General features: G+C 38.5%; 48 protein-coding genes and 1 pseudogene (1 of these 49 running past the window's edge). 28 read left to right on the top strand and 21 right to left on the bottom strand.

All coding sequences use genetic code 11. The annotated features are described in order from the left end of the window. The 6 genes from argH to ACFILH_RS07240 form a co-directional block, all read left to right on the top strand. Nucleotides 1–203: the end of an argininosuccinate lyase gene (gene argH, locus ACFILH_RS07265; RefSeq protein WP_273790089.1), read on the top strand. 1,198 nt of this gene lie to the left of the window's left edge; only the last 203 of its 1,401 coding nucleotides appear in the window; its start codon lies off the left edge, out of view; it ends in the stop codon at nucleotides 201–203. A 51-nt stretch (nucleotides 204–254) separates the two neighbouring features. Further along, the gene (locus ACFILH_RS07260; protein WP_273790088.1) at nucleotides 255–434 is read left to right on the top strand and encodes an LPS translocon maturation chaperone LptM; all 180 of its coding nucleotides are present in this window, start codon (nucleotides 255–257) and stop codon (nucleotides 432–434) included. 8 nt (nucleotides 435–442) lie between these two features. Further along, nucleotides 443–1,723: a diaminopimelate decarboxylase gene (gene lysA, locus ACFILH_RS07255; protein WP_375667588.1), complete on the top strand. Its 1,281-nt coding sequence runs from the start codon at nucleotides 443–445 to the stop codon at nucleotides 1,721–1,723. 126 nt (nucleotides 1,724–1,849) lie between these two features. Continuing rightward, nucleotides 1,850–4,279 (top strand): TIGR02302 family protein, encoded by a 2,430-nt coding sequence (locus tag ACFILH_RS07250; protein WP_375667586.1) that lies wholly within the window; start codon nucleotides 1,850–1,852, stop codon nucleotides 4,277–4,279. A 222-nt stretch (nucleotides 4,280–4,501) separates the two neighbouring features. Then, nucleotides 4,502–5,272 (top strand): class I SAM-dependent methyltransferase, encoded by a 771-nt coding sequence (locus ACFILH_RS07245; protein WP_273790085.1) that lies wholly within the window; start codon nucleotides 4,502–4,504, stop codon nucleotides 5,270–5,272. A gap of 280 nt (nucleotides 5,273–5,552) precedes the next feature. Beyond that, nucleotides 5,553–5,684 (top strand): DUF4102 domain-containing protein, encoded by a 132-nt coding sequence (locus ACFILH_RS07240; RefSeq protein ID WP_375630682.1) that lies wholly within the window; start codon nucleotides 5,553–5,555, stop codon nucleotides 5,682–5,684. A 500-nt stretch (nucleotides 5,685–6,184) separates the two neighbouring features. On the opposite strand, the gene ACFILH_RS07235 is transcribed toward ACFILH_RS07240, so the two are convergent. The 3 genes from ACFILH_RS07235 to tsaD all read right to left on the bottom strand — a co-directional run bounded on the left by ACFILH_RS07235 (nucleotide 6,185) and on the right by tsaD (nucleotide 9,876). Next, nucleotides 6,185–6,865 (bottom strand): response regulator transcription factor, encoded by a 681-nt coding sequence (locus tag ACFILH_RS07235; RefSeq protein ID WP_375630684.1) that lies wholly within the window; start codon nucleotides 6,863–6,865, stop codon nucleotides 6,185–6,187. Nucleotides 6,866–7,759: 894 nt separating this feature from the next. Then, entirely contained in the window at nucleotides 7,760–8,194 is a 435-nt protein-coding gene (locus ACFILH_RS07230; protein ID WP_273790082.1) for an EVE domain-containing protein, read from the bottom strand. A gap of 587 nt (nucleotides 8,195–8,781) precedes the next feature. After that, nucleotides 8,782–9,876: a tRNA (adenosine(37)-N6)-threonylcarbamoyltransferase complex transferase subunit TsaD gene (gene tsaD, locus ACFILH_RS07225; protein ID WP_375664881.1), complete on the bottom strand. Its 1,095-nt coding sequence runs from the start codon at nucleotides 9,874–9,876 to the stop codon at nucleotides 8,782–8,784. Nucleotides 9,877–10,162: 286 nt separating this feature from the next. Between tsaD and ACFILH_RS07220 the strand changes: the two genes are divergently transcribed. The 4 genes from ACFILH_RS07220 (at nucleotide 10,163) to ACFILH_RS07205 (ending at nucleotide 15,590) form a co-directional block, all read left to right on the top strand. Next, nucleotides 10,163–11,347, top strand: coding sequence for a COG4223 family protein (locus ACFILH_RS07220; protein WP_375654304.1), 1,185 nt, complete (start codon nucleotides 10,163–10,165; stop codon nucleotides 11,345–11,347). 11 nt (nucleotides 11,348–11,358) lie between these two features. Next, nucleotides 11,359–12,918, top strand: coding sequence for a heme biosynthesis protein HemY (locus ACFILH_RS07215; RefSeq protein WP_375662789.1), 1,560 nt, complete (start codon nucleotides 11,359–11,361; stop codon nucleotides 12,916–12,918). A gap of 144 nt (nucleotides 12,919–13,062) precedes the next feature. After that, nucleotides 13,063–13,809: a glutamine amidotransferase gene (locus ACFILH_RS07210; protein WP_273790078.1), complete on the top strand. Its 747-nt coding sequence runs from the start codon at nucleotides 13,063–13,065 to the stop codon at nucleotides 13,807–13,809. A gap of 794 nt (nucleotides 13,810–14,603) precedes the next feature. Further along, complete coding sequence (locus ACFILH_RS07205) at nucleotides 14,604–15,590, top strand: DUF2125 domain-containing protein (RefSeq protein ID WP_375658002.1); 987 nt, start codon at nucleotides 14,604–14,606, stop codon at nucleotides 15,588–15,590. 1,308 nt (nucleotides 15,591–16,898) lie between these two features. On the opposite strand, the gene ACFILH_RS07200 is transcribed toward ACFILH_RS07205, so the two are convergent. Beyond that, entirely contained in the window at nucleotides 16,899–21,608 is a 4,710-nt protein-coding gene (locus ACFILH_RS07200) for an NAD-glutamate dehydrogenase (RefSeq protein WP_375666821.1), read from the bottom strand. 267 nt (nucleotides 21,609–21,875) lie between these two features. On the opposite strand from ACFILH_RS07200, the gene ACFILH_RS07195 reads away from it, so the two are divergent. The 4 genes from ACFILH_RS07195 to rpsP all read left to right on the top strand — a co-directional run bounded on the left by ACFILH_RS07195 (nucleotide 21,876) and on the right by rpsP (nucleotide 25,076). Further along, nucleotides 21,876–22,532 carry a carbonic anhydrase gene (locus ACFILH_RS07195; protein WP_273790076.1) on the top strand — a complete coding sequence of 219 codons (657 nt, stop codon included), beginning with the start codon at nucleotides 21,876–21,878 and terminating at the stop codon, nucleotides 22,530–22,532. A 230-nt stretch (nucleotides 22,533–22,762) separates the two neighbouring features. After that, nucleotides 22,763–24,331, top strand: a complete 1,569-nt coding sequence (ffh, locus tag ACFILH_RS07190; RefSeq protein WP_273790300.1) for a signal recognition particle protein — start codon at nucleotides 22,763–22,765, stop codon at nucleotides 24,329–24,331. A gap of 24 nt (nucleotides 24,332–24,355) precedes the next feature. Continuing rightward, a complete protein-coding gene (locus ACFILH_RS07185; protein WP_273790075.1) occupies nucleotides 24,356–24,685 on the top strand; it encodes a chorismate mutase in 330 nt (109 codons plus the stop codon). Between the two features lie 16 nt (nucleotides 24,686–24,701). Beyond that, on the top strand, nucleotides 24,702–25,076 hold the full coding sequence (gene rpsP, locus ACFILH_RS07180; protein ID WP_273787601.1) for a 30S ribosomal protein S16: 375 nt from the start codon (nucleotides 24,702–24,704) through the stop codon (nucleotides 25,074–25,076). Nucleotides 25,077–25,212: 136 nt separating this feature from the next. On the opposite strand, the gene ACFILH_RS07175 is transcribed toward rpsP, so the two are convergent. Continuing rightward, a complete protein-coding gene (locus ACFILH_RS07175) occupies nucleotides 25,213–25,428 on the bottom strand; it encodes a DUF1674 domain-containing protein (protein ID WP_375664879.1) in 216 nt (71 codons plus the stop codon). An 83-nt stretch (nucleotides 25,429–25,511) separates the two neighbouring features. On the opposite strand from ACFILH_RS07175, the gene htpX reads away from it, so the two are divergent. The 3 genes from htpX to ACFILH_RS07160 all read left to right on the top strand — a co-directional run bounded on the left by htpX (nucleotide 25,512) and on the right by ACFILH_RS07160 (nucleotide 29,780). After that, nucleotides 25,512–26,558, top strand: coding sequence for a zinc metalloprotease HtpX (gene htpX / locus ACFILH_RS07170; RefSeq protein ID WP_375664878.1), 1,047 nt, complete (start codon nucleotides 25,512–25,514; stop codon nucleotides 26,556–26,558). A gap of 47 nt (nucleotides 26,559–26,605) precedes the next feature. Continuing rightward, nucleotides 26,606–27,970 carry an RsmB/NOP family class I SAM-dependent RNA methyltransferase gene (locus ACFILH_RS07165; protein WP_375667584.1) on the top strand — a complete coding sequence of 455 codons (1,365 nt, stop codon included), beginning with the start codon at nucleotides 26,606–26,608 and terminating at the stop codon, nucleotides 27,968–27,970. Nucleotides 27,971–28,034: 64 nt separating this feature from the next. Continuing rightward, complete coding sequence (locus ACFILH_RS07160; RefSeq protein ID WP_375643052.1) at nucleotides 28,035–29,780, top strand: heparinase II/III family protein; 1,746 nt, start codon at nucleotides 28,035–28,037, stop codon at nucleotides 29,778–29,780. Nucleotides 29,781–30,710: 930 nt separating this feature from the next. Here the strand turns inward: ACFILH_RS07160 and ACFILH_RS07155 are convergent. From ACFILH_RS07155 to ACFILH_RS07145, 3 genes are all read right to left on the bottom strand, one after another. Beyond that, nucleotides 30,711–30,863 carry a DUF1127 domain-containing protein gene (locus ACFILH_RS07155; RefSeq protein WP_273790070.1) on the bottom strand — a complete coding sequence of 51 codons (153 nt, stop codon included), beginning with the start codon at nucleotides 30,861–30,863 and terminating at the stop codon, nucleotides 30,711–30,713. 349 nt (nucleotides 30,864–31,212) lie between these two features. After that, the gene (purH, locus tag ACFILH_RS07150; protein ID WP_375659682.1) at nucleotides 31,213–32,832 is read right to left on the bottom strand and encodes a bifunctional phosphoribosylaminoimidazolecarboxamide formyltransferase/IMP cyclohydrolase; all 1,620 of its coding nucleotides are present in this window, start codon (nucleotides 32,830–32,832) and stop codon (nucleotides 31,213–31,215) included. Nucleotides 32,833–33,551: 719 nt separating this feature from the next. Then, nucleotides 33,552–34,334: an SURF1 family protein gene (locus tag ACFILH_RS07145; protein ID WP_375664877.1), complete on the bottom strand. Its 783-nt coding sequence runs from the start codon at nucleotides 34,332–34,334 to the stop codon at nucleotides 33,552–33,554. A gap of 297 nt (nucleotides 34,335–34,631) precedes the next feature. Between ACFILH_RS07145 and rpmB the strand changes: the two genes are divergently transcribed. The 3 genes from rpmB (at nucleotide 34,632) to ACFILH_RS07130 (ending at nucleotide 37,093) form a co-directional block, all read left to right on the top strand. Further along, on the top strand, nucleotides 34,632–34,949 hold the full coding sequence (rpmB, locus tag ACFILH_RS07140) for a 50S ribosomal protein L28 (RefSeq protein WP_273787609.1): 318 nt from the start codon (nucleotides 34,632–34,634) through the stop codon (nucleotides 34,947–34,949). A gap of 121 nt (nucleotides 34,950–35,070) precedes the next feature. Continuing rightward, nucleotides 35,071–35,754: a VUT family protein gene (locus ACFILH_RS07135; protein ID WP_375662793.1), complete on the top strand. Its 684-nt coding sequence runs from the start codon at nucleotides 35,071–35,073 to the stop codon at nucleotides 35,752–35,754. A gap of 1,144 nt (nucleotides 35,755–36,898) precedes the next feature. Next, nucleotides 36,899–37,093, top strand: a complete 195-nt coding sequence (locus ACFILH_RS07130; protein ID WP_375658048.1) for a HaeIII family restriction endonuclease — start codon at nucleotides 36,899–36,901, stop codon at nucleotides 37,091–37,093. Nucleotides 37,094–37,141: 48 nt separating this feature from the next. On the opposite strand, the gene cobT is transcribed toward ACFILH_RS07130, so the two are convergent. The 3 genes from cobT to ACFILH_RS07115 all read right to left on the bottom strand — a co-directional run bounded on the left by cobT (nucleotide 37,142) and on the right by ACFILH_RS07115 (nucleotide 40,854). Next, nucleotides 37,142–39,037, bottom strand: a complete 1,896-nt coding sequence (cobT, locus tag ACFILH_RS07125) for a cobaltochelatase subunit CobT (RefSeq protein WP_375637339.1) — start codon at nucleotides 39,035–39,037, stop codon at nucleotides 37,142–37,144. A gap of 14 nt (nucleotides 39,038–39,051) precedes the next feature. After that, the gene (gene cobS, locus ACFILH_RS07120) at nucleotides 39,052–40,032 is read right to left on the bottom strand and encodes a cobaltochelatase subunit CobS (protein WP_273790065.1); all 981 of its coding nucleotides are present in this window, start codon (nucleotides 40,030–40,032) and stop codon (nucleotides 39,052–39,054) included. Nucleotides 40,033–40,233: 201 nt separating this feature from the next. Further along, complete coding sequence (locus ACFILH_RS07115; protein ID WP_273790064.1) at nucleotides 40,234–40,854, bottom strand: J domain-containing protein; 621 nt, start codon at nucleotides 40,852–40,854, stop codon at nucleotides 40,234–40,236. Nucleotides 40,855–40,978: 124 nt separating this feature from the next. On the opposite strand from ACFILH_RS07115, the gene ACFILH_RS07110 reads away from it, so the two are divergent. Further along, entirely contained in the window at nucleotides 40,979–41,251 is a 273-nt protein-coding gene (locus ACFILH_RS07110) for a BolA family protein (protein WP_375622119.1), read from the top strand. Nucleotides 41,252–41,269: 18 nt separating this feature from the next. Here the strand turns inward: ACFILH_RS07110 and ACFILH_RS07105 are convergent, their stop codons facing one another. Next, nucleotides 41,270–42,238: a tyrosine recombinase XerC gene (locus tag ACFILH_RS07105; RefSeq protein ID WP_375630711.1), complete on the bottom strand. Its 969-nt coding sequence runs from the start codon at nucleotides 42,236–42,238 to the stop codon at nucleotides 41,270–41,272. A gap of 3 nt (nucleotides 42,239–42,241) precedes the next feature. Further along, nucleotides 42,242–43,063, bottom strand: a complete 822-nt coding sequence (locus ACFILH_RS07100; RefSeq protein WP_375630713.1) for a SapC family protein — start codon at nucleotides 43,061–43,063, stop codon at nucleotides 42,242–42,244. A 131-nt stretch (nucleotides 43,064–43,194) separates the two neighbouring features. Here ACFILH_RS07100 and rimM point away from each other — a divergent pair, with 131 nt between their 5' ends. The 7 genes from rimM (at nucleotide 43,195) to ACFILH_RS07065 (ending at nucleotide 49,311) form a co-directional block, all read left to right on the top strand. Next, nucleotides 43,195–43,752 (top strand): ribosome maturation factor RimM, encoded by a 558-nt coding sequence (gene rimM / locus ACFILH_RS07095; protein WP_375667582.1) that lies wholly within the window; start codon nucleotides 43,195–43,197, stop codon nucleotides 43,750–43,752. Between the two features lie 283 nt (nucleotides 43,753–44,035). Next, nucleotides 44,036–44,734: a tRNA (guanosine(37)-N1)-methyltransferase TrmD gene (gene trmD, locus ACFILH_RS07090; protein WP_273790059.1), complete on the top strand. Its 699-nt coding sequence runs from the start codon at nucleotides 44,036–44,038 to the stop codon at nucleotides 44,732–44,734. 209 nt (nucleotides 44,735–44,943) lie between these two features. Continuing rightward, nucleotides 44,944–45,384 (top strand): 50S ribosomal protein L19, encoded by a 441-nt coding sequence (gene rplS / locus ACFILH_RS07085; protein ID WP_273790058.1) that lies wholly within the window; start codon nucleotides 44,944–44,946, stop codon nucleotides 45,382–45,384. A 475-nt stretch (nucleotides 45,385–45,859) separates the two neighbouring features. Then, nucleotides 45,860–46,261, top strand: coding sequence for a succinate dehydrogenase, cytochrome b556 subunit (sdhC, locus tag ACFILH_RS07080; RefSeq protein WP_254492571.1), 402 nt, complete (start codon nucleotides 45,860–45,862; stop codon nucleotides 46,259–46,261). An 18-nt stretch (nucleotides 46,262–46,279) separates the two neighbouring features. After that, a complete protein-coding gene (sdhD, locus tag ACFILH_RS07075; RefSeq protein WP_273790057.1) occupies nucleotides 46,280–46,666 on the top strand; it encodes a succinate dehydrogenase, hydrophobic membrane anchor protein in 387 nt (128 codons plus the stop codon). Between the two features lie 6 nt (nucleotides 46,667–46,672). After that, entirely contained in the window at nucleotides 46,673–48,517 is a 1,845-nt protein-coding gene (gene sdhA, locus ACFILH_RS07070; RefSeq protein ID WP_273790056.1) for a succinate dehydrogenase flavoprotein subunit, read from the top strand. Between the two features lie 14 nt (nucleotides 48,518–48,531). Beyond that, a complete protein-coding gene (locus tag ACFILH_RS07065; RefSeq protein WP_273790055.1) occupies nucleotides 48,532–49,311 on the top strand; it encodes a succinate dehydrogenase iron-sulfur subunit in 780 nt (259 codons plus the stop codon). A gap of 1,383 nt (nucleotides 49,312–50,694) precedes the next feature. Here the strand turns inward: ACFILH_RS07065 and ACFILH_RS09460 are convergent. The 8 genes and pseudogenes from ACFILH_RS09460 to ACFILH_RS07030 all read right to left on the bottom strand — a co-directional run. Beyond that, a pseudogene (locus ACFILH_RS09460) lies at nucleotides 50,695–51,500 on the bottom strand (integrase); the annotation flags it as partial. 1,120 nt (nucleotides 51,501–52,620) lie between these two features. Beyond that, nucleotides 52,621–53,682, bottom strand: coding sequence for a P-type DNA transfer ATPase VirB11 (virB11, locus tag ACFILH_RS07060; protein ID WP_273790054.1), 1,062 nt, complete (start codon nucleotides 53,680–53,682; stop codon nucleotides 52,621–52,623). Continuing rightward, the gene (gene virB10 / locus ACFILH_RS07055) at nucleotides 53,657–54,814 is read right to left on the bottom strand and encodes a type IV secretion system protein VirB10 (RefSeq protein ID WP_375659826.1); all 1,158 of its coding nucleotides are present in this window, start codon (nucleotides 54,812–54,814) and stop codon (nucleotides 53,657–53,659) included. Before virB10 ends, virB11 begins: the two co-directional genes overlap by 26 nt. Then, nucleotides 54,814–55,623 (bottom strand): P-type conjugative transfer protein VirB9, encoded by an 810-nt coding sequence (gene virB9 / locus ACFILH_RS07050; RefSeq protein WP_273790052.1) that lies wholly within the window; start codon nucleotides 55,621–55,623, stop codon nucleotides 54,814–54,816. Before virB9 ends, virB10 begins: the two co-directional genes overlap by 1 nt. A gap of 13 nt (nucleotides 55,624–55,636) precedes the next feature. Then, nucleotides 55,637–56,338 (bottom strand): virB8 family protein, encoded by a 702-nt coding sequence (locus tag ACFILH_RS07045; RefSeq protein ID WP_273790051.1) that lies wholly within the window; start codon nucleotides 56,336–56,338, stop codon nucleotides 55,637–55,639. Further along, nucleotides 56,335–56,478 carry a TrwH protein gene (locus ACFILH_RS07040; protein ID WP_273791747.1) on the bottom strand — a complete coding sequence of 48 codons (144 nt, stop codon included), beginning with the start codon at nucleotides 56,476–56,478 and terminating at the stop codon, nucleotides 56,335–56,337. Before ACFILH_RS07040 ends, ACFILH_RS07045 begins: the two co-directional genes overlap by 4 nt. Nucleotides 56,479–56,972: 494 nt before the next feature. Then, nucleotides 56,973–57,116, bottom strand: coding sequence for a TrwH protein (locus tag ACFILH_RS07035; protein ID WP_273790050.1), 144 nt, complete (start codon nucleotides 57,114–57,116; stop codon nucleotides 56,973–56,975). Nucleotides 57,117–57,401: 285 nt separating this feature from the next. Continuing rightward, on the bottom strand, nucleotides 57,402–57,671 hold a 270-nt coding region (locus tag ACFILH_RS07030), incomplete at its 5' end, for a type IV secretion system protein (RefSeq protein ID WP_375667580.1).

Genomic DNA, 57,671 nt, shown 5'->3' with positions numbered 1-57,671 from the left:
CATTGGCAGAAAAAAAACAGTGTCGCCTCCATGATTTATCATTAGATGAACTTCAAGCAATTTGTCCTGATATCAATGCGACACTTTTTGATGTTTTGACCGTTGAAAAATCTGTTGAAAGTCGCAAAAGCTTTGGGGGAACAGCGCCTTCAGAGGTTTTTCGGCAAATTGCGTATTGGAAAAAGCGTCTCGTGAGCGCTTGAGTGATTGTATTTTAAAGGTAAAAAAGAAATCGAGATGAGGAAAGAGGACAGATGAAAATTATATTAAAGGGGGTGATGATTGTCCTTTTGGGGGGCTTGGGTATTGTTGGGTGTGGGCGTAAAGGGTCATTAGAGTTACCTCCTTCAACAGGAGTGAATTCTTCACAAGGAACTTTTGTTCCTCAAGGCAAAACAGATAAACCTTTTATTCTTGATAGGTTGATACAATAGGGATTTTTATGCGTTTTTTTTCTTATCATCAGGGTGTGCTCCACGCTGAAGGTCTTTCGCTTTTGGAACTTGCGCGGAAAGTTGAAACACCTTTTTATTGTTATTCAGCTAGCGCAATCGTTGCACATTTTAAAGATTATCAGAATGCATTTCATGATATGCCGAGTTTAATTGCTTATGCGGTTAAAGCGAATTCCAATCAAGCGGTTTTACAACTTTTAGCTAACAATGGAGCGGGAGCTGATGTGGTCTCAGAAGGGGAATTACGGCGTGCACTTGCTGTTGGTATTCCTGCGCAGAATATTGTTTATTCTGGTGTTGGTAAAACAGTGAAAGAAATAGATTTTGCTCTTGCACAAGATATTTATTGTTTTAACGTTGAATCAGAGCCAGAACTTGAACAATTATCGGCGCGGGCTGCTGCGCTTTCAAAAACGGCTCGTATTTCTTTACGTATTAATCCTGATGTGGATGCTAAGACTCACAAGAAAATTACAACAGGTAAGTCTGAGAATAAATTTGGTATTCCACTGTCTTTGGCGGGTGATGCATATAAAAAAGCAGCCCAATTGCCCGGTCTTCATGTGTGTGGTGTTGATCTCCATATTGGCAGTCAAATTTGTGATTTAAAACCGTTTGAAGATGCATTTGTTATTGTTGCAGATTTTGTGCGTCAATTATGGAATAATGGTTATGCGATAACCCATATCGATATTGGGGGCGGGCTTGGTATTCCTTATGGTTATGAGCAGCATCCAGTACCTTCTCCTTTTGAGTATGCAGCACTGGTAAAGAAACATATTGCGCCTTTAGGGATCAATATTATCTTAGAACCTGGGCGTAGTATTGTTGGTGAAGCCGGTGTGTTGGTGACATCGGTTGTGTATTTAAAAAAGGGGAAAGGACGAAATTTTGTTATTGTTGATGCGGCGATGAATGATTTCATGCGTCCAACGCTTTATGATGCGTGGCAAAATGTAATGCCAGTGAAAAAAACACCAGTAGATGCCCCTCTGATTAATGCTGATATTGTTGGTCCCATTTGTGAAACTGGTGATTATTTAGGCTTGGAACGTTCTTTACCAGTGTTGAAAGCGGGTGATGTTTTGATGTTAACAGGAGCAGGGGCTTATGGCGCAGTGATGGCAAGCACTTATAATAGTCGACTTTTGGTGCCGGAAGTTTTGGTTCAGGATACACGTTATGCAGTCATTCGTCCACGCCTTGATTATGCACAATTGATAGGCTGTGATCATATTCCAGATTGGATTGAGCCCAAATTAGATTGAGCATTATTAAATATTTTGGGTCTTATTTTTACTAAACTTTGATGAAACAATTTATTTTCTAGAAATTGTTTTGTATGGGGTTTATGATCTTAATGCACCACGATAAAAGGGGATAAATGCTTGTTTATGAAAAATAAAAACATCAAAGGTTTTGCAATGAAGCTTTTGTGTGTGCGCATTTTGATGTGGGGGATCCTTTCATTTGAACGGATGTGGGTACGGTTGTTGCCATTTTTCCTCGTTCTTAGTCTCTTTTGTTCGTTTAGCTGGTTGGGACTTTTTGGCATTTTGGGCTATTGGTCACATTTGCTCTTACTTGGGGTTATACTTGTTTGTGCTGGGGCAAGTTTGTTTTTTCTTATTCGTTTTCGGTTTCCCACAATGCGGGAAGTAAATTGCCGCCTTGAACGCGTCAATGATCTTAGACACCAGCCTTTGAATATTCAGACAGATCGTTTATGTTCTGAAAATGATGAAGATTTTAGTGCTGTTATTTGGCGTGAACATCAACGCCGAATGGCAAAGCAATTATACCATTTAAAAACTGGATTTATCTCTCTTAATAGTGCGGATTATGATCCTTTGGCTTTGAGGGCTTTGTGTGCTCTTCTTTTTGTGTGCGCTTTTAGTTTTTCTTTTGGTTCACAAGGGGGGCGTTTGGCTGATGCCTTTGATTTTCGTCCTGTCGTTGATGAAAAACTCATGCGGATTGATGCTTGGGTAACACCCCCAGCTTATACCGGTGTGGCACCGATTTATTTGACAAAAGATGAGAAAACACAACTAGAAATCCCTGAAGGGAGTAATGTTGTTGTGCGTGTTGTCAATGGAGCTGGTATTACAGTAAAAGCAAAGTCTGTAGAAGATGGGAGGGAAGTTTCGTTTTTAGAGAAAACGGAACAAACAGCTTTGAATGATCCAATCGTTCATTTTGAAACACATTTAAAGCATTCAATAAATTTATTTGTATCATCACGTCGTAAAAAACAGCAGTGGCATTTGCAGATAATTAAGGACAAGCTTCCGACAATTCATTGGCTGGAAAAACCAGGGAGGATTTTAACGGGATCGTTGGAGTTACGATATGTGGTGGATGATGATTATGGTGTGACAAAGGCTTTTGTTGAAATAGAGCCTTTTCTTCCTCAGAATAAAAGTGCTTCTTCTCTTTATAATGCTCCGGAAATAGAGCTTCTTCTTCCGCGTGGTGGAAAGGGGAAAATGCGAATGGTGCAGGATATATCAGCGCATCCATGGGCAGGTTCGCAAGTCAAAATTACTTTGGTGGCAGAAGATGGTGCGGGGCAGAAAGGGCGTAGCAAAACTTTTGTTATGATATTACCACAGCGTGTTTTTTCGAATCCTGTTGCACGCGCAGTGGTTGAATTGCGTCGTCTATTAGCGCTTGATGCTTCTGTGAAAGAGCGTGTATTGGATATGCTTTCTGCTTTGCTTGTGCGTCCAGAAAAGGGGTTGCAAAATGCATCGCATTTTATTGTTCTACAAAGTGCGTGGACAAGACTTTCTTTAGCACAAACAGACGAGGATTTGCGCGATGTGGTGGATTATTTATGGCAAATTGCTTTGGGTATTGAAGATAATCAGCTTGAATCCGTGCAAAAAAAGTTAAAACAAGCACAAGCTGCTTTACGTGATGCACTGCGTTATGGTGCTTCAGCGGCAGAAATTGAACGGCTTATGGCAGATTTACGTCAAGCTATGGATGAGTATATTCGTGCTTTGGCTGAAAAAGCACCGGATAGTCAAGTTTCTAAAAATTCTAAAAGCTCAAAAAGTCCTAATCTTTCTGAATCTACATTACAAGAAAAGCTAAATTTAATTGAGGAAATGGCTAAAACGGGCTCTTCTTTAGCAGCTGAACAACTCTTGGCGGAAGTTGAACAGACGCTTGATCATTTGCATGTGCAAAAAGGCAATCAAAATGAGGGAGAAAAAAGCCAATCTGCACAAATGAAAGAAAAGATGGACCAGCTTGGAGATTTAATGCGTCGTCAGCAAGAAATTCTCAATGAAACACATCAGTTAGAGATGGAACAAAAACGCGGAGAAGATGTGCCAGAAACACAAAAAAAATCTTTAAAAAAACGTCAAGCTGAATTGCAGTCTGAATTATCAACATTAGAAAAAGAATTATCAGAACAAGGATTTGAAACAGGGGGCGCGTTGAAAAGGGCAGAAGAAAAAATGAATTCTGCGGAAAATGCTCTTGATAATGGAAATCATCAGGTATCTATACAAAATCAGTCTGATGCTTTGGAATCTTTGAGGCAAGGTGCACAAAATGTTTTGAAAAAAATGCGCGAAACACTCAAAGAAACGGGAGATGATCAAAATGCTGATTCTGGTCCTAAAGATCCGTTAGGACGTCCACTTTCTTCAAAAACAGATGAAGAACAAGAAGGCGAGGCACTACCACAAGAAAGTGATCAAATGCGTACGCGGCAGATTTTGGATGAAATTCGCAAACGTCTTGGTAAAGAGCATCTTTCAGAAGAAGAAAAAAACTATCTTGAAAGATTGCTTCATTTTAATTAACCAATGTTGGCTTTTTTCTTAATTGATGTCAAAAACAGTGTATGAAGAACCTCTATGGAGTTCATCTCCCAAAAAATGATTAAAGTGCTTGTAAGGCAATAATTATCCTGCTGTACTGATTTTTTGATCATTTAAGTTTAAAATATGAAATATTAAAATGTTCGCTATTGCGGAAAAAGAGCAGAAGTCCATATAAGTTTGGTATATGAAAATCTGTAATGTTTGAAATTTGTTTCTACATGGTATGTTGAGTTGGATATCGTTACGCTGAAAGATTTTTATGCTTCTGCACTTGGGCTGCGTGTGCAAAAGACGCTGTGTGACCAATTGAATTTATGGTGGCCTGATCTTACGGATAAACGGATTATGGGGTTGGGTTATGCGCTTCCTTATCTTTCTACATTGCGTGAACGTGCCCAACAATGTTTTGCTTTTATGCCAGCTTCTCAGGGTGCTTCGCCTTGGCCTTGTGCTGAGCAAGTTGCTACAGCGCTTGTTTTTGAAGAAGATTTGCCACTTCCTGATGCGTCAGTTGACTGTATTTTATTGGTACATGCATTAGAATATACAGAAAATTCGTTTGAAACGTTGAATGAAATATGGCGTGTTTTAGCACCCAATGGCCACTTGATCGTTATTGTACCTAATCGCTCTGGCTTTTGGGCGCGCAATATTACTACGCCCTTTGGTTATGGCGAACCCTATAGTCGGCAACAAATTACTCGTTTGTTTGAAAAAACAAATTTTGTTTCTGGGCCAATACAAGAAATTGTACATTATATGCCCTCTACGGGTTATGTTTCGCGGTTGTTCTCATTTTTTTATGAGCCATTTGCACGCTATCTTTTGCCTTATTTTGGTGGACTCTTAATGTGTCAGGCACAAAAACGTGTTTATCAGGGTTTGCTCGTACAGCGTCGTCAGTCGCGACGTATTTTTATTCCTGCGTTATCACCACAAGTGCGAAATATTTTAATTTATAAAGATAATTAATCATTTTGCCTTTGGCATAAGAACCGCAAATATAGAAGGATTCTCTTATTTCAATTTTTTGCATTTACAATTAAAAGATATTCTTTTGTACATTATATGTGGAATTGGCATGTGAATAAAAAATCTCAAGTATCTATATACTGAACCATATTTCATGAATAGTGGAAACATTTTAAAAGAAAAAATGCTGGTATCTTCGTAAGCATAAAAATAGCAGAGTCCAAGGGATCTTGCATAATATGGTTCATGGTGGTTAAAAACTGTACAAGGAAGGATTAAAATGCTTCTTATGAACCATCTCTCAAGTGTCAAGGGCTCCTCTGCAACATTGAAATCTAACAAAGTGTGTGATGGTGCCGGCTTGTTCTTTTATAAGGGTAAAGATGGTGGTGCTCAGTGGCTTTATCGTTAGGATAAACATTTAGCGTTATATCATTAATTATACAACCTCTTAAGAGGAGATAAAATCATAAAGAATGGAGGAAAACTATAAAGATAAAAAACATCTCTCAATTTAGGCTAGTGAATATGAGATAAAGCATTGCGTGGAGCGGTTTTTCTGAAAAAAATAATCATAAATAGCACTCATCTAAAGATGATAGTTATGATCAAGAATGTTGCTAAAAGATATCACGATTATTTATATGCGGAACATATTAAAAATTTTAGAAAGAACAAAAGCATGTGAAACAGAAGTTACAAAGTATATCGTGAGGTTTGAAAGCATTTTTGTTTCTGGTTCTCATGTTGAATATTTCGTTTTTTATTCATAATGTTATATATTTTGTTATAAGAGTACAGATAAGAGTAAGTTTTATGTAATAGCATTTGAATTATACGCGAAGTTTTTTTCATCTCGTTTCTGTTTTCATTTAGGATATTAAAATTATTTTTGAAACAGTAAATCTCGAATTAAAGATTTAAACGGTAACCATTTTGATCTGTCATGAGAATTTGTGCATTGGAGGGATCGTTTTCGATTTTTTGTCGCAAACGATAGATATGGGTTTCTAAAGTATGGGTGACAATATTTTCATTATATCCCCAAACTTGTTCTAACAATGTTTCACGGCTGACAATTTTATCATTGGCATAATAGAGACATTTAAGGATCGCTGCTTCTTTTTCTGTGAGACAGATTTTATTGTTGCATTGATCAAGAAGAAGTTTTTGTCTTAATTTAAAAGTATAGGGACCAATATGAAAGGTTGCGTCTTCATTTTGTTCATATTGGCGCAACTGTGCTCGAATTCTCGCTAATAACACCGCAAAGCGAAAGGGTTTTGTCACATAATCATTGGCGCCTGTTTCAAGATCTAAAATATTATCGCAGTCTGTATCATAATTCGTTATCATGATAATGGGGGCACGAAATCCTTGGGAGCGTAATTGTTTAACTGCTTTGCAACCATCAAGATCAGGAAGTTGAAGTCCCAAAATAGTGAGATCAATATTTTCTTCTTGGATTATTTTCATTCCCGCTTCTGCTGTTTTTGCTTGGAAAATTTTAAACTCTTGATGCATTTGCAATTGTTCTACTAAAATGGGGCGTAGATCATCATCTTCAACGATTAAAAGAGTATAGTGGTTCATGTTGTTCCTTATAGGCATGTTGATGCACTGATTGGTATAGTTTCATGAAAAATGAGATTTCATGCAAGAAAAATTAAAAGAGAAAAATTAAAAAAGAGCGTTTCTAAAAAATAAACTTTTATAATTTCTAATGGTTGCTTGCTGAAAAGAAGGTATTCCGTCTGCAGAGTATTTTACGTATTGGTTGGAAGCGTTTTTTATGTTCTAGAACGTGTTTTAGCTATTGAGTGTCATCATCTTTACGCTTTATGGAGAAACAAGCTAGCACTATCATTCACTTTGCCAGCTCGTGGGTGTTGCGGATAGTCCTTGGCACTTGAGACGATTCATAGGAGGAATTTTTAGTTCTTTCTTTCACGGTTTTTATCCATATGGGACTTTCTCCGCTTGTAATGTGCAAGCAAATAGCTTTTGATTGATTCAATATAAACAGGTTGGGAATGAGAGAATCCTGCGGCATGAGGCGCACTCGTCCAACATGCAAAACAATGAACACGCAATATGATGCGTTTTTTAAGCGTGAAGAGAATTGTGCAACACCTAGCACATATGCACTGTTTAGGAGAACTTCACGATCGTTTTTATTGTTTTTATCCACGTTCAGTTTTGTTTTTTTGTTGCATTTGTGTGTGAAGGGGATTGTGTGTTATGTTCGTGGTGGTGCTTATTATAATCGTTGAGCAAGCTTTGCCTTTAGCAATGCCGAAAAGATGCATCATAAAGAGGCTTTTTGTGTAATTTGGAAGGAGACTGTATTGAGAAAGAGTGCAGGATAAAAAATATCATATTTATGCATTTAGCATAAGAATACCTCAACAGAAGGATGTGTTGAGCTTATTCTTCTGCGCTATGAAGTATCTTTTTATATGAGTTAATGAATAAAAAATTATTGTTTTAAGATAAAAGCATTTCCTCCTTAAGGTTGCCCATCAAACAGACTTCTTTCCATTCATCTTCTGTTACGGGTTGCACTGATAAGCGGCTGGCTTTGACCAGCACCATATTTGCTAGTTTGGGATTGGCTTTAATTTGTTTTAATGAAACAGGTGTTGGCATGTCACAAAGTGCACGGATGTCCACACATTCCCAGCGTGGATCAGAGCTTGTAGAATCAGGGTGCGCTTCAGCACATATTTCTACAATTCCTACAATTTCTAAACCTTTATTTGAATGATAAAAAAAACCTTTATCGCCATATTTCATAGCGCGCATATTATTACGGGCTTGATAATTGCGTACACCATCCCATTGTTCGCCATTAACTCCTTTTTTCTTTTGCATCTCCCATGACCATTTATGGGGTTCAGATTTAAAAAGCCAATAAGCCATGAGTTCTCCTTTTTCATAGACTGTTATGTATTTTTATAAGTATCTTTGTAATACCATCAACGATGATTTTTAAAATGGGGTAAAGAACGGCTATTATCTGTTTTTTCTTGTTTCAAAATAGAGAGACGCGCTCCATTGATATTTCATGTTGTATAAAGGTATTTTGCTCTTTTCTTATCTTTTCAGCTATGGTTTGAAATGCGGTCACTATAAGAGTTTTTGGGAAAAAATGAAGAAAATTGGTTCTAAAAAGCTTTAAGATTACAATGATAATGAAACGAATGAATGGTCAAAGATGAAGAGGTCAACGAATGGCATTCATATCTATGCTTCGTGGGAGAGAGTAGATCTTATTATGCTGTAAAATACCGTCATTTGAAATGTAATGATATAAGGCAGTTTTTTTGAAACATGAAGGTTTTCAGAATATGTGGTGAATATTTAGGTTTACGTGTCGAGCTTTGGGTTAAGTGAATTGTGTGAGTGGGAAGCAGGTGGAAGCTGCTCGATAGAGAATTCGGGCTATCTATAGACCGGATTGAGTAGAAATCTTCGTTCTTTAAGGTGTGTGTGGGACGTCAATTTTATTATGCTTTTGTTCCACGGCGTCCCATCCCGATCAAGGGCGCGGCGTTTTCATCTAATGGCCAGCGTGAGCGGGGTGCAATGTCAAGAGAGCTTGTTTCTCCTCGTGCGAGTTTTTGTGCACCGGCAAAAGCAATCATTGCAGCATTATCGGTACACAAGGAAAGAGGAGGGGCTATAAATTCAAAACCATGTTGATGGGCAAGGTCTTGCAACGTAGAGCGAATGGCTTGGTTTGCGGCAACACCGCCTGCGACAACCAAAGCAGGAGAACGCTTTTCTTGATCATGAGAGAGAGGATATTGGTGGGCAAAGTGTTGTAGGGCTAGGTGAATACGATCATGTACTGTATCGGTCACGGCGGCTTGAAAACTTGCGGCAATGTCAGCAATATCATTTTCTGTAAGGGGAGCTATGGCTGTTGCGGCTTGTCGAACAGCAGTTTTGAGTCCTGAAAAAGAAAAGTCTAACCGTTTTTCACCTTTTAAAGGTCGTGGAAGAGGGATGCGATTTTTATCACCAAATAAAGCTGCTTTTTCAAGTGCTGGTCCACCAGGATAAGGAAGACCTAAAAGTTTTGCTGTTTTATCAAATGCTTCTCCTAATGCATCATCAATAGTGGTTCCTAAACGTTGGTAGTTACCTACTCCATGAACAATGATTGTTTGTGTATGACCCCCTGAAACTAAAAGTAATAAATAAGGAAAGCTGACGTTGTGCGTTAACACAGCTGTTAAAGCATGTCCCTCTAAGTGATTTACCGCAATAAATGGCTTGCCAGTGGCAAGAGAGAGTGCTTTTGCGCTCATAACGCCTACTAACAATCCTCCTATCAAACCAGGACCACTGGTGGCTGCAATGCCATCAATATCTTTTAATTTTGTGTTTGCTTCTGTTAGTGCTTGCAGAATTAAATGATCAAGAACTTCAACATGGGCTCGAGCAGCAATTTCAGGAACAACACCGCCGTAAGGTGCATGGTGATCAATTTGACTCCAAACAACATTGGAAAGAATTCGGCTGTTTGATTCATTGTTATATTCAATGACAGCCGCTGCCGTTTCATCACAACTTGTTTCTATTCCCAGCAGACGCATTTTAAACAAAACCTTATATTGAAGCTTCTTTCTTGCGTGCGTACCATGAACAGAAAAAGATGGAAAGTATTTCTCTTAGAATTGTTTTTTCTATTTCTTTGAATTTTATGATATCGTTGATTAAAAAATAAAGCTGTATTTTCGAGTATAAAATGCAAATGTTTTTTTAAAAACTTGTCTATTAAAGGCGATACTTGTAAATATTATTGAGAAAAGCTGCGTTTTTAAAACTTTTTTCATTTTATTATTTTATCATTAAAAAAAGTGTGCACGAAAAGTGACAGAGATGGTCGATTCTTCAAAACCAAAAGTTAAACCACATTATGCTGGTACGCGCCGTAAGAAACCAGTTATTGAACATGAAGCTGTTCCCCATGATTCAGAGGAAAAAATCCACAATTCTGTAGAATCTCATGCGCGAGAAAAACAGAATATGCAAGGTCAGGATAAAAGTCCCTCTAGTACAACTTGGCTTTTCTTATCCCTTTCTGGGATTTTGGGAGGATTCATTGCTTTGGGAATTTTTATGGGGCTTCAATGGGCTGGTTTTTTTCCTTCTCCTTTTGTGGAAAATTCTGCTGGAGGAGAAAAAGCTTTGCAGATTGCTGAAGCCGCAAAAAGTCAAGGTGAAGACACAAAGGAACAATTGAGGCGGGTCTTTCAAGAAATCGATGCGTTAAAAACAGAGTTGTCTTCTTTTTCATCACAACAGTTTAAAACAACGAAAAATGATGAACTATCGAAAGAAGAAAGCAAAAAAGCTTTTGCGATTTTAGAGGAAAAAGTAAAAGCTCTTGAAGAAATTGTACAAACTTTTGTTAGAAAGTCGAAAGATATAGAGACGGCTTTGTCTGTTGGGCAGAGCAATGCAAATGATCTTGCTGCGTTAAAACAACAGTTAGAAGCACTACAGGAAGAAACTGCTGTTAAAAATAGTAAGAAAAAAGAAATAGATACCGCGCTCTTTACTGCAATTAGTTCATTAAAAAATGCTGTAGAGCGTGGTGGATCTTATAATAATGAACTAAAGCTGTTACAGCAATTATCGCCTTCGATTAATGGACTTGATGTGTTGCAAAAAACAGCTACTGTGGGTCTTCCAAGTTCAGCACAACTTTCAGTTGATTTTGCTCATGTTGCCGATGCAATTGTTGGTACGCAAAATCTTGTTGCGTCAGATGCTGGTTTTTTTGACCGAATTTTAGCGTGGATAAAAGGGCTCATTGTTTCGCGACCGATTGGAAATGTTGAAGGGACAACGCTGGAGGCTATTGCGGCACGCATGGAAGTTGCCATTCAAGCTGGTGATTACGAAAAGGCTTTGAGCGAATGGCAATCATTGCCTCAAAGTGCAAAAGATGTTTCAATGGATTTTGTTAAGCAGCTTGAAAGACATATTGCTATTCAACAGTTGTTGCAGCAATTGTTATTGTCTGTGCAACAAGGATCTTTTAAAGCAACAAAGATGTAAATAGGCCCAAGATGATACGTGTTTTTATTTATATTTTTGTTGTTTGTATCCTCGGTTTAGCTTTCACGTGGGTTGCTAATCACAATGGTATTTTTGTTCTCACATTTTTGCATTTCAGATTTTCTGCTTCATTTCTTACAGTGTTAAGTGTGCTTATTTTGTTTTTTATAACGCTGGTGCTTTTATGGTGGTTATTATCTTTCTTTTTTTCCATACCGAGTGCTCTTTCCAATTATTTTTATAAACGCCACCAAAAGCGTGGTTACGAAGCTCTTTCAAAGGGGATTCTTGCAACTTTTGCTGGTGATAGTATGGTTGCGCAAAAAATGGAAGCACGGGTTGCTAAATATCTTGCAGGAAAACAAGAGCCATTGGTAAAACTCTTACAGGCGCAAACCTTGTCTTTACAAAATGACTCTGTTCGCGCCATCGGTCTTTATGAGGAGATGAGAAAGGAAGATCCGACAAAACTGGTTGGACTTTATGGTTTGTTTCGTGAAGCAATGAAGAGTAAAGCTTATGAGGCAGCGCAACAATATGCCGAAGAGGCACTGACCTTATCGCCAGCACTTTTATGGGCGCATAAGGCGGTGCTTGATCGGTTAAGTGCTGAAGGTAAATGGGATAAGGCACTTACTGTTTTTGAAAGAACGCAAAAAGCTCTCCCGCGTTCTGCTCGCGCGACTCCAGAGCGGCAGCATATACAGGTTTTACTACTAAGTGGGCAGGCACTTTCTTTGTTTGATACACATCCTGTACAAGCACGTGAAGCTATTTTGAAAGCCCATAAATTGGCGCCTGATTTTGTTCCAATAATAGTTATTGCTGCTGATATTCTTTATAAGTTAAATGAAACGCGTAAAGCGGATAAAATGATTATAGCGGCTTGGCAAAAGAATCCTCATCCTGATTTGGGGACGCTTTATCTTGAAAGAGAAGAAGGAGCCATTGGGCGATTGAAAAGGGCTAAGACACTTGCTTCTTATAATAAAGATGCATTTGAGTCGGCTTTTCTTATTGCTAAAGCAGCTTTGGATGCTGGTGAAACAGCATTAGCAAGAGAGAAGGCACAAAAAGCATTACAATGTCATCCACGGGAAAGTGTTTATTTATTGTTGGCAGATATTGAAGAGGCACAGGGAAACAATCAAGGTGCTGTGCGTCAATGGCTTTCTTTAGCACTTCGTGCTGAACGTGATCCAGTATGGATGTGTGATGGGTCCATTTTTTCTTCTTGGTCAGCGGTTTCTCCAATCAGTGGACGTTTGGGCTGTTTTGAATGGAAGGCGCCTCCCTGTATGCCTTCTCTCACATTAGAGGCGGACAATATTGTGCCGAAAAAGCAAGACAAAGAGTATGTTATGGGAAAAAGTGATGATGTTGAAGATAAGAAGCTGGAAAAATTAACACCTATAGATAATTCTCTTTTGCATAATGTGCAGGTGGAGAAACAAGATATAAAAGAACAAGATGTAAAAATGTTCAGTCAAATTCATTTAAATGTTGATGATCCAGGGGTTAAAACAGAAGAAGAAACATCTTTATCGAGGAAAAAGTTTCGTTTATTTTAAATTGCACCAATGGATAATATGAGTGTTTTCTCAGAAGAACAATTGACCTAGAAGAAAAAATATCGTTAGTCTTGTCCAATAAAATTATTCTCTTATGCTTTAAAAATAAAGTTTTGCTTGGTAGCAGAGGTGATTGGTTAAAAAATGTTTTTAAATCAGAGATGTCTTGATAAAAAACAAAAAAATAACAAACCAAGGATTGCTGTCGTTATTCATCGGCGGTCTACCTATACTGGTCGTTTGGGAAAATTTTTACAACAAAAAGGTTTTGTTCTTGATATTTATCGTCCTATTTTTGGACAAAAACTCCCTGATACATTAGAGCATTATGCCGGCGTTGTTATTTTAGGGGGGCCGATGAGTGTGAATGACAGCGAAGCTTATATTGGTGAGGAAATTGATTGGATTTCGTTATCACTAAAGGAAAATAAGCCTTTTTTGGGTATTTGTCTTGGAGCACAAATGTTAGCGCGAAATCTAGGGGGGCGCGTTGGTACAAGAAGTGATGGGACTGTTGAAGTCGGCTGGTATCCACTAGAAGCAACCCCACAAGGGAAGGAATTGATGAATTGGCCAGAAATGGTCTACCATTTCCATGATGAAGGTATTTATGATTTACCGAAAGAGGCAATGCTTTTGGCAACAGGGAATACATATCCTACACAAGCTTTTCGTTATGGAAACAATGCATGGGGCTTGCAGTTTCATGCTGAGTTTACACGCGCTATGATGCGGCGTTTGGTCGTGCGTTCGGCACATAAATTGACTGAAAAAGGTGCTCAACCTGCTTGTGCACATTTGAAAGGTCGTTTAATCTATGATCGAGCTTTGAGCCAATGGTTTGAAAGCGCATTACACCAGATTTTTTGTACACCGCCCGTACTTGTGTGATTATTGACAACGCATTGATTTATATAGATAATTTACTGTTTTGCATATTGAATGAGAACCCCGAATATCGTAAGGTTTTCTCATTCCAAACCTGTGTATGTTGACTCAATAAAAACCTCTTGCTTGCTGTCACAAGTAGGGCTGGCGTGTGGGCAAAAACTGTATAAGAAAAGACTAAAAATGCTTCTTATGAACTGTCTTAAGTGCCAAGGGCTATCGCAAAATTGTGGGGGTAGCCAAATATAATGATGGTGCTGGCTTTGCTCCTCAATAAGCGTAAAGATGGGGGTGCTCAATGGTTTTATCGTTAAGAAACACTATTCATTATCATTTTTTTGTGCTGTAAAACAGTATGGTTTAAGGCAGAGGTAGAAAATCTATGTAAAACTTTACACATGAGGTGTTTTTTGTTAAAGGGTGTAAAGGGTTTTTTAAGAAAATCTTGTTTGTTGAGCTTATGAGATACTGTACTTTAGAACGATGTATAGGGACTTCTTGAAGTGACCAGTAGATAAAATCCGGTCGATTAAGAAGTTGGATTGTGTATAAACTGACCGTGGTTGGGAATCTTTATCCTTTTTAGGGTGGGGAGGAAGTTAAGAGATAAAGAAAGTTTGAATATTGTCTAAATCCTTTCAAATACCATCATCACAAAAAAGTTTTTCTTTGAGTTATTTAATTTGTGGGCTCTTTTGTCTTGCTTTGGTATTTATTTATAGCGCGCTCTGGTTTTTTTTTCACGTAAAATAGAAGACTATGTTTCTGATATATTCACAAAAATATCTTCCCATAATATGGCGGCGGTATGTGAGAATGTGCACAAGGATGGTTATCCTTTACGTGTCGGTGTTGTTTGTGACAAGTTTCAATTTTCTTGGCCTTTACATGGGGTTTCTTTATCGACGGGGCGTTTGACAGCTGGTGCACCAATTTATGCACCTCATTTGGTCGAGTTTAATGTTCATTCCCCTGCATTAATTGTTTTTTCTGGAAAAACTTCCATAGTATCCAGTTGGCGCAATTTGATGATTGAAACAGAACCTTATTGGAAAACGGGTAAGACATTGAAGTTTATAGCTGAAGGGCTTGAGATTTCACCTTTTTCTTCTTCCCTTGAAGGTCAAAAGCTTCAAGAAGCGTTAGGAGCACAAACGACAGATAAAAAAACGACACAAGAAAATATTGAAGATCAGGCATCTTTGCAAAATACGCATAACGTGATTATTCAGCCGTTAGAGCCAAAAGAAGCTTCCCCAAAAATAACGGCAGAATTTTTTCGACTTGATCTTAAACATGAAAAGAATGATTTATCGGGACATATAACTTTTGACGGTTTTGATGCTTCTCCCTTTTTAAAATCTTCTTTTGTTGATATTCCTAAAATTGATGGCAATTTGAAATGGATTTTAAATGATGCCTCTCTTCTGTTTGAAAATGAAGAAAAAAATTGGCAACAGCGATTGTATGGAAAAAGTGGACTTTTAAAGCAAGGTGAATTGACTTTTCATACAGGTGGTGCAGTGCGTATTAGTGGACCTTTTTCTTTTGATGATGAAGGATATTTGACAGCAAAATTTGAACTTGTCCTTATTCAGTCTATGAAACTTCTTGACACTCTGCAGCGCTTATTTCCCGCGCAAACCAATAATCTTCAAGCGTTATTTTTTATTTTAGGTGCTTTGCCTAAAAATGCGGACGGCGCTCCCGTTCTTTCCTTGCTCATTAACAATGGGTGGGTAAAATTAGGCTTTTTAAAACTTGGTCGTCTTGCTCCGCTTTAGGTGTTGTACCAAAGCCTTTTTTAATTTTTACCACAAAATTTCGATTTTTTCTGATTTTCATACTTTTTTGCAATTTTAGAGTGTCAAAATCTATTTTAACAAAATGCGTATTTAATGGTAAAAAAAATAGCTATAAAAATAAAAAATTACCACCTACTCCTAATTCGTCCAACCTCTTTTCACTTAGTACAAAATCTTATATCAAACTACATATAGTAACAGTGTTTGTATGGAAAAAGTGGCATTTTAAAGTATGCTGAATTGTCTTTTTATACAGGTGGTGTGGTGCTTGTTAGGAACCTTTTTCTTTATATATGGAATGAGCATATTGCATATATCTGTTTGGGAGTAATCTCTTAAAACAAGTAAATAGCCTAGTTGGAGGAGAATATGAAGTTGTAAAGGGAAAATCAACATCCATCTTTACTGTCATTTTTTATTCGATTTTACGCATTTCAAAAGCAGTTACAGTTATATCATTTTAAATGATAGATTAAGCTTATCCTTTTATTTCTGATGTTTTTTAATGAAGCTATATGTCTTCCACGTAAAACAGAATATATTTGTATTGCATATTTACGCATTTGTTAAAAAAATATTTCTCAGTGCTTCTTATTTTACGATGTCGCCTATGAATGGTATAACGATAGAGCCATTAAGGGCTACCATCTTTTCGGTTATGGAGTAATAAGCTGGGGCAACACCATCATATTATATTTGCTAACTCCCAATGTTACTGCGGATTTTGGCATTTGAGGCGGTTTATGAGGGGCATTTTTAGTCTTTTCTTTACTGTTTTTATCTATTCGGCTTTCCCATTTGCAATATGCAAGGGGAAATGGGGTTAATTGATTGAATATAAACAGATTTTAAATGAGACAAATTTAGAATATCGGATTATCAGTTATCATAAAAATGATAAAATTATGATTGTAAATCAATATATTATATTTTTATGATGAAGGATATTTGACAGTAAAATCTGAATTTATTTTTTATTTTGAGTGCTCTGTCTAAAAATGCAGGATAGGGCTTTCGTTCTTCCCTTGCTGATTAGTCATGGGGGGATAGAACGGAGCAAAAGCTTAGCTGTTTTGTACTGCTTTTAAGTCTGAAAGTTTATGTTTTTAGGGTGAGAAATCAATCCTACTGTTTTTTTGAAATTGTTGCAAACAATTCTATTGTGATAAATAGCGAGATTTTTATTGTTGGTGTTATGTCTAAAATGCAAACTTCTGCTCTGTCTTAGTTGGTTTGTCGTGGTGGTGGGATAGAACGGGAGATTGAGTGGGTCGTTTTGTATTTGCTTTAGGTTTGAAAGCCAATATTTTGAAGTTGAGAAATCAATCCTGCTGCAAAAGTAAAACGAGAAATATTGAGATCATTTTCAATAAGGGCGCTAATGCGGTTTGTAATGTTGTGAATATGATCTTCTTCTGTTTTTTTCCAAGTGTCAAAAGGATCTTTTTTCTTTCCATAATTTTTGAGGATTTTCATAACGATTTGCCGAAAGCTTTCAGAAACATTTTCTTTGGCTTGGCTTAAAGCCATACTATCATAATAATCTACTACAGGGATTATACGACTTGCTTCGTTAATGCGGTTTATACGAATGATTTGCGCAAGTGAAAAGTAGATCTCTGCGGTTTTAATAAGATCACTGTTGCTTTTTTTTGCAATTAAAGAAATATCACATATTGTTGAAGCAGCTTCCAAGAGAGCTAATTGTTTCGCTAATGCTTTTGGTGCTCCCTCTTCACTGTAGTGTAATGCTTTTTCTTCAATCTTTTGCTTAATATCGTTGTCGTGAGAATGCATAAGCTCTTTTTCAATAACGCTACGGGCTTGCTTTATTGTTTTTACAATTTCTTCTAATGGACGTGAGAGATCTATGTTGTGCAAACCCCAATTGGTTGTTTCAAAGAGCATTGGGGTCATTGCTGCGTAGAATTTATTTTGGACAAGACCGGGTATTTTATTATCAAGCTTATCAATTTGCTCAGACAATTGAGGAATTTCGAAACCATCGCGGATGGCAATGAAAACGCGAATAATATTTTCAGTCTTTTGTTCTGTTGCATCGTGTAGTCTATTAACAAAAGTGGGGCCTCCACGATTTACAATATCGTTGGCAATCAGCGTTGCGATAATATTACGACGCAATTGATGGTTAATAACTTCCTTCTTAAAATTTTCTTGAATTTGGGTTGGAAAATAGTTCAGCAAGGTTGTATTGAAATAGTGATCATCAACAATGGGGCTATTAGCAATTTCTTCTTTTAAGGTCAATTTAGCATAGGCAAAAATAACGGCGAGTTCTGGACGGAGAAGACCTTTGCCTTGGGTTGTTCTTTGTCGTAAAATTTGCTCATCAGGGAGTATTTCAACTCTGCGATCTAGAAGCTTTTTTTGTTCCAAGTCGTGCATAAAGCGTATTTGATAGGGCAAATCAGCAGTGCTCTGGTTTTCCGCCAAAGAAAGCGCAAGAGGTTGTAGATAATTGTTGCGCAAGACGAGTTGCTCGACTTGAGGCGTCATTTTTTTCAAGAGCTTATTGCGATCTTCGCGGGTTAACGTTTTGGCACGTAGTGCTGATGCAAGAACAATTTTGAGATTGACCTCAATATCAGAACAATTAACACCAGCAGAATTGTCAATGGCATCCGTATTGCATCGACCACCATTTGAGACATATTCAATTCGTCCACGTTGTGTAACACCAAGATTAGCCCCTTCGCCAATAATTTTTGCACGCACTTGTTCTCCGGTAATGCGTATTGCATCATTTGCACGATCACCTACTTGGGCATCGTTTTCTGTTGCAGCACGGATATAAGTACCAATGCCACCGAACCATAAAAGATCAACAGGGGCTTTGAGAAGAGCAGAGATAATTTCAAAGGGTGTTCCTGTTTGTTTTTCGAAACCAATGGCTTGTGCTGCTTCAGGTGAGAGAGTAATGGTTTTTTCTTTTCGTGAGAAGATACCACCGCCCTTTGATAATTTGCTTTGGTCGTAATCCTGCCAGCTTGAGCGAGGCAGTTTGAAGAGACGCGTACGCTCTGCATAGCTTTCGTCTATGTTCGGATCTGGATCAATAAAAATATCGCGGTGATCAAAAGCGGCAATCAATTTTGTTTGTTTGGAAAGCAGCATTCCATTGCCAAAGACATCACCAGACATATCGCCAACACCGACACAGGTGAAGGGCGTTGTTTGAATATCGTGATTAAATGATTCTCTAAAATGTCTTTTGACGGCTTCCCATGCACCTTTAGCTGTAATACCAATGTCTTTGTGGTCGTAACCTGCTGAGCCTCCAGAGGCAAAAGCATCATCGAGCCAAAAGTGATTTGCTTGGCTGATGGCGTTGGCTGTATCAGAAAAAGTTGCTGTTCCTTTGTCTGCCGCGACAACAAAATAGGGGTCAGGGTCATCATGACAGATGACATTATGGGGAGAACTTATTTTGCCGTTAATCAGATTGTCTGTGATGGAGAGCAAAGCTGTGATAAAGTCTGTATAAGCTTGTCGTGCTGCTTCTATGATGACAGCACGGTCATTTGTTTGGGGAAGCCGATGGGGATAGAAGCCACCTTTTGCACCTGCAGGAACGATAACTGCATTTTTAACTTGTTGGGCTTTGACTAAGCTAAGCACTTCGGTGCGATAATCTAATGCACGGTCAGACCAACGAATGCCGCCACGAGCGATAGGTCCAAAACGCAAATGGACCCCTTCAACTTCTGGTCCATAAACAAAAATTTCTCGGTAAGGGCGCGGTTCAGGCAAACCTTCAATCTGGCGTGGATTTAATTTGGTGGCTAAAATACGCCGTGGATTTCCATCAGGAAGAGGCGTAAAGGCATTCGTTCGTAAACTCGCCTCGATAAGGTTACAATAACGGCGTAAGATCAGGTCATCATCTAAACCAGAGACTTTCCGTAATTTTTCTTCAATGCGCTTTTGAATAACTTGTTGGTTTTTTTCCCGTTCTTTTTCTGTATGGCTTTGATGAAATTTTAAATGAAATAAAGCATAAAGATCTTGGGTAATGTCAGGATAAGCATTTAAAGTTTGGGCAACGCGATCTTGCGAATAAGGAATTCCAGCTTGTTGGAGATAGCGCCCATAATGGCGCAAAATAACAATTTCATGCCAATCAAGCTCAGCTGTTTGTGTGAGAGCATTAAAGCCGTCATTATCAGCATTTTGTGCCCAAATGGCTTCAAAGGTTTCGGCGTGTTTTTGCCCGTCTTTTTCAAAATCGATACAGCGCTGGAAAGTACTTTCCAGCTGCATATCATGAAGATACACAGAGCGCCCATTGCCATCTGGTAATTCAAGGGTTTGTTCAGCAATAACGCGAAACCCCATATTTTCAAGGAGTGGTACACGTTTGGAAAGGGCAAGAGCTTCATGGCGGTGAAAAAGCCGAAGAGAAATGTACTGTTTTTCTTTGTTTTGTGCGTGATAAAAGATCACGAAAAGGGGCTTTTCATCATGAAGACTTAGAATATGTCCGGCATCGTTAATAGCGTCTTCAGCTGAAAATAAATCACGATAGCTGTTGGGGAATTCACTGGCTAGACGTGTTTGTTGCTCTGTTATTTTCTGGGTAAGAGCGATGGCTTGAACCCTGTCTTCCCAACTTCGTGCAATCGAACGTACATGTTGTTCAAGTGTGGAGCGCTCATGAAGGGGAACAGTTTCGTTTCCTTTGCGATGGATGATATAATAGACACGTATAAGGGTGCTTTCCAAAAATAGCGGATAAGATTCAAAAAAGTCACCTTTATAAAGCTCAACAAAATGTTCGCCAACTTTTTCACGCAAGCTGCTGCTATATTGGTCACGCGGTACGTAGACAAGGATAGAAACAAAGCGTCCAAAAGAATCAGTGTGGGCAAGAACCCGTAAACGTGGGCGCTCATCTAATTGTAGAATAAGCTTAGTGTTTTCTGTCAATGTATCAACATCAGAGCGAAACATTTCATCTCTTGGATAGGTTTCTAAAGCACTGATGAGTGCTTTTCCTGAATAATCGGCGTGATTGTGTCCAAGTCGTTGAATAATAGTTCGGGCTTTTTCTTTTAAGAAAGGAATTTGCAAAATAGAACGTGTATAAGCTGAGGAGGTAAAAAGCCCTACAATGCGTAATTCTCCACAGAGTTGGTTTTCTTTATCAAAGATTTTAAGACCAATATAATCGAGCCAAACAGAACGGTGAATTTTGGAGCGGCTGTTCGCTTTTGTCACGATAAACAGATTATCGCTTTCCATGAAGGATAAAACTTCTTGAGGAGGTTCTTTCATGCTTTTATCGTCAACAATATGAATAGAAGCATCCGTGAGTATACCAAGTTCAATATTACTGGCTGTAAAGGATTTTAGGGGTTTTTGGTCTTTGATGAAGTTGTAAGTGCGCATACCAAGGAAAATGAAATTATCGTCCATTAGCCAGTGAAGAAATTCAATAGCTTTTTCGCCTTCTTGTTTGTAGTGTGGGGGAAGACTTATTTGGTAGGCATGAATCTGCTTTTCAACTTCTTCAAGCATAGGTTTCCAGTCTTGTACAGCAGCATTAACCTGTTCAAGAACTAAGGTGAGTTCATTTTCAAGTTTTTGTATTTGCTGTTTGTTTAATGACTCGATGTGAATTTGCATCAGACTGATGCGTTTTCCAGAAGCACAATCAATAATGGGGTGTGCAATCAAATAGATATGGTTTTTGTGTTGATTAAAAACATTTAAAATAGAATCGAGAAGAAAGGGTTTGTTATCATTGACAAGCGTGATAACGGTTATAGGTCTGTTACTACGGGTTAAATTTTGCTCAAAGCAGATGGTATTTTTTCCCGTCTGATGGAGATTAAAAGCTTTTACCGCGATGGCTGTGGCTTTTTGAAGTTCTTCATTTTCGTAATAAGCAATATCTTCTTTATCGGTTTGGGCAAAAAGGATTTGTTCTATTTTATCTTGGGTGTTTTTTGTCTCTGTTTTTTTTTGTTGCAACACATTCACTCTCCCTTTTTGCTCTTAAGGGGTCTTTAATTAAAAGCAGACCATTATATTTTTTATATACTGTAGCACCTTCTTTCTAAAGAAAATAGCTCTTTATTTGGAAAGAATGAGTTTGTTTTTGCTATTTTTTAGTAATATTTTGCACTTTAAAGAAATATTTTGCTTCAAGGAAAGGGCACTTTTAGTATTTTTGTATGTTAATAGTTTGTTTTTTAAAATATACAAAATAAAAGTAAAAAAAGAAGCAAAAGTAAAGAGAGAATGGCGCGTTTACCAGAAAGACTTTTAAGTGGTTACCAAAACTTTATAAACAATCATTTTTTATATAAAATAGCAGATTATCAGCAATTGGCGATTGAGGGGCAGAAACCTGAAGTTTTGGTCATTGCTTGTTGTGATTCGCGTGCAGTACCAGAAATGATTTTTGATGCTAAGCCAGGGGAAATTTTCACCCTGCGCAACGTGGCGAATGTGGTTCCTCCTTTTTCTCCTGATGACCAATATCACGCAACATCAGCAGCTCTTGAATATGCTGTGCAATTGCTTGAGGTGAGACATATTGTCGTTTTTGGTCATGCCCATTGTGGAGGCATTCGTACTGCTCTTAATGAGACATATAAATCTTTATTATCAAATGATTTTATCGGTCAATGGATAAGTCTCTTAGCACCAGCAGCAGAAATCGTTTTGAATAATAAGTCGCTGTCTTGGCCAGAAAAACAGACGGCATTAGAGCAGCTTTCTATTCGCCATTCGTTGAGAAATTTAGAGACGTTTCCGTGGATTAAGCTTCGCAAAGATCAAGGTTTTTTGACATTGCATGGTGTTTGGTTTGATATCTCTAGCGGAAAATTATGGAGCATGGAACAGGAAACAGGTTGTTTTATGCGTGTTGAAGTTGAAAGTTTTGAAGTATAGTATTTGTTGTTTTTATTTCTTCGTATAAAAAGATATTTTATGATAAAACTTGACAAAGCTGGGGTTTTATTGTTTGAAGGAGCAAGCTTTCAGTGACAAAATTAACTTGGAGCCACCGACTGAGACCCCAGTTTAAGGGTATAAAGAGATCTCAGAGGTCAACATCCGACGGCGCGATGCGTTCTCGGATGCTATTTTGGTTTGTTTGTTATGCAACAATGAGGTAAATGATGTTTGAATCCTTGCAAGAGCGACTTGGTTCTATCCTGTCTCATTTGACGGGACGTGGCGCTTTATCGGATCAGGATGTTGTAGAGGCGCTGCGTGAAATTCGTCGCGCTTTATTGGAAGCTGATGTTGCTCTTGATGTTGTGCGCTCTTTTACCGATAGAGTTCGGGAAAAAGCTGTTGGGGCCGAAATCGTTAAATCAATTAAACCAGGCCAAATGGTGGTTAAAATTGTTCATGATGAATTGGTTCATATTCTTGGAAATGAAAGCGTTCTGAGTGATTTAAATGCACCAGCTCCAGTTGTTATCATGATGACTGGTTTGCAAGGTTCCGGAAAAACAACTACAACAGCAAAGCTTGCAAAACGTTTTACTGATAAGCACAATAAAAAAGTTCTCATGGCGTCATTAGATACACGCCGTCCCGCTGCACAGGAGCAATTGCGCCAATTGGGAGAGCAGGCAAAACTTGCAAGCTTGCCTATTATTGCGGGTCAGCTGCCCGTTGATATTGCATCACGTGCCGTGCAGGCTGCTAAATTAGGTGGTTATGACGTGCTTCTTCTTGACACAGCAGGACGTAATCATATTGATGAAGCTTTGATGCTCGAATTGGCTGAAATTAAAGCATGTTCCCTTCCTCATGAGATTATGTTGGTGGCTGATAGTTTGACGGGGCAAGATGCCGTTCATCTTGCTCGTTCTTTTGATGAGCGTGTAGGGATTACGGGGATTATTTTAACACGTATGGATAGTGATGGGCGTGGTGGCGCTGCTCTTTCTATGCGTGCTGTTACAGGTAAACCAATTAAAGCAATTGGAACTGGTGAAAAAATAGATGCTTTAGAAGAATTTCATCCCAGTCGTATTGCTGATCGTATTCTCGGAATGGGGGATATTGTTTCTTTGGTTGAAAAAGCTGCTGAAACAATGGATCATGAGAAAGCTGCTGCTTTTGCAAAAAAAATGCAAGCCGGAAAATTTGATCTGAATGATCTTGCAGAACAGTTGCAGAAAATGAAAAAACTGGGTGGAATGGGCGGTATTATGGGCATGTTGCCAGGAATGGGGAAAGTCAAAGAGCAGATTGCGGCTGCGGGGTTTGATGATCGTTTGTTTGATCGTCAATTGGCCATTATTTCATCTATGACACCCAAAGAGCGGGCGAATCCAGAGCTTTTAAAACATAGCCGCAAACAACGAATTGCTAAGGGGTCTGGTACGACAGCGGCTGATATTAATAAACTTTTGAAGATGTATCGCCAAATGGCTGATATGATGAAAGCCATGGGTGGTAAAGGAAAAAGTGGTTTTATGGGAAAGATGTTGGGAGGCCTTGGTTCCAAAATGGGTTTTGGTGGTATGGGAAACTTGGGAGGGGATTCTCCAGCTATGCCGGATTTGTCGGGATTGGATCCAAAGCAATTCTCAACGCTTCAAAAGCAAATTGAAAATGGTAATGGAGGGAAGCTCTTGCCCGGACTTCCCAAGCGTGGACCTACTTTTCCTGGTCTTTCCAATGGCATTGTCGATGGGGGAAATTTTCCTCAGCATCCTAAGAAAAAATAAGATGTAAAGAGGGAAAGGAATATAATGCAGGAAACAGTATTAAACGAATTGGCACATTTACGAGCATCCATTGATAATTTTGATGCAACTTTGATTCATATCTTAGCAGAGCGGTTTCGTTGTACGAAAGCTGTTGGGCGCTTAAAAGCCCGTTATGATTTGCCTAAAGTAGATCCTCTGCGTGAGCAATATCAGGTAGCGCGTTTGCGGCAATTGGCTATGGATAGTGATCTTGATCCTGATTTTGCTGAAAGATTTTTAAAATTTATTATTAAAGAAGTTGTGAGTCATCATGAAGTTATTGCTGAAGAGCAAAAAACAAAAAAAGTCAATTTAAACGAAAGCCAGAGCTGACAATAGGAGATAAAATATGGCATTGAAAATTCGTTTGTCCCGTGGAGGTTCAAAAAAACGTCCTTACTATCATATCGTCGTTGCAGATGTTCGTAGTCCGCGCGATGGGCGGTTTCTTGAACGTGTTGGTGCATGGGATCCAATGTTGCCTAAAGATGGACCGAGGGTGAAACTTAATGAAGAACGTATCCAATATTGGCTTGGGCAAGGGGCTCAACCAACAGATCGCGTTTTACGGTTTTTAGATGCAGCTGGCTTGAAAAAGCGTCCAACTCGTAATAATCCACATAAAGGTGAACCGGGTAAAAAAGCACAAGAACGTATAGCAGCAGCAAAGCAAGCAGCAGAAGAAGCAGCGGCAGCGGCTGAAGCAGAATCTGCTTCAGCATAAGAAGCATGATTGTTTAATCAATGTGTTTTTAAAAGCTTTAGAAAAATAAATATTATCCGTTTTTGTCTATCAAAAACGGATTTTCATTAAAAAGCTGCTTGTTTAAATTGCGCCGTTTTTTTTTAAATCAATGGTTTTAAAAATCAATGGCGCGGCCTTTAATTTCCCAGTCTCCATAGCGGGAAGGGTCTTTGCCGCCGCGTCCGCCGTTTTCTAAAGGTTGTTCTTTTTTTGCTGCGCGTTTTCGTCTTTCTTCAGCTTCTTTAAGGGCGCGTTGTGCTGCGGGAGAAAGAGATTGCTGTTTAACGAAAGTTGCATTTTTTTTGCTTGTTTTCTCATCTTTTTTATTCATTTTACACCTATTCCATTGAAGAAGCAGAAAGAAAACACCATCATATAGTATTGATTGACTTTTATCATGGAGTTTTTTGAGTAATGAATATAATGCGTACAGCTATGCTTTTGGCTTTTTTAACTGCTCTCTTTATGGGAGTTGGTTATCTTGTTGGAGGGGGCGGTGGCATGGTCATTGCTCTTTTGATGGCAAGTGGTTTAAACTTTTTTTCTTATTGGAATTCAGATAAAATCGTTTTACGCATGTACGGGGCGCGTGAAGTTGATCAGCATTCAGCACCAGTTTATTATAAGATTGTAAGCGATTTAGCACAAAAGGCTTCTCTTCCTCAACCAAAGGTTTATGTTATTGAGAATGCACAGCCAAATGCTTTTGCAACGGGACGTAATCCGCAAAATGCAGCTGTTGCTGCAAGTACTGGGTTGTTAGAGCGGTTAAGCGCTGAGGAAATTGCCGGCGTTATGGCGCATGAGCTCGCACATATTGAGCATCGTGATACGTTAACAATGACTCTGACCGCAACGATTGCAGGGGCAATTTCAATGCTTGGTAATTTTGCTTTCTTTATGGGAGGACAGCGTAACTCTTCAGAAGGTTCTCATGGCGCTGGGGCAATTGGAGGATTTATTGCATTGCTCGTGGCGCCTTTTGCAGCGATGCTGGTGCAAATGGCGATTAGTCGTACACGGGAATATGCTGCGGATCGGAGAGGGGCTGAAATATGTGGTAATCCTTTATGGTTGGCTTCGGCATTGCGTAAGATTGCTGATGGGGGACGTGGGGTATATAATGAAGAAGCAGAGCATAATCCAGCAACCGCGCATCTGTTTATTATTAATCCTTTGAGCGGTGAGGGAGCGGATAGTCTTTTTTCGACACATCCAGCAACTGCAAATCGTATTGCTGCTCTTTATCAGCAAGCAGAAGAGATGAAAGGGGCTCTTGCCAAAAGTGTGGGATGGAATAAAGAAGACGCTATACATGAAAAAAGCAGCGGGATGAACTATGGAGATTTTCATAGTGGTCAGGCTCATGCATTAGGTGAGAAAGAAAATAGTTCTTTTCAGCGTGTTACAAAACGTCCTTCTTGGCTTCGTTATGAAAATTCAAAAAGATCTCGTTCATAGAATTATTGAGGGAGCTCTTGAGAAAACTGTGATATAAAGGTGGTGGTTTGAAACACAAAAAAGCGGGGCATGTGTCTGAAAAAAATGTTCCAGGATTAGCTGTTCGACAGGTGTGTGTGCGTCTTTTGGGGGCGGTAGTTGATAAGTACACGCCTCTGTCTGGTTTGACGGATAATGAACACGGACATCCACAATATTTGAAGCTTTCACAACGAGATCGTTTGTTATGTCGGGCTATTTTAACAGCTTCATTGCGTCATCGAGGGCAGATTATGGCGGCTTTCTCACGCTTTTTGGCGCGTCCTTTGCCTTCACAAGCACTTTCACTTCAGCATCTTTTGCATATCAGTGTTGCACAAATTCTTTATCTTGATATTCCCGATCATGCGGCTATTGATTTAGCTGTGCGTGTGGCGAAACTTGATCCTCGAATGCGCCGTTTTTCAGGGGTGGTGAATGCTCTTTTGCGCAATGTTGCACGTGAGGCAGAGCCTTTACGTCAACAAGTTCCTACCATTGAAGGTGTGCCAGCGTGGTTTGGACAGCTTTTAATATCAGCTTATGGAACAGAAAAGGCACATCAGATTATCGCAATTCAAAGTGTGGAACCTCCTTTCGATTTGACAGTGAAATCTGATAGTGGTGGATGGGCTGAAAGGCTTGGCGGTGTGGTATTGCCCAATGGTTCTGTTCGATTGAAGCGTCTGGAGTGTTCTGTTTCTGATTTACCAGGCTATCGTGAAGGGTCTTGGTGGGTCCAAGATTTTGCAGCAGCTTTGCCTGCTTGTTTACTTGGGAGTATTGAGGGTAAACGCGTTGCTGATCTTTGTGCGAGCCCTGGGGGAAAAACAGCACAATTGGCTTTGCAAGGGGCAGAGGTGACAGCAATTGAGCTTTCTGCTAACCGCGTAAAGCGTTTAAAAGAAAATATGGAACGGCTTCATTTTTCAGTTCACATTTGGCAGGGCGATGTGAGAAATTTCTATCCCACACAGCTTTTTGATGCAGTTCTTCTTGATGCTCCTTGTTCTTCTACAGGAACAATCCGTCGTCATCCGGATATTTTATGGACGAAATCGAGGGAAGATATCGTCAAGTTAGTGGCGTTGCAATATGATTTGCTTGTCGCAGCAATTTCTTTGGTAAAGGAGGGGGGACGGATTGTTTTTTCCAATTGTTCATTGGCAAGAGAAGAAGGTGAAGATCTTATTGAAAAAATTTTATCGACACGCAATGACATTGTTTTAGACCCTATTTATCCAGAGGAAATGGGAGCACTGGAACATTTGCTTTGTGGGGGGATGTTACGGACAACGCCTGCGGATTTTTGTCATAAAAATTTTGATGCTGAGAAAACCGTATTTTTAGGAATGGATGGTTTTTTTGCTGCGCGCTTACGAAAAATTGCTTAATTAACGCTTCATTTACAAAAATGGTCGAAATTGTATTTGATTCAGCATAAATGGAGATAAAATTTTGGCGGTTGCGGTAAAAGCTCCTCAGGTAAAAGTGGCAGCCTGTATCGATACGATACAGAATGTTATGCGGCGTTTATGGGTTGGACCATTGTTTCGTTGGCGGTTTTCAGGGTTTCGTCCTCATAAAATTTTAGCGCATCCCATGGATTTGCATGTAGCTGATCCGATGATGGCGCATGAATTTTATCATGGTCGTTTTGCTTTTGCTGGTCACATTGTTCATTCTGGTGCTGTTTCTCCGTTTTCATTGGTTCCACCAACGCTAGAATGGGAAGCGGCTCTACATGATTTTCATTGGTTGCGCCATATGGAGGCAGCAGGAAGTGATTTAGCTTCTGCACATGCACGCTCTCTTTTAGAAGACTGGTTTGACCATGCTGGTAAGAAGGTAAAAGGGCTTGCTTGGAGTGATCCTGTTGTGGCGCGGCGCTTGATTTCATGGATTTGTCATTCGAAAATGTTGTTAGAAGGGGCAAGTGAACGGTTTGAAAAACGCTTTTTACGTGCACTTGGTTTGCAATTTCGTTATTTGCGCGTAACAATTTGTAGTATGGAGCACAATGATCAACGTTTACAAGCAGCAGTGGCTTTGACATTCGCATCTCTTGCTTTGCCTGTTTCAGCGGCAGTGAAAAAAAAGGTACAAACCACACTTATAGAGGAGCTTTCCCGTCAAATCCTAGTTGATGGTGGGCATATTTCCCGTAGTCCTGTTATTTTGCTGAATTTGTTATCGGATTTATTGTCGTTACGGCATCTTTTTATGCGTAGCAATGAAACAGCACCCCGTATTTTGATTGATTCTGTTGAGCGTATGTTGCCAGCTTTACGATTCTTTATCCATGAGGATCAAACGTTGGCCCATTTTAATGGGGTTGGTCCCCTTGTATCGGAACGGTTATCATCACTTTTGGAGCTTGATGAAACAGGAGGACATCCTTTTAGTTATGCCCGTTATTCAGGATTTCACCGCTTAAAAGCCAATCAAACAACAGTGCTTGCAGATACAGGAAAGTTTCCACCCCGCTCTGTAGCACAGCAGGCTTGTTCGGGGTGTTTGTCTTTTGAAATGTCTTCACAAGGGCACCGTTTTATTATCAATACCGGTGTTAATCCTGATGGGCGGGAAGATTATCGACATTTAGGGCGTGTTACTGCAGCACATTCAACAGCTACGCTTAATGATTGTTCAGTAGGTGCTTTTTATCATAAAAAGAAAAATGGCGCGCCATTTTTGTTTGATGGACCAACAGATGTTCAAGTGTGCCGTATAGAGGATTCAGAGAAGACGGGTTTTATTGCGAGTCATAATGGTTATATGCGACCCTTTAATCTTATTCATGAGCGTGGTCTTATTTTGGCGACAAATGGAGATATGATTGAGGGTTTTGATCGCTTTTTTATGCCCAATAAAGGGGGAAAGAGACACAAGAGTGTGCAAAATGAAAAAAATCATGTTGCTGTTCGGTTTCATCTTCATCCACAAGTTGAAGTTAACTATGATGGCAAACGTGTATGTTTAACCGTAAAGAATGAGAACGTGAAGAGCGAACAAGTATGGTATTTTATATCGCCTGACGCAGATATTTGTCTTGAAGATTCGATTGATTTTGCAGAATTAACAGGTCCACAACGGACACAACAGATTGTTTTATATTTTCGTCCAGCATTTCAGGAAAAAGTTCGTTGGCGTTTTATCCGTAAAGCGTTTGATAAAAAATTAGAACATTATTCCAACCCATAGTATATTGCGTTTTATCTTGCGTGTCGCAAAACATTATCGTTTATTGTGGTAATATTCTCAAAATTTGAAGATCATATCAATTTTATACATGAAGAGTTTTGTTAGAGTATGGGTTGGATGTTTTTAGGCAAGGTTTGCTCATAGAATCTCATGAGGTGATGCTAAAAGGGATTGGCTCCAGAAAAAAAGTTTTTGGAAAGACCATTGTTGACAGATGAGTACTGGTTAAGGATCTTCATATCTTTAAAGATATGGAGAGAAAATTAAGCCGTTGCTTATCTTCGATAAGTTTTTAAGTGTGCTGTTGGGATCAATATTTATCTCTGAGAGAGTTGCATTAATAGGGCTACACTCCTCACGAAAAACAGAGCGCTATTGTATTGTATATTCACGGACTTATTTTAAAGAAAAATTCCTTAATGCTTCCAAGCCTATTTTGCGACGATGCCCGTGATGGGTATAACGGTAAATCCATTAAGCACCCCCCATCTTTATGCTTATGAAGGAGCAGTTCGGCACTATCACACTATTTATCAGTGCCCAATGTTTGTAACAACTCTTGGCACTAGAGATGGTTCATAAGAGGCATTTTTAGCCTTTTCTTAATAGTTTTTATCCATACAGCTCTCCCCGCTTGTAACGTGCAGGCGAATGGTTTTGGTTGATTCAACATACATAGATTTTAAATGGAAGAATCTCACGGTATTCGGAGTTCTAATTCAATATGAATAACGCTAAATTATCATTATAAATCAAATGTTGTATATCACAGAAACACTGAAAATTTGAGAAACAATACACAGCAATGGCTGAGAAAAACAACTCTTCTGCTCTTTATTATTATTATACTACAAATGAAGGCGTAATAACAAATCACAAAATGCACGCTTTTTCAGAGCAAAGCATTCTCTCAAATATCTCAAACAACTTTCATAAAGATTTACGCGAATAACGTCGTGCAATTGAATCAATATCACCTCGACAAATTCCAAGATCGCTGAGTTCATATGTTGAAAGACGACTTAACGCATTAACGGTTCGACGATAACGGCGCCAATTACTATAAAAACGTAGAATATTCATATCCTCTACTCAAACTTTTCATTACACTCTTTAGTTTAAGAATAGAGCATATTACTAAAAAGAGTTGTGTTATAATATCATAACAGGTATGCATCTACATACAAGATAGCATCCCTTTAACATTTTCCTCATGTGAAAGGGCAACCATTAAAAATATCAACAAGAACAATATTCTTTCCCTAAACAATGGCTAAATTATGTGCATTTTCTTCGGTGATAAACTTCTTCACGTGTAGATTCTTTGGATTGAATAACTTCTTCCATTTCAATAGTTATCAATAGTTATACGATGATTATGAAAAATTCCTTGAAACATTTGTCTTATACGAAGAGGGAATCAGCAAAATTATTAATGGCGGAAGTGTCGTGTTCCTGTAAAAACCATTGCTAAACCCTGTGCATCAGCAGCGGCGATAACTTCTTCATCACGCATGGAGCCTCCTGGTTGAATAATTGCTGTTGCCCCTGCTTCAGCTGCTGCTAATAAACCATCTGCAAAAGGAAAAAATGCATCTGATGCAACAACAGATCCTTTTGTAAGGGTTTCTGTTAAGCCTGCTCTTTGCGCACTTTCTGCTGCTTTACTTGCAGCAATTTTTGCTGAATCGATGCGGCTCATTTGTCCGGCTCCAATTCCAACTGTTGCGCTATTTTTCGCGTACACAATAGCATTTGATTTAACGTGTTTTGCTACACGAAAAGCAAATTGAAGATCACGCATTTCATCTTGAGTTGGTGCCCGCTTTGTCACTACTTGCAATTTAAGATCATCCACCACCACGTTATCACGTGATTGCACTAAAATGCCTCCTGCAAGTGTTTTCGCAAGAAGTCCTCCACAGCGTGGATCAGGAACTCCACCTGTAATGAGCAAACGAAGATTTTTTTTCTTGGCAATAATTTCACGTGCCGCCATTGTGGCATCAGGAGCAATAATCACTTCTGTGAAAATTTTAACAATTTCTTCAGCACATTCTTCATCAAGGGTTTGATTTAAAGCAACAATTCCACCAAATGCCGATACATTATCACACATAAGAGCTTTCAAATAAGCGTCTTTCAAATTTTCTCCTTCCGCAACACCACAAGGATTGGCATGTTTAATAAGAGCGACAGCAGCGGTTTTTTGCGGATCAAATTCTGCCACAAGCTCAAAGGCTGCATCTGTATCATTCAGATTGTTATAAGAAAGCGCTTTGCCTTGTAAAAGTTTTGCTGTTGCAATACCAAAACGTTTTTCATTATTGCGATAAAATGCTGCCTGTTGATGTGGATTTTCCCCATAGCGCATAACACTTTCAAGATGACCGGAAAAACTCTGCCATGATGGAATTTCAATTTTTAAATCCCGTGCAAACCACGTTGCTATTGCCGTATCATAAGCAGCGGTGTGTGCATAAGCGCGCATTGCTAGCTGATGACGCATAGATAAGCTTAAACATCCATTATGCTGCTTTAATTCAGCTAGAATCGAATCATAATCTTTTATCGCTGTTACAACACCGGTATAAGCATAATTTTTTGCCGCGGCGCGAATCATCGCCGGTCCACCGATATCAATATTTTCAAGAATCGTTTGCCCATCGGCTCCCGATAGGATCGTCTCTTCAAAAGGGTAAAGATTCACCACCAAAAGATCAATTCCATGAATGCTGTTCTTTTCCATAGCTTCCCTATGGCTAGGATCTTCTCTTACCCCTAACAAAGCACCATGAATCAAAGGATGGAGTGTTTTTACACGCCCATCCATTATTTCAGGAAATCCGGTAACTTCAGCAACATCTTTTACGGGTAAACCAGCTGCTATGAGGGTTTTTGCTGTTCCTCCTGTTGAAATTAATTCAACATTGTAAGTAGCATGAAGGGCTTGTGCAAAAGCAACCACACCCGTTTTATCAGACACAGAAAAGAGAACACGACGAACCCGATGAAGATCAGGTATGGGAAAATTTTTGGCAACAACACCCATAACAGAAGCCTTAAAAATGAAAGAGTTAAAATTCTAGTAAAACACGCTTATACGTTTATAGCATAAGCCTTTAGCAAAATACACTGAAAGGATAAACTGTCTTTTTAGAATATAGGATGCTCACCTTTTTCTATTATCCTGTAAAAACCTCTCATTTGAGGTGTGGTGATAGGTATAAAAGTCGCGTTGAGAAATTAAATGTTTTTTTTGTTGCTTATAACTCAACATCTCATCTTCATAGCAGTTGTGAAACAAAAAATGCCTCCGTATGTTCTCTGCTATATTAGCTTTTATACTATATGAAGGCGAAAGTATTGCGTATATCAATTGGAATAATCTCTGAAATGGGAAACAATCTAATGAAACAAGAATATAAAATTATAAAGGCAAAAATGAGTGCCTATCTTTCCTATCATTTTTAAATTTGGCTTTATGTTTTTCAAAAGCGTTTATGACAATGTTTTTTAAGAGTGAATTTTTTATAGAGTGGAGATAATGCATTGCTTCACATTTTTGGGCATTACATTTTTAATGAATAAACCCTCGTTTTATGATGATTTTTTAAAGAGTGTCGCGTAAATCTTTTGTGAATGGTATAAAGATCTATTGTATGCCTATGATCTTTATTTAACAAAGGCGCAAGTTGGTAGATTTTATTCTCTTTATCAGTTTTCAAGATTCTAAAAATTTTTGTTACTTGAGATGTAAGAGGTATTTTTTTAGTTTTTTTGCCGTAGCAGAAAAAGAAAACCTCCTAACACACCAGCAGCTAAAATAAACCACGTGATTGCATAAACGAGATGATTATTTCGAAAATGAATAATCGTAAGACCAACGACGGGAAGATTTGCTTGTGGAGATGTTTTTCTGGCATCAATGAAATAAGGAGCAACAGTGGACAAACCAAGTTTTTGTGCCATAGCGGGGAGATCGCGCGTATACCATAAATTCTTGTCAGGATTATTTTTACGCGGGAAAAATCCATTTTTTTCACTCATGCGTAATAAACCTATAATCATTGTTTGTTCTGTGTCCGTGGTAGAATTTTGCTGAGATGAGGCATTTGTATGCGATTTCTCTGAGTTTTGAAAATTATTACGTTCATCCATGGGGATAAAGCCACGGTTGATAAAGATCAGTGTATTATCAGCAGTTTGTAAAGGAGTCAAAACCCAATAGCCTGTAGTATTTTGAGCGGCAGCAGTGACTAAAATATTTTTATCTGTTAAAAATTTTCCTGTGATAACAACAGGTTGATATTCATATTTTTCAAAAGTAACATCTGACCATTGATTTTTTTTGGGGGCTTTTATGGGGGGTAAATGAATGCGCTGATTAGCACTGGTGATAAGATTTGTTTTCCAGTTTAACCGTTGTACTTGCCATATACCTAATGCACTGAAGAGAAGAAAAAAACAAATACATAAAGTTCCAAATAAAAAATAAGAAAAACGGCAAGAATTTCCCTGAAGCTTTGTCATGGGGGGCCCTTTTTTGCTCATGATTTATGCTTCCTTTCGGGACAATAGGCTTTTATTCTAACATGGTATGTATTTAAAAAAAACATTTTGTACGCTTTTTGGCGGAATTTGCACGTCTTATTGAGGAAAAAGATGAAAAATGAGCCCGTAAGAGATGAAAAAGGTTTTATAAAAGACTTGACCTTTTGTTGTCGACCCCCTATTAGAAAGAAACTTCCCAATGATGCCCGTTCAAGGTTGCATTGCGCGTGTTTTGCGTTCATTGTGTCCTTTGGGTATGGGGATTTGAAAGTTTCTTAGAGTTTAAGGGTGAAGTTTATGTCTCGTGCATGTGAATTGACAGGGAAAACGGTTCTGTATGGTAATAATGTTAGCCATGCGAATAATAAGACACGGCGTCGTTTTTTACCAAATCTTTGCAATGTGACATTGATTTCAGAGGTGTTACAGCAAAGTTATCGCTTGCGTATTTCAGCAAGTGCATTGCGTTCTGTTGAGCATCGTGGTGGCCTTGATGGTTTTTTAGTTAAAGCAGATGATAAAGAGTTGTCGCAACGTGCGCGTTTGCTAAAACGCCAAATCATTAAGAAAAAAGCTGAGCAAGAAGGTGAGCAAAAGGCTGAACAGGCAGCGTAATTGTTAGCGCCATTCTTTTTGGTTTATTAACGCTTTGATTTCGGTTTTCTGTTCTAGAAGTTAAGTTTTTTGCAGGTTGATCGTTTCATTTTATTTGGTTCCATATCCCAGGTTAAAAAAAATGTCTTCAAGCGGTCCTTTATTAGAACAGCAAAAGAAAAGGTATGTTGTTTTTTCTATTTTTGCAATGTGCCTTGCTGTTACGGCTTCTAATATTTTGGTTCAATATCCTGTCTATTGGTTTGATTTAAATGAGCTGTTGACTTATGGGGCTTTTACCTATCCATTTGCTTTTCTGATCAATGATTTAACCAATCGTTTTTATGGTCCATCTGCGGCGCGGCGTGTGGTTTATGCTGGTTTTTTTGCGGGGGTCTTTGTTTCTTGGATATTGGCGACACCACGGCTTGCCCTTGCTTCTAGTTTTGCATTTTTATTTGGGCAACTCCTTGATATTGTTGTTTTTACTCCTTTACGACGTAAAACATGGTGGAAAGCACCTTTAGCAGCAGCGTTGGTTGGTTCAGCTTTGGATACAGTGCTGTTTTTTGCTCTTGCTTTTTCTAGCTCGTTTTCTGTTCTTGATAAGATAACAGGGTATGCTGATAGTTCACTGGTGGAGAGTACTGTTTTGGGAGGGATAGGCATACCAGTTTGGCTATCGCTTGCTTTTGGTGATTTTTCGGTAAAAATTATTATGAGCCTGTTGATGTTGATTCCTTATGGGACAATTCTTAATATTGTAAAGCTTCCTCTTTATCAAAGTCATTCAAAGGATGATTCTTCTTTTGTTTGTCACAAATAATGATTTTTGTCTTTTTTTCATGAAGCCAAGAAAATTGTACGCTATGCTTGGTGTGGCACGTTATTTATAATGGATACTTTATCATTTGCCAACTTAAGTAAGAGTTCCAACACAAAACGCGTTTTTTATTTCAAAATTCTCTTGTGAGGAAAAGATAAAGTCATTTGTTTGAGAAGGGGCTAATATACTTTTTACAAATGATTAAATGTGACAGAAATTGCAACTGATGTTTATTAATAGATTGATTTAAAATGATAACTTATATTTTTCATTTGAGTGAAAGAGCTCAATATCATAAAATTTTACGCGTTTTAAATACTCTTATATTGAGTTAATAAAAATCATTTGCTTGCCTATGTTATAAGAGGAATTGGCGTGCGGACAACGTCATTTGAGAAAGCAATACTCTTATGAAGAGCTTTAATGTAATAGAAGTGCAATATTAGGCGCTGGAAGTATATTGATTTATCTTAAAAACATTGGAAGCTTGAAAGTAGGATTTTGCTTTTGGCTTGTAGCTTGTAAAGTAAAGGATGATTCTGGATTTTGCATTATGCCATATATGGGCGCTGTCGTGAAATAAGCTTGGAAGCAAGGAAGAATGTTTCTTTAAAGTAGGAGTGCGGATAAGATATATAATGGTGTGTTCTTTTTCGTGAATGAAGTAATATTCTTTTTTTCGTGTTTTTCTTATATTTTATGTGAGTAAAGATTTTTTCTTTTATCTAGGAGATGGGAGCTTATGTTGATAGATCACCCGTGGTGAGTACTGTTTTGGGAAGGTTAGGGAACAGGTTGGCTTTCGCTTGCTTTAGCGATTTTTGCCGAAAAATTGCTATGAATCCATTTATGCCGATTCTTTTATAAAATAATTCTTAGTGTTTAAAATATCCTCTTTGGATGATTCTTTTTTTGCTTATAATAAATACAACTTTTATCTTTTTGTGTTACTGAAGGTGAAAGTCTATGCATTATATTTTCTGTGAGAGCAGCACTTTAGAGCTATGTCTAGTGGAGATATTTTTCTATATACGTGTATTTCAATATTTAAATATAATGAAATAACACAAGATCGAGACAAAAACGGGTAATTATTCAGTCTTTTAATTTGAATGGCACTCTGGGATATGGACGTAAATGAAAAATTCCAAGAAAAGTTTTATCAGTTGCACTAAAACCAGAAAGTAAAAACAAACTCATTATAATTTTTGAAGATGGTTGGAGCATTTCTTTTAGAATTTATAATGCATCCAGTAAAGTAGAAGTTTCTTTAAAGTTCGCTATTCAATTTGTGGGATTATCTTCTCAGGTTGTTAGTCATCAAATTCCGATGGTTTAATGATAGAGATAATGTTTTAAATGTAATCGTTGCTGATTTAAGGCAGGTTTATTTCTTATGAAAATGAGTCCTTTTATCACTAAAAAGTATTTCTAATTGTTTTGTTATGGCGTCGGCGAGTTCTTCAGCATTCATAATTGTTACAGCACGTTGATAATAACGTGTGACGTCATGACCAATTCCAATGGCAATGAGTTCGATAGGGGAGTGTGTTTGGATTTCTTGAATCACTGCGCGTAAGTGTTTTTCTAAATAATTGCTGGCGTTGACCGATAATGTCGAATCGTCAACAGGAGCGCCATCAGAAATGACCATGAGGATGCGACGTTGTTCACGCCGTGATAAAAGGCGTTGATGAGCCCAAATCAAAGCTTCTCCGTCGATATTTTCTTTTAATAATCCTTCTTGCATCATCAAACCTAAATTGCGTCGTGCGCGACGCCATGGGGTATCAGCACTTTTATAGATGATATGGCATAAATCATTGAGGCGTCCAGGATTATGGAGTTTGTTTTGGGTAAGCCATTGTTCGCGCGATTTGCCCCCTTTCCAAGTTTTGGTGGTAAAACCTAAAATTTCAACTTTGACACCACAACGCTCAAGAGTTTGTGCCAAAATATCAGCACAACTTGCAGCAACGCTAATGGGGCGTCCGCGCATTGAGCCTGAATTATCAATGAGAAGTGAAACAACTGTGTCCCGAAATTGGGTGTTGCTTTCCATTTTAAAAGAAAGGGGTTGCATGGGGTCAATAATTAGACGTGGAAGCCGTGCTGTATCAAGATATCCTTCTTCAAGGTCAAATTTCCAGTTGCGATTTTGTTGCGCCATCAAGCGGCGCTGGAGACGGTTTGCTAAACGTCCAACGATGTTTTGGAGATGATTGATTTGCTTATCAAGATAACGGCGTAAGTGATCTAACTCGTTCTCAGAACAAAAATCTGTTGCTTCCAAAATTTCATCAAATTGACGGGTGAAGATTTTATAATTGCCAAGTCTTTCCATTTGTTCCGAATCAGAAAAAAGGTGTTTGGGTTTGCTCGGCTTTTCTTGCCAAGGTCCATTTTTTTGCTCGCCGTCAGCTTGATCATTGTTGTTTGATTGTGTCGCTTGTGTTTTTCCGTCATCTTGCACATCACTTTCTTGTTCAGTGCTGGTTTGTTCTTCACTTTGAGCGTGTTTTTTGTTTTTACTCTCTTCTTCTCCTTGGTCTTGAGGTTCACACGCATTTTTTAATTTTTTATTGTTTTCACTGTTAGAAGCTTCAGCTTGTTGCACTGTCATTTTGAGTGTAACAAGCATTTGGCGAACAATCTGTGCAAAATCTTGTTGGTTGTAAATATGATGTGGGAGTTCATTGAGTTCTGCTGCTGCTTTTTGTTCGAGTTCTTGACGCCACAGTTCTAAGACAGGACCCGCTTCTCTTGGAGCTGCGCGCTTTGTTATTTTTTCACGCAATAAAAGTGCAATTGCTTCTTGGATGGGGGCTTCACTTTGGTTGCTAATCTTATGATAATGGGCTCTTTTGTATTTATCGGCGAGCATGATATCAAGATTTTTTGCAAGCCCCTCCATGGCTAAAGTACCAATTGCTTCAACACGTGTTTGTTCTAAGGCATCAAAGACAGCACGTGCTTCTGATTCTAGTGGAGAAAATTGCATGTGAATGCGGTTATCATGCCATGCTTTGCGCAGAGCCATGGAATCACCTAATCCGCGGGTAATGGTGATGTCTTTATTCGTTGCGTATTGAGGTAATTCTGGTAAACGCGCGCAACTTTCGCTTAAAGATGGTCGGTTATGACTAAAGGAAACTTCAAGGTTGTTTGTGCCTGCAATTGCACGCATACAGGTGGAAAGTGCTTTTTTAAAAGCTTCAATATTAAGAGTGTTGTTGGAAGAATCTTTTGCCGGATTTTTGTTGTCGCCAATATCGGTAGCCATGAGTGACAGATTCCTTAAGGCGAAACACCATGAATAAGTGATTCGGGAAGCTCTTGTCCAAAGGCGCGTTGATAAAATTCTGCAACAGTGGCACGTTCGAGTTCATCACATTTATTGAGAAAGGTTAATCGGAAGGCAAAGCCGACATCTTGAAAAATCGTTGTATTTTCTGCCCAAGTAATGACGGTACGTGGACTCATGACAGTTGAAAGATCTCCATTGATAAAAGATTGGCGTACCATATCAGCAACATGAACCATTTGTGAAATTATCTTTTTTCCTTCAGTCGTTTGAAAGGATTTGACCTTTGAACAAATGATATTAACCTCTTTATCATGGGGTAAATAATTGAGTATCGTAACAATAGACCAGCGGTCCATTTGAGCTTGATTGATCTGTTGGGTACCATGATAGAGACCAGTTGTATCACCAAGACCAATGGTGTTTGCTGTTGCAAAAAGACGAAAGGCTGGGTGTGGAGAGATGACTCGGCTTTGATCAAGTAAGCTTAGTTTTCCAGAGGTTTCAAGAACGCGTTGGATGACAAACATAACATCGGGACGCCCCGCATCATATTCGTCGAAAACAAGAGCAATATTATTTTGATAAGCCCATGGCAAAATGCCTTCTTTAAATTCAGTGATTTGTAAGCCATCTTTTAAAACGATAGCGTCTTTTCCTACAAGATCGATACGACTTACATGACTATCGAGATTAATTCGAAGACAAGGCCAATTGAGACGTGCAGCAATTTGTTCAATATGCGTTGATTTCCCTGTACCGTGATAGCCAGAAACCATTACACGGCGGTTGAAGGTAAAACCTGCGAGAATCGCTAAAGTTGTTTGCTGATCAAAAAGATAATCAGAATCGATATCAGGAACATGGGAACTTTTTGTGCTAAAAGCAGGGACTTTCAGATCTGTTTCAATATGAAATAGATCGCGAGCACAAAGTGTAATATCGGGCAAATTTTCAACGGTAAGATTTGTCATTGTGTTTCTGGAAGGGAGAGGATGCTATTTATTCATTAGAAACGATACAAGAGTTAGAGTATTTATGCAATGCTCTATAATGAGAGCCTTAGATATTGAAGAAAGATTTTTTACGTATTCTATAATGTTTTGCAAAAAAAATAACATTTTGCGCAAATAATGATGGTCTAAATGAAAATAGACTCATATAAGCGCATGTTTTCAGCACAAACCAGACTTTTTTAGCAAATTGTAAGCATGTAAAACATCACGAAAGCGCTCTTCTGAAGCACGATTACCACCATTGGAATCAGGATGGTGCTTTTTTACCAATTCTTTATATTTCATTTTGATGTCTTCTGCTGAAGCGTTTGCCTGTAGTCCCAGTGTATCAAAAGCTTTTGCTTCTAAGGGCTTTAATTTTCGTGAGAATTTATTGCTTGAATGCTGCCCAGTGAAAAGCGTGAAGGGATCGCGCATACGATTTTGATAGGCAGCTGTTCCAGAGCGAATCTTTGCATAATTAGCGGCTGTTTTTTTCGATGTACCATTGCTCAGATCTGTAGGCCATGTCGGACGATGTCCTGTGAGAGCATCCTTTTGAAATTTTGCGATATCTTTATTGCTAAGACCAGAGAAGTAATTAAAATTTTTATTATAGGCACGTACGTGTTCAATACAAAAATATAAATATTGTCCTTCGTGATTTCGACCTGCTGGTGCTTTATGGGCCCCTGTTTTTTCACAACCTTCCCACTGACACTGTTGTGCTTCTGGCTCAGCGTTTTGTTTTTTATTTGAGCTTATGCGAATTGAATCGAATAATTTAGATGTTATTGTCATATTATTGGTTTATGCAAAATTGATTAATTTTACAAGAATTGACTTTTGAAAAATTTGTTTTCACACTTATTCTATTATGAAAAAGGTGTATTTTTGCACGTTCATTTTGTTTGAGGAATGAAAAATGTTTATAGAAACAATAATCCAGAGAAAGCTTCAGGATGCTTTTCATCCGCAAAAGCTTGAAGTGATTAACGAAAGTCATCTTCATGAGGGGCATTCTCATAATGAACATGCTTTTGATGGTAAAGGAGAAACACATTTTCGAGTGAAAATTTTATCTTCTTCTTTTTCTAATATGACACGCGTAGAAATACATCGAGCGATTTATAAAGTTTTACAAGAAGAGTTAGCTACTTGTGTTCATGCTTTGGCACTTGAGGTTGAAACACTCTAATTTTTTGATGAGACACTTTTAGGAACGGGGATGGGCCTTTTGATAAATTTTTAACAAATGGTCTGTATCGACATGGGTATAGATTTGTGTGGTGGAAAGACTAGCGTGCCCAAGAAGTTCTTGAATCGTGCGCAAATCTCCCCCCCGTGATAAAAGATGGGTGGCAAAAGAATGGCGCAGTGTATGGGGCGTTGCAGTTTCTGGTAAACCAAGGCTTGCTCGTAAGTTGCGTACAGTTTTCTGAATAATGGCGGGCTGTAGGGGACCGCCTCGTGCCCCGCGAAATATGGGTTGGTTATCCACTAAAGGATATGGGCAACATTTGAGATAATTTTGTACAGCTTCGTAAACAATTTTGATGAGAGGAACAAGGCGTGTTTTTCCACCTTTTCCTGTTATAAATAAACTTGTTTTTTCAGGATCAGAAAATTGTTCTGGTGTGAGGCTTAAGGCTTCTGATATTCGCATTCCACAGCCATAGAGAAGCATGAGGACAGCCGCATTACGAGCGCTAATCCAAGGTTCATTTTCTAGCTGGTTTTCTTGTTTGACTATGTGAAGTGCTGATTTGATCGCTAAAGGTTTTGGGAGCGATCTTGGGTGTTTGGGGCTTCGGATAAGTTGAGCCGCCGGAACATTGACGATTCCTTCACGTGATAGGTACTTGAAAAAAGAACGGATGCCTGCTACTCCGCGGCTTAAAGAACGAGCACTTACATTGTTTGTACGCCGATAAGCAAGATAAGCACGCAAGTCACTGATGCGTAAATGAGCAAGATCTGTAAGGGTTGGTGTATGACTTAAGTGTTGACAGAGAAAAGACAAAAATTGCCGCGTATCACGTTCATAGGCTTGCACTGTTTGTGCTGACATACGACGTGTTTGGGTAAGACACTCTAACCAATTTTTCCTTGCGTTTAAAATTGCATGGTCTGCTGGAATGAGAGGAATATTTTCATCTTTTCTCTTGTCGTTTTTGATAGGCATTATCTAGTTGAGAGTTTCTTTCTTTTTAGATTTTTCATCGTTAGAATGACCATTCTTGTTTTGGGGTTGCTCTTCACGATTGATAAGTTGCTTTTCACCTTTGAGAGAGAGTATTTTCACAAGATTGTGCGTTGACATCAAATGCGCAAAAATTAATCCTAAAAAGCCATTTTTATGAAGTTTGGCAAGTTGGCTTGCTGATAATTTATTCAATTTTTCTTCATCAACAACCCAAAAATGTTCTAATTGAGCTGAGAGACCTTTATCGTTTTTCACATTGATAGATTTTTGGCTTAGAAGATCCATTTCTACAAGAGCATCAATAAACTCAGAGGTTTTTTCCATAGCGATTTTAAAACTTTCAAGAAAACGAATACGTTCTTCCATAAAAGGAGAAATAGAGCCGTCGGAATTAAAAAGTTCTGTTCCTGCAACTTCATTAAACATACCTGACTGTTGATCAAAGCAAACAGAAAGTTCTTTTTCATTGCTAATTTGTGCCAAAACAAAAGGATAGCGACGGACAAAAGCAGGAACATAAGTATTATTTTTCCAACTTTTATCAGAAGCGATATAGTCATTTTCGTCATTAGAAAGGCCGACAAGAGCTGCGGATGTGTAGTGCCGTTTTTTTTGTTCATCTTCGGCGCACATAAATAAAATAGGATAGTCTAGTGCTGCTTGAAAATATTCAGTACTTGCTAAAGGAACCCAGTGAGTATCCTTGGCAAAAGACATATCACTTGGAGGAGCAAATTTTAGATTTTTATGGGAAACTTTGTTGATTGGCGTGATATCTTTGTAAAATAGCATAATATTTGCCATAAGACTTTCTCCTTTATTAATTTGTTTTTGTTACCAAGAAAGGTCTTTTAGAAGATTGTCTCATATGGCAACAAGATTGAATAGAAAACTATAAGATTGAAGGGTTCATTTTTGAGAGATAATATTTTCGTATGAAGTATAATAAAGAAAAGCTTAAAAATAAAGTCTATCTTGCCATTATTGGTATGCCTCATGGTATAAAAGGAGATGTTTTTGTTAAAATTCTAAGTGCTGAGCCACAGCGTTTTAAGTTTTACAGCACTCTTTATGATGATATGGGGCGTTCTTATGAAATTATAACTCTTCGCATACAAAAAAATAAGGCGATTGTACGTTTTAAAGGGATAGAAAATCGTAATGCGGCTGAGTCTTTAAAAGGTATTCGCCTTTATGTGACGCGTGATCAATTAATTGATGATTTGATGGAGGATGAGTTTTATCAAGTCGATTTAATAGGCTTGTGTGTCCAAGATTGTGGGGGAAAAATCTTAGGTGAAGTGTGTGGTTTTTTTAATTTCGGGGCTGGTGATTTGCTTGAAATACGTTTGAATACGGGTAAAAGAGTCCTTATTCCCTTTAGTAAGGCGGCGGTACCAGAAGTTTGTATGAATTCTGGTTTTCTTGTTGTTGATCCCATGGCAGCTGGTTTAAGTGATGGGGGAGACAATGATAAAAAGGAAATAGCTTGAATCTAAAAATAAAGATGAAGGAAAAAATAACAGATAAATTTCGTCAATAAAAAGTGGAATGTGTGGAAATATTAAAAATGCACTTTTGAGCAGATATTGTAAGCACTTTATCTCGAAATAGTTCTGAGTTTTTAGAGTCTTTTTTAGTGCAAGTATTTAGAAGGATCGTATTGAATAAAGCGCAGATCAAGGAGATTCAATTTAACGCTATAGCGTTAAAAATCTTGTTTGTGCTATTTTTGCTATTAAGAGTCTGTTTAAGAAAATAAGGATGAGAAATAAAATGAAGTTTCAGGCGCGCGTTTTAACCCTTTATCCTGAAATGTTTCCTGGTTTTTTAGGGTATTCTTTAGCAGGGCAAGCTTTAGAGCGCGGAATTTGGTCACTGGAGACGGTACAGATTAGGGATTTTGCTTTAGACAAACACCATAGCGTTGATGATAAACCTGCTGGTGGGGGGGCGGGTATGGTAATGCGGGCGGATGTATTGGCGGCGGCTCTTGATTGTTGTCCACAGGATTCGCCAAGATTGTTGATGAGTCCACGTGGGCGCCCTTTTGACCAAGCTTACGCGCATAGCTTGGCTCGTGATACGGGTGTAACGTTAGTTTGTGGACGTTTTGAAGGGGTTGATGAGCGAGTCATAGAAGCACGAGAATTAGAAGAAGTTTCTATTGGTGATTATATTCTTTCAGGGGGTGAAACAGCCGCATTGGTTATCTTAGATGCTATTATACGTCTTCTGCCTGGAGTGATGGGGAATGCAGCTTCTGCAAGGTGTGAAAGTTTTGAAAATGGCTTGCTGGAACATCCGCAATATACACGCCCTTCTCTTTTCGAAGGGCGGGGTATTCCGCCTGTATTGCTCTCAGGTCATCACAAAGCGATCGCAGATTGGCGTCAAAGCCAAGCCGAATTGTTAACACGTCAACGTCGCCCTGATCTTTATGCGCGTTATGATAAAAATCATCAGAAAACTTGATTCATATGATAAGGTAGTGTATTGCATGGCTCTCTTTTTAGAGAGTTTTTTATAAAAGGTTTTCTGTAGTTCCAAAATTAAAATGAAGGAATGGTGTATTCGCTCCTGTGTAAGACATAGCCTAAAGAGCTCCTTATTCTTAATAAAGGCTTTTTTGGTAAGAGTTGAGCGCTCTGACTGTTCGATAAAGAACATGAAGGATAAAAGAAATGAATATTATCGCACAACTTGAAGCTGAACAATGTGCAAAAATTGAAGAAAAGCGCCAATTTCCAGCCTTTAAGCCAGGAGATACAGTTCGTGTCATGGTGCGTGTGACGGAGGGTACGCGGACGCGTGTTCAGGCTTATGAAGGTGTTTGTATTGCACGTTCAGGCGGTGGGTTGAATGAGACCTTTACAGTGCGCAAGATTTCTTATGGTGAAGGGGTGGAACGGGTGTTTCCTGTTTATTCTCCGTTGATTGAAGGTGTTGAGCTGGTGCGCCGTGGTAAAGTGCGCCGTGCAAAACTCTATTATCTTCGTGGTTTGAGAGGTAAAGCTGCGCGTATCGCTGAAAAGAGAGATTATCGGAAAAAAGCTGAAAAGGTTATTGAGAAAGTAGAAGCAGCATCTGTCAGCACAGATGTTGAAAAGAAAGTTGCTGAGTAAAGATTATATCGGCTAAACTTTATGCAAAAGCGGCTTTTATGCCGCTTATTTGTGTCTTTCGTGATTCGTTTTGCCTTTTAAAAGGCTTGGAGGGGACATAAAAATGTTTAATCTATCAATTTTTTCCTCTTTTTATCCTTAATCATGGGTGCAATTTAAGATACCATTGCATATATCATGGATACTCAAAAGGATAAGTTTAATCTGAAAAAATTTCTGTTTATATTTGAGAAAAGATGTTAGACCTTTGACGTGAAGATAAAATTGTATTAGATTAAAGCAAGTTTTGCGGATCATATCCGTGGAGTAATCGGTTTTTTTATGCGTGACCTTTAATCCGTTATTTGAGACAACCGACCTGTAGTATCGGTATCTTGAGATGCCAAACAAGTGAAAACGAGAGAATATATTTAGTCGTTTTGCGCGAACTTTCTCGTTCATTGCGGTTGCAGTAAAAACCAGGTCAGGATATTTTATGACAGAGACAACTAGGATAAAAGAGCGCCCTCGTTCCCCTCATATAAGTATTTATCGTTGGACAATTACTATGGCTATGTCCATTGCACACCGCATTACGGGTATGGCACTTTATGTTGGAACGGTTTTTCTTGCTGTTTGGTTAATTGCTATTGCGTGCGGGGAGGAGGCATTCAGAACGGTTCACGAGATTTATAGTTCTTGGTTTGGATTGTGTATTTTGTTTCTTTATACTTTGGCAGGGGTTCATCACATGGTTGGTGGTGTTCGCCACATTGTTTGGGATCTGAAACCTTGCCTTTTGGCAAAAGAAAAGGCAACAGTCACTGCTTGGGCGACAGTGTTTATTTCTCTTATTGTTACTTTTGCGATTTGGATTATTGGATATACCGTTGTTTAGCTGGGGGTGAAAAGAGATATGAAAAAAGATTTTCGAACGGAACTTGGAAAAGTACGGGGGCGTGGCAGTGCTCATGAAGGAACAGAGCATTTTTGGCTAGAACGTTTGACAGGGTTTATCAATCTACCACTTTTGATATTTTTTATTGTTCTTATTCTTTCGCTTGTGGGAAAGGACTATAGCATTGTGCGTGCAAGACTTGCACATCCTATTGTTGCTATTTTGATGGGATTGATGACTTTTTCGGTCCTTTATTATATGAAACTTGGTATGCAAGTGGTGATTGAAGATTATATTCCACGTGAAGGTTTCCGGATATTCTTTTTGACGTTAAATATTTTATTTTGTTTTCTCATAGGTGGTATCATTATTTTTTCTCTTTTGAAAATTGCATTAGGGGGTTAAACAAATATGGCGGGTACAGGATCATCTCTGGGCGCTAAAGCAGGTAACGCCCCTTATCGCACTGTAGATCATAAATTTGATGTTGTTGTTGTTGGGGCAGGTGGTGCAGGATTACGTGCAACATTGGGTATGGCGGAACAAGGATTAAAGACAGCTTGTATTACGAAGGTTTTTCCAACGCGCTCACACACGGTTGCAGCACAAGGGGGAATTGCTGCATCGCTTTCAAATATGGGACCTGATAATTGGCAGTGGCATTTATATGATACCGTGAAAGGTTCTGATTGGTTGGGTGATACCGACGCAATGGAATATTTGGTGCGTAATGCTCCTGCTGCTGTGTATGAATTAGAACATTATGGCGTTCCTTTTTCGCGGACGCAAGAAGGCAAAATTTATCAGCGTCCTTTTGGTGGACATACGACACAATTTGGTGAAGGTCCACCTGTTCAGCGTACTTGCGCAGCCGCTGATCGTACAGGCCACGCCATTTTGCATACGCTTTATGGACAAAGCTTAAAGCATAATGCGCAATTTTTTATTGAATATTTTGCACTCGATCTCATCATGACGGATGGGGTTTGTACGGGGGTTGTGGCATGGAATCTCGATGATGGTACAATACATCGTTTTTCTGCTAAAATGGTTGTTCTTGCAACCGGTGGTTATGGACGCGCTTATTTTTCCGCGACATCGGCGCATACCTGTACGGGTGATGGTGGTGGAATGATCGCACGTGCTGGATTGCCACTTCAGGATATGGAGTTTGTGCAATTCCATCCGACAGGGATTTACGGTTCTGGCTGCTTAATTACAGAAGGAGCTCGTGGTGAAGGAGGCTATTTAATCAATTCTGAAGGCGAACGCTTTATGGAGCGCTATGCACCTTCCTTTAAGGATTTGGCTTCACGTGATTTGGTTTCGCGTTGTATCACACTTGAAATTCGTGAAGGACGTGGTGTTGGACCTAAGAAGGACCATATTCATTTGGTTCTCAACCATATTGATCCTGCAATCTTGCACGAGCGTTTACCGGGAATTTCGGAATCAGCTCGGATTTTTGCAGGTGTGGATGTAACAAAAGAGCCTATCCCCATCTTGCCAACGGTCCATTATAATATGGGTGGGATTCCTACCAATTACTACGGGGAAGTTCTCAATCCAACGGCTGATTCGCCTGATCGTATTCAACCAGGGCTGATGGCGGTAGGAGAAGCAGGATGTGCTTCTGTTCATGGGGCTAATCGCTTGGGGTCAAATTCATTAATTGATCTTGTGGTGTTTGGTCGTGCTGCTGCCATTCGCGCGGGGGAAGTTATTGATCGGAATGCAGAAATTCCACCCCTCAATGAAGAAGCTGTTGACGAAATTATAGCGCGTTTTGATCGTTTACGTTTTGCACAAGGGGCGATACCAACAGCTCTATTGCGTGAAAAAATGCAGCGCACGATGCAAGAAGATGCGGCAGTATTCCGTACAGAAGATTCTTTGCAACAAGGATGTCAGCGGATGAATAAAATCTGGGGGGAATTGTCGGATCTCAAAGTCACAGATCGTTCTCTGATATGGAATTCTGATTTGGTTGAAACATTAGAGCTTGAAAATCTCATGGCGAATGCAATCATGACTGTTCATTCTGCCGAAGCACGTTTAGAAAGCCGTGGCGCTCATGCTCGTGAAGATTATCCAGAGCGTGATGATAAAAACTGGCGTAAACATACGCTTTCACATTTGTCAAAAGAGGGTAAGGTGACATTATCATATCGACCTGTCCATGTGGACCCATTAACATCTGAAGCTGATGGTGGGATCGATTTAAAGCGCATTGCACCTAAAAAACGGGTTTATTAAGGGGAGAATGAAATATGGTACAAATTAAGCTTCCCAAAAACTCTCAAGTAAAACCGGGAAAGGTTTGGCCTAAACCTGAAGGTGCTACAAAGCTGACGGAATTTCACGTGTATCGTTGGTCGCCTGATGATGAGGAAAATCCTCATTTAGATACTTATTATGTGGATCGTTCTGCTTGTGGTCCTATGATTCTTGATGGGCTTTTGTTTATTAAAAACCATATTGATCCAACTTTGACACTTCGTCGATCTTGCCGTGAAGGCATCTGTGGTTCATGTGCGATGAATATTGATGGAACCAATACATTGGCTTGTACCAAAGGTATGGATGATGTAAAACACCCCATTAAAGTCTATCCTTTGCCTTCCATGCCGGTTGTTAAAGATTTGGTTCCTGACTTGAATCGCTTTTATGCGCAACACCGAGTTATTGAGCCTTGGTTACAAACAGTTTCTCCTGAACCTGCAAAAGAATGGTTACAAAGTCACTCCGATCGCCAAAAAATCGATGGTCTTTATGAGTGTATTTTGTGTGCGTGTTGTCAGACTTCATGTCCAAGTTATTGGTGGAACGGTGATCGTTATTTGGGTCCCGCTGTTTTGCTTCAAGCTTATCGCTGGATTGCGGATTCACGTGATGAGATGTGTGGTGAACGTCTTGATAATTTAGAAGATCCTTTCCGCCTTTATCGTTGCCATACGATTATGAATTGTGCGCAAACTTGTCCAAAGGGATTAAATCCAGCGAAAGCGATTGCTGAAATTAAAAAACTCATGGTTGAACGCCGCCTTTGAAAATTTACTGATTGATGAAAATAAAGCGCAAGGTGGAAAATTGTATCTCCTTTTAGCAATTAAATCTCTAAAAGAAGATCGGCTGCTTATGGGGGCGCAGTAGCTATAATCATTCTAAAAGTGAAGTAATCCCTAAAAAGTTAAGCAATTCTTGCAATGGCTGAGCAGAAAACTCATAGTTGAATATTATCTTTGAAAACTGACCTTTTAACGAACAGTAAAAAGAAAAATAGAAAATTGTGCGTGTTTTTTGTGCCTCTTTGAGGCTTAATATCTAAAAATTTATTGGCTTCTATGAGGCGGTTAGCATAGTTATTATTGCCTTTAAAAAGGCATTAGTCTTTCGAGTAGACTATACTTTAAATAGCGTTCTATGTAAAAACAATAAAATCAATATGCTATGTGTTTTTATTTTTATTAAATTATTATCATAATTTATATTTTGATGCAGATTCAATTAATCATTTTTTATAAAAAATGATAACTCTGTATAAATATAGAACAAAAAATAAATGCTGATACAAACATTAAACGCATGTAAATTATTTAAATGAAATACACAGGAGTGATTATTATGACAGTTCGTCATTTTACGACACATTTATTATAATATCGAAAACATTGCTAATATTCATGGATTAGGAATTTTTGATAAAAGCATTATATATAAAGGTCATATTTTTTATTTTAAAGATTTTATTGTTAATCGCATTAAAAAACAAAATTTATAGTTCTCAAAATGGAGAACGTAAAATCCCTCTCTTTTGTGTAGAGATAATCATACAGTTAAGGGGGCTGTAATTTAAAACTATTGTAACGTCATAGATTTAAATTCATTAAAGAGAAAATAAGACGTTTTTAAAAAATATCAAATTTATAGTTTTTTCCAAAAATTTAGAAAACGCTAGTGAGAATTCTAAGAACACGTGTTGCGAATGTGGAATAGGGATGTTTATAGGTTCGTTTGAGTTGAATGAATTCAATCATCAAAGAAAACATGTTGTGTTTTTATGAGTTTCATAGGTTTTGATTTTATATGTTTTTATCTATAAAAAATAGAGGTTTCTAGGTTTAGGTCTCATTTATTATGTTAGGGGATTTCATTTTTTCTTGTATATATGCTGAAGAAAGTTATTTAAGCAGTAAAAGTGTTTTTTATTTTATTTTTTAGCATAAAAGATATTTCTTAACATGAAAGAGAGGTGTCCAAGTATTAACGGTATAATCGGTCATTGTTTTGATATTTATTCTGTTGTGCTGTAAAACACTATCTTATTTAGGATGTGGTAATTAAAGTGGTTAGAAGGTGAAATCTGCTAGGCGAGGAGGCGGATAATTTGCAGCTCAGTGCGTGTAAAAAGCTTCACCCTTTGAGGTGTGATAGGTGGAGTCTGTTAGCCAATTACGTAAACTAGAGCGAAATCTACGTGGACAGGTTTTCAGACTAATCTCTCTTATATATTGTGATAGGAAACTCACATTAATAAGGACCACGACCGGTTGCAGAAAAAAGAAATCATTGCGAAAAAACAAGCACGCTTGTTTTAAAATTTTTAATGCTTCTGATCATAAGGGTATGCTGAAATCTCCTGTAGTATTACGCAGACCTTTTATATTCTCAAGCCAAGAATTGTCCATATATCCCCTTCAATCTGATTTTCACGAATTGATGCAAGGGATGGTAGAAACCTCTGTAAGAATAAGCAGACGCAAAGCCAGTTGTATCATTATTGTTGCTTTGCAGAGTGTTTGATAAAAATCTGGAACATTTCTCCAATTCATTGCCTGTTCATTAATGACTTTATGGCGTTGTTTTTCTAAAAAAGCTTTTGCTGTTGCAGCTTTTACTTACCAGATGGGAATTAAGAGTATTACGTATCTCTCGTTGGCGTAATCTTTGAAATCGGTATACAGCCTCCTAATTTGAGGAGAATATGAAGCTGTAAAGGTGCAAACCAGTTTCTATTTTGCCGTCATTTTTTAGTTCAGTTTTATGACTTTCAAAAGTATCTAGAGTAATGTCTTTTAAATAATAGAGATTATGCATTGCTTCACGCTTTTGTTTCTCTCGTTTTTTAATAAGATCACAATCCTTATACAAAACAGAACGCCCCAACCCAAATACACCTGGCTTGTCAATTTATGCGCTTGTTTTAAAGAAACCTTTCTTTAAGGAGCCCCCAGCTCATTTCGCGACAGTGCTCGTGGATGGTATAATGGTAAAGCTCCGATGAATAATATAAAATTTATAGAGCATCTCCATTTTTACACTTCATAAAAGAGAAAGTTGGGTGCCATTAGACACTTTGCAAACTCCCAATGTTGCGACAGTTTTTGGCATTTTGGATGGTTTATAAAAGGTATTTTTAGTGCTTTTTTGTACAGTTTCATTCTATACGGCTTTATTCGCTTGTAATGTGCAAGAGCATGGTTTTGGTTAATAGACAGCTTTGAAATGAGAGAATCTTACGGTACTAAGATCTTTTATCCAACACGCAAAATAATGAACACTCTTTATAAATCAATGTGACGTGGCTTAAGAAGAGGGATTGTATATCTGTGCTTTTAGGAATTTTTGCTTTTTGAGGTGCAGAGAAGAGAGCAGGAATATTCAGAGAGTAGAGCTTACCTGTGTAGTCTATGGATATCCTCTTTAGGATGGGGACATAAGCTACGTGATATGGTTAGCAAAGCTTGCTTAAGAGAAATTTAGTTGTTTACGAACAGCCGTAGGTTAAGAATCTTTCTTCGTCCGAAGAAGACGTCGATATGCCACTATACTTTTTATTACCAAATAGAATGTGGTTTATGGATGCTAAATCGAAATGATAGTTTATTTCGTATGAGGTTTTCCGTATCTGGAGATTGTTTGGTGAAAAAACATATTTATTAATCACTTGAAAATAGCGCTTAGAATTTTTAAACGATAAGTTTTGGTCTTGATGACGATAATTATTTATTATGATTGAAAGGACCTGTTTTACGAAGCTTTCATTGATATGCGAATCAAAATTGCTTCTTTTCTTTTGTTGAAATATTTATTTTATAGCTATTTTTTTGCATTAAACATACTTTTTCAAAAGATAAATGGGAAGAATGATCAAAGGTAAGAGAATAGAGAGAGCCTTATGTATAATTTGGTTTTCTCGTAGAGTTGTTGTCTATTAACTTTTTTCTTCTTTTATTCATGAAGAGTGTAGAAGATCCATTGGAAAAGAAAAGAGAATAGGAAAAGTTAAATAAATAGCCGTAACAACTAGTTACGGCTATTGTTTGTTTGTATCATCTTACCGAGAGAGGAAGCTTCCCTTAAGCGATTTTTGATTTAGCAAAAATTGGGTCGTAAAAGACTTCAGAGAGTTTTCTATCTTTAAAGAACAACACTACGTCAACTGTTGTATAGAGAACGATTTTTATCATTTCTAACTCGAGTTGCCGGCCAACTTCTGATCTTTTAATCAAGGTGGCACATCGTTCAAATGTCTGCAAAGCGCTGTTGGCATGCGTCGTTGTAATCGATCCGGGATGGCCAGTGTTGAGCGAATTGAGATATTCCCATGCTTCATTGCCTCGCAATTCAGCGAGAAAAATTCGGTCGGGCGACTGACGCATACACGCATCTAGACACTCTTCAGCTGAAACACGGCCTACATTGTTACCATAAATCATATGTACATGATTGGGATGATTGGGTAGAAAAAGCTCATGAACATCTTCAATTGTGATAATACGCTCCTCTACAGGAACCTTTTCAATTAAAGAGCGGGCAAATGTTGTTTTACCAGATCCTGTTTTACCTGCAATAATAATGTTGCGTTTGTGAAGGACGCATTCTTGTAAAAATTCAAGAATTTTTCCATCACGTTTATGTTGCAAAAGTTGAACTTCAAATGGTTCCAACCGTGTGAAGTCCTGCTTCGATAACAAGTTATTGGCTTCTTTTGCTGAAGGCTTATTAAAACTTACATCAGAAAAATCGTCAAATGCCCCTTCTTCTTTGAGTTCTTCTAACGTCTTAACTACAAGAGAATGTTTACGAATTACAAAGGAAAGAGCACCATCAACAACAGCTGGTGTTTGTATAATTGTACCACGTTGTCCACCAGGCAAGAGCACATAATTAATACTTCTGGGAGCCATACCGTTATAAACGATAATAGCTGTAATAAGCGTTTGCAAAAAAGTGGTTGTTAACTCTGGTACGCTATGTACTTGCCAACCCTTAAAGCTTTTCGTCCATACTTCATAGGGGCGGCAAATCGATAATTCAGTGATCGTGGGATCTTCTAAGAAACAATCAAGCGGTTGCAGAAGCTGAAAAACTGCTTGATCTTTCTGTATCGGGTTAACGTGTGACGAGACTGTAGACATTGCTGAAATCCAGATCACGAGCAACAAAAATATTTACTCGTTCGCCTTGGTTTTTGTAAAGTGTTGGTGTGATATTGATGGAATTTTGAAGAACATCGATTGCTATAGATTCAGCATTCTGAGCATCTTTATTTTGTGAATTCTCTTTATTTTCTTTGCTGCTTTTATTAACTTTTCCTCTTACCCATTCTCCTAAATCACCGATAATGCTTACCATAATTGCACTACCAAATCTCTCCCAAAAATGTCTGTCAACCCAGCCACCAATACCCGCTTCACCTAGAGGACCTGTGCCTGGTGAGTCAAGATTGACAACAACACCAGAAGGCGTTTCGATGCGTAACCATTGCACAAACACGCGCGTTTGTCCTTGTTGTATGCCACTTTGGTAAAAACCAACGACTTTAGAACCACGGTCAAGCAAAACAACACGTCCACTTGTGGAATAAATATCGCGTGTTAAATAGCACGTCGTCATTCCGGGTTGTGATGTAATGATCTTTGTTTCTAACGTACAATCTATTTGCGTTCCTTGTGTAATCAAAAAGTCACGGTTACGAAGTTGCATCGCATGTGATTGACCTAAACGCACGGGCTGAAGGTTATCAAATAATACGCCATTACCTGTATCATTATTCGATGCTTTATTATTCGTATCTGTAGATCCTTCGCTACCACCGTTGTTAAGGCTAGAACTGAGCATACGTTTGCGTGCTAATTCTTCAGAATCTTGGAGCATATGTGGAGGAATGGCTGTTTGAAGAAGCTTACTCAAGGCCGGTGGAATATCTAGGTTTGAATCTTCTATTTGTGTTGATTTTTCTGCTTCTTCTACAGTCTTTGGCTCTTCTATAATCCGAGGGACGTAGTTTGGTATAATTTGCTGTACTATTTGTTGTGGTTTTTCTTCCTCAACTTCCACGGTATTACGCATTGTAAAAGCTTTCCAAGTCAATGCAATCGGTATCGTTACTATGACAATAAGTCCTACCACTAACAATGCACGGGTACCTGGAATTGTCGGACGACGTTCAGAACCTAGTTCGGACCCTCCATAGGCACCTTCAATATGTTTTTGCTCGACGTTGTCCAGTTTTGTACCTTTTCCCTCTCCTTCCTTATTGTCAAACATCATTTTCCTCCTTTATTGATACGATAAACCACCGAAGATACTGTCCCTGTTGTGTTTGGTACGCCGCCATTGGGGTCATAGGCTTCATTAAAAACAGCTAGAGCGCGTTTACCAAGCCGTATGAGCCATTTAGGATTGACCTTATGAACGGCGATAATATCATTAGAACTGCCGATAACGGTGCGTGGTATTAAGCTTTCATTTCCTTCAGCATCTACGACATAAATCGATGGCATATCCATGTTAGCGGGAAATTTGAAATAAGTAATACGCCCATTGTCCCAAGCATTTATCGGAGCAATATCTTGGTGACCGCTCATGGTATAACTGAGATTATAGCCGTTGACGCTTTGGTGAAAACCACGTTCAATCGCAAGGCGTCGATTGTTTTCTTCTGACTTTTCATCGTTTGAATCGGGATAATGGAAAGCCAATTCATAAGTTGATCCCGCACGGTCATTCCGAAACTGTAGTCGGAATTTGTAACTCCGTTTGTCAGTTACAACGATGAGATTGGTATTGGCAAGCTCTGCTTTTGGTTTAATAAAAATATGCCGCCCTTTATGAGCAAAGGCATAGGCTTCAGAATCGCCAAAGGCATGAGTTATATACTGTTCACCTTCTTCAAGAATAATATGTGTTGCCACACCAAGAACTGTTTCAATTTGAACCACATCGGCTTCGTTATATGTTATATAGCGAATGCGGTGATCATATTGTGAATTTGATGGACTTTTGAGCGCCTGCACAGGTACCGTATAAAGAGAAGAAAACGAAGACAATAGAACAACGAACGCAAGTTTTTTCATAACAATCAATTCCTTAATCATTCAACAGTATTTCTGGGTCAGAACGGTAACTTGTTACTTGAAAACCAAGGGGGTTAAGCAATCGATCAGATGATTTCATGGGTGCACCGATATAGGTGTAACCAATTGTTGCAATCTGGTGCTGTTTTGGTCCAGTAGCAGCACCGTTGCTGTCAAGTTGCTGAGTCGTAAAACGTACAGTTGCTTGACCGAGTCCATTAGGCTGGATTGATCGTACTTTAACTGTGATACGTGCTTTGTTGGAAAGCACTTTGTCCCGTGCATTTTCTCCATCATAGATTTTATAATATTCTTGTTGAACAGATGCCGCACTTAAAAGTGCGGTTGTGTCATAGTTCAGTTGAATGGTATCGTAGTCGTAAGTTTCGCGGTTAAGCACATATTGGTTTAGCCAATACCTATCTACAACTTCACCATAGCTTTCTTCGTGTTCACGCATGATTGAGATAACATCAACTGCACCCGTCGTATTATCAACGCGCAATACTAAGGGAGTTGGAGCTGGTTGAGAAAATCCAACAACTCCACATATCATACCGAATAAGCCAAAAAGACCCACAGTACTCGCGACACGCCATGCCGTTCTGCGCGACCTTATAAATTCATTGATAAGATCACGTTCTAAGCCACGGCTTTCTTCATAATAACTTCTAAGTTGTTCGGCTTTCACTGGTTTTGCTTGTTTTGTTTTCATCTGTCTCCTCGCTTGATTTCGGCAGGGATTGTTTTATTAATAGGCACTCGGTTCCTATCATTTGGCTGTTTTAGCTTTGGTGCTAAAGCACAAGCCGATAAAAGGTTTGCAATCAAAATTACAAGAATGATCGACTTCATTTTAATATGACTCTTTTTATTGTTATATACNGCTTCTGGCTCTTTGAGAAAAAAACTAGAAAAGTCTATTTTCTGAGGTCCAGTTTTCTGACTCTTTGTTATAGCTTGATAGGCTTTTTCTGTTTGCGAAATTTGTTCTTTTTTTAACTCAAGCTGTTTTTTTAAGAGCTCAATAATTTCCTCTTTTTTTAAAAGCTGAAGGATTTCCGAATATTCTGCTGATAGAGCAGGTTGTGGCGTTGAAGCAGGTTGTGGCGTTGAAGCAGGTCGCGACTTTTTAGGTGATTTTGGCTTTGTTTTACGTCTAACTTTAACATCTCTAGTGCGTGTTGAATCTGACAAGCCATAATATGTAGTATATATTCGACCGTCTTTTGTTCGGTGGATTCCTTTGTTATTTCTATCATACACCACATCTTTGCTATTTGCATATGCTGGAGCTAGATTCAGCATTCCCCAAAGGGTGATCATTCCTGTTATAATAAATCGCTTTTTCATCTGTCTCCTCGCTTGATTTCGGCAGGGATTGTTTTATTAATAGGCACCCGGTTCCTATCATTGGGCTGTTTTAGCTTTGGTGCTAATGCACAAGCCGATAAAAGGTTTGCAATCAAAATTATAAGAATGATCGACTTCATTTTAATATAACTCTTTTTATTGTTATATATATCCTGATATTTGTTGTCATTATTATTATTTTGAACATAAAGTAAAGTNATCCTGATATTTGTTGTCATTATTATTATTTTGAACATAAAGTAAAGTACGTTGTGTGTAATTATTTTACTTTTTTATTCTATTTTAATTTATAAAAACAGCTCAATTCAGTGCGAATATTTTTTACTGTAGGATTGGATATTCTTGTTATTTTGTCATATGGATATTAGAGGCTTCTGTTACGGGAACCATTGCTTTTATATCCTCTAGTTTCTATGCCTCCATAGATGTCCGAATGTAATGCCTTTTGCGAGAGAATTGGCAACGCTTGATAGTTTGAGTAATAGCATGATGGATATAATGGACAAGATGAGAACTCCCCCAAACATGAAGCTTATATTCTGGTTGTAATCGAATTTCATATCGCTCAAATAGTTTGCAAAGATATTCATCATCAGATTAAATACAGTGGCTAAGAGTAGAAAGAGGATTATATAATTGACGACTTGGATTATCCATTGCTCGAAAAGGCGATG

The organism is Bartonella sp. CL435QHHD (assembly GCF_042195095.1).
GTDB lineage: Bacteria > Pseudomonadota > Alphaproteobacteria > Rhizobiales > Rhizobiaceae > Bartonella.
This window is presented reverse-complemented; position numbering and strand designations above follow the sequence as displayed.

Coding starts and splice junctions, on each gene's coding strand:
- ACFILH_RS07260 (WP_273790088.1), top strand. CDS start 255: ATGAAAATTATATTAAAGGGGGTGATGATTGTCCTTTTGGGGGGCTTG.
- lysA (WP_375667588.1), top strand. CDS start 443: ATGCGTTTTTTTTCTTATCATCAGGGTGTGCTCCACGCTGAAGGTCTT.
- ACFILH_RS07250 (WP_375667586.1), top strand. CDS start 1,850: ATGAAAAATAAAAACATCAAAGGTTTTGCAATGAAGCTTTTGTGTGTG.
- ACFILH_RS07240 (WP_375630682.1), top strand. CDS start 5,553: ATGCTTCTTATGAACCATCTCTCAAGTGTCAAGGGCTCCTCTGCAACA.
- ACFILH_RS07235 (WP_375630684.1), bottom strand. CDS start 6,865: ATGAACCACTATACTCTTTTAATCGTTGAAGATGATGATCTACGCCCC.
- ACFILH_RS07230 (WP_273790082.1), bottom strand. CDS start 8,194: ATGGCTTATTGGCTTTTTAAATCTGAACCCCATAAATGGTCATGGGAG.
- tsaD (WP_375664881.1), bottom strand. CDS start 9,876: ATGCGTCTGCTGGGAATAGAAACAAGTTGTGATGAAACGGCAGCGGCT.
- ACFILH_RS07220 (WP_375654304.1), top strand. CDS start 10,163: ATGGTCGATTCTTCAAAACCAAAAGTTAAACCACATTATGCTGGTACG.
- ACFILH_RS07215 (WP_375662789.1), top strand. CDS start 11,359: ATGATACGTGTTTTTATTTATATTTTTGTTGTTTGTATCCTCGGTTTA.
- ACFILH_RS07210 (WP_273790078.1), top strand. CDS start 13,063: ATGTTTTTAAATCAGAGATGTCTTGATAAAAAACAAAAAAATAACAAA.
- ACFILH_RS07205 (WP_375658002.1), top strand. CDS start 14,604: ATGGCGGCGGTATGTGAGAATGTGCACAAGGATGGTTATCCTTTACGT.
- ACFILH_RS07195 (WP_273790076.1), top strand. CDS start 21,876: ATGGCGCGTTTACCAGAAAGACTTTTAAGTGGTTACCAAAACTTTATA.
- ffh (WP_273790300.1), top strand. CDS start 22,763: ATGTTTGAATCCTTGCAAGAGCGACTTGGTTCTATCCTGTCTCATTTG.
- ACFILH_RS07185 (WP_273790075.1), top strand. CDS start 24,356: ATGCAGGAAACAGTATTAAACGAATTGGCACATTTACGAGCATCCATT.
- rpsP (WP_273787601.1), top strand. CDS start 24,702: ATGGCATTGAAAATTCGTTTGTCCCGTGGAGGTTCAAAAAAACGTCCT.
- ACFILH_RS07175 (WP_375664879.1), bottom strand. CDS start 25,428: ATGAATAAAAAAGATGAGAAAACAAGCAAAAAAAATGCAACTTTCGTT.
- htpX (WP_375664878.1), top strand. CDS start 25,512: ATGAATATAATGCGTACAGCTATGCTTTTGGCTTTTTTAACTGCTCTC.
- ACFILH_RS07155 (WP_273790070.1), bottom strand. CDS start 30,863: ATGAATATTCTACGTTTTTATAGTAATTGGCGCCGTTATCGTCGAACC.
- purH (WP_375659682.1), bottom strand. CDS start 32,832: ATGGGTGTTGTTGCCAAAAATTTTCCCATACCTGATCTTCATCGGGTT.
- ACFILH_RS07145 (WP_375664877.1), bottom strand. CDS start 34,334: ATGAGCAAAAAAGGGCCCCCCATGACAAAGCTTCAGGGAAATTCTTGC.
- rpmB (WP_273787609.1), top strand. CDS start 34,632: ATGTCTCGTGCATGTGAATTGACAGGGAAAACGGTTCTGTATGGTAAT.
- ACFILH_RS07135 (WP_375662793.1), top strand. CDS start 35,071: ATGTCTTCAAGCGGTCCTTTATTAGAACAGCAAAAGAAAAGGTATGTT.
- cobT (WP_375637339.1), bottom strand. CDS start 39,037: ATGGCTACCGATATTGGCGACAACAAAAATCCGGCAAAAGATTCTTCC.
- cobS (WP_273790065.1), bottom strand. CDS start 40,032: ATGACAAATCTTACCGTTGAAAATTTGCCCGATATTACACTTTGTGCT.
- ACFILH_RS07115 (WP_273790064.1), bottom strand. CDS start 40,854: ATGACAATAACATCTAAATTATTCGATTCAATTCGCATAAGCTCAAAT.
- ACFILH_RS07110 (WP_375622119.1), top strand. CDS start 40,979: ATGTTTATAGAAACAATAATCCAGAGAAAGCTTCAGGATGCTTTTCAT.
- ACFILH_RS07105 (WP_375630711.1), bottom strand. CDS start 42,238: ATGCCTATCAAAAACGACAAGAGAAAAGATGAAAATATTCCTCTCATT.
- ACFILH_RS07100 (WP_375630713.1), bottom strand. CDS start 43,063: ATGGCAAATATTATGCTATTTTACAAAGATATCACGCCAATCAACAAA.
- rimM (WP_375667582.1), top strand. CDS start 43,195: ATGAAGTATAATAAAGAAAAGCTTAAAAATAAAGTCTATCTTGCCATT.
- trmD (WP_273790059.1), top strand. CDS start 44,036: ATGAAGTTTCAGGCGCGCGTTTTAACCCTTTATCCTGAAATGTTTCCT.
- rplS (WP_273790058.1), top strand. CDS start 44,944: ATGAATATTATCGCACAACTTGAAGCTGAACAATGTGCAAAAATTGAA.
- sdhC (WP_254492571.1), top strand. CDS start 45,860: ATGACAGAGACAACTAGGATAAAAGAGCGCCCTCGTTCCCCTCATATA.
- sdhD (WP_273790057.1), top strand. CDS start 46,280: ATGAAAAAAGATTTTCGAACGGAACTTGGAAAAGTACGGGGGCGTGGC.
- sdhA (WP_273790056.1), top strand. CDS start 46,673: ATGGCGGGTACAGGATCATCTCTGGGCGCTAAAGCAGGTAACGCCCCT.
- ACFILH_RS07065 (WP_273790055.1), top strand. CDS start 48,532: ATGGTACAAATTAAGCTTCCCAAAAACTCTCAAGTAAAACCGGGAAAG.
- virB11 (WP_273790054.1), bottom strand. CDS start 53,682: ATGTCTACAGTCTCGTCACACGTTAACCCGATACAGAAAGATCAAGCA.
- virB10 (WP_375659826.1), bottom strand. CDS start 54,814: ATGTTTGACAATAAGGAAGGAGAGGGAAAAGGTACAAAACTGGACAAC.
- virB9 (WP_273790052.1), bottom strand. CDS start 55,623: ATGAAAAAACTTGCGTTCGTTGTTCTATTGTCTTCGTTTTCTTCTCTT.
- ACFILH_RS07045 (WP_273790051.1), bottom strand. CDS start 56,338: ATGAAAACAAAACAAGCAAAACCAGTGAAAGCCGAACAACTTAGAAGT.
- ACFILH_RS07040 (WP_273791747.1), bottom strand. CDS start 56,478: ATGAAGTCGATCATTCTTGTAATTTTGATTGCAAACCTTTTATCGGCT.
- ACFILH_RS07035 (WP_273790050.1), bottom strand. CDS start 57,116: ATGAAGTCGATCATTCTTATAATTTTGATTGCAAACCTTTTATCGGCT.